The following is a 55,180-nucleotide window of genomic DNA, read 5'->3' as shown; positions in this document are numbered from 1 at the left end:
AGGTGCTCGGCACCAACACGCCCAACGTGCTGAACGAAACCACGGCCGATTTCGGCTGGGCGCTGATGATGGCGGCGGCGCGTCGCGTCACCGAATCCGAGCACTTTCTGCGCGCGGGCAAGTGGCAGAAGTGGTCGTTCGACTCGTTCCTCGGCACCGATGTCTACGGCTCGACGCTCGGCGTGATCGGCATGGGGCGCATCGGGCAGGCGCTGGCGCGGCGCGCGGCCGGCTTCAACATGCGCGTGATGTATCACAACCGTTCGCGCGTCGCGCCGGAAATCGAGCGCGAGCTGAATGCCGAGTACGCGTCGAAGGAAGATCTGCTCAAGCGCGCGGATCATGTCGTGCTCGTCGTGCCTTACTCGAAGGAAAGCCATCATACGATCGGCGCGGCCGAACTCGCGCTGATGAAGCCGACGGCGACGCTGACGAATATCGCGCGCGGCGGCATCGTCGACGATGCGGCGTTGATCGCGGCGTTGCGCGACAAGCGCATCGCGGCGGCGGGCATCGACGTGTTCGAGGGCGAGCCGAATTTCAACCCGGATTTCCTGCTGCTCGACAACGTCGTGCTGACGCCGCATATCGCGAGCGCGACCGAAGGCACGCGCCGCGCGATGGCCAATCTCGCGGCCGACAATCTCATCGCCGCGCTAGGCGAAGGGCCGCGCGCAGGCAATCCGCCGAACCCGATCAATCCGGACGTACTGAAGAAATGATGGAACTGCTGGTTGGCGCGATCGCCGTGCTGGCGATCGCGCTGGTGGTCTCGCTCGTCGCGCTCGTCATGTCGATGCGGCGCAATTCGAACGCGGTCATCTTCGACGAGTTCGAAGCGCTCAACGATCGCGTCAACGACATGGGCGAGGCACACGCGCGCGCGCAGGAACGGCTCGAACGCGGCTTGCGTGGCGATATCGCGGAGAGCGCGCGCGTCTCGCGCATGGAATCGCAAAGCGGCTTCGCGCAATTCCATCAGACGCTTTCGACGCAACTGGCGAGCACGTCGAACGTGCAGAACGCGCAATTCGACGCGCTTGCGCAGCAGCTCGCACAGCAAAGCCAGCAGGCGCGCGAGGATCAGGGCAACGCGTTGAAGCGCTTCGCCGATTCCATGTCGCTGCATCTCGCGCAGCTTTCCGAAGCGAACGAGCGGCGGCTCGGCGAAGTGCGCGCGACGCTCGAAGCGCGCCTGAAGGACATCGAGGCGAACAACGCGACGAAGCTCGACGAGATGCGCCGCACCGTCGACGAAAAGTTGCACGCGACGCTGGAGCAACGGCTCGGCGAGTCGTTCAAGCTCGTCTCCGACAGGCTGGAGCAGGTGCATCGGGGACTCGGCGAGATGCAGACGCTCGCGGCGGGTGTCGGCGATCTGAAGAAGGTACTGACCAACGTCAAGACGCGCGGCATCTGGGGCGAAGTGCAGCTCGAAGCGCTGCTGGAACAGTTGCTCACGCCCGATCAGTACGCGAAGAACGTCGCGACGGTTCCGAAGAGCAACGAACGCGTCGAGTTCGCGATCAGGCTGCCTGGCCGGCACGACGCGCCGGGTGCGCCGGGCGACGTGGCTACGCCCGTGTGGCTGCCCATCGACGCGAAATTTCCGCGGGAGGACTACGAGCGTCTGATCGATGCGCAGGAACGCGCGGACCCGGCCGGTGTCGAGGACGCGTCGCGCGCGCTGGAAGGGCGCTTGCGCGCGGAGGCGAAATCGATCGCGCAGAAGTACGTCGCGCCGCCGCACACGACGGACTTCGCATTGCTCTTCCTGCCGACCGAAGGTCTCTACGCGGAAGTCTTGCGCCGTCCTGGCCTGAGCGATTCGTTGCAGCGCGAGTTTCGCGTGACCGTCGCGGGACCCACGACGCTCACCGCGCTCCTGAACAGCCTGCAGATGGGCTTCCGCACGCTGGCCATCGAGAAGCGTTCCAGCGAAGTGTGGCAGGTGCTCGGCGCGGTGAAGACCGAGTTCGGCAAGTTCGGCGAAGTGCTGGCGCGAACAAAGTCGCAGCTCGAAACGGTGACGCGCTCGATCGAAGCGGCGCAGACGCGCACGCGGCAGATGGGCAAGCGCCTTCGGGATGTCGAGGCGTTGCCCGGCGAACAGGCGGCGGGATTGTTGGGCGAGGCGTTCGGCGATCCGTCATCGCCCGAAGGCGACGACGAGCCGTGATGCAGGACGCGATTCAGGACGCGAGGCGTTCGAGCGGCTCGCCCGTCACGCGCACGATGCGCCAGTCGGGCAGCACGGTCGCGCCCATCTTTTCGTAGAAATCGATGGCGTTCTGATTCCAGTCCAGCACCGACCATTCGAAGCGGCCGCACTGGCGCTCGACCGCGAGCGCGGCGAGCTTTTTCAGCATCAGCGTCCCGAGGCCGCTGCCGCGCATCGAAGGACGCACGTAGAGGTCTTCGAGATACAGGCCGCGCTTGCCGAGGAAGGTCGAGAAGTTCTGGAAGAAGAGCGCATAGCTGACGATTTCGCCTTCGACTTCCGCGACGAGCGCTTCAGCGGCCGGTCGTGCGCCGAAGAGCGCGTCATGCACGCCTTGCTCCGTCGCGGTGAACAGATGCGTGAGCTTCTCGAACTCGGCCAGCTCGTACATCAGGCCGAAGATCGCGGCGACGTCGGCGGGCGAGGCCGCGCGGATGATCGGGGCGCTCACGCTTCCTCCGGCGCGTCGGAGAGCACGATCTCGATGCCGCCGAAACGCGAGGCCACCCAGTTGTACGCGTGGCACGCGATCCACAGCAGGATGAAACCGAGAATCGCGTTCAGGAGCAGCGCGCTCGTGACGGTGCTCACTTCCACCGAGCCGTATCGCACGAACGCGACCACGACGCCGAGCAGCACAATGGGCACGCTGAAAGTCAGGTACACGAGAATCAGCGCCTTGGCGGTCTGTCCCGGTGCGATGAATGAAATCTGCTTTTTCATGGAAGGAAAGCCCCGTCTATCGATGTAGGAATGTTTGTACCGGCTGGCGGCGGCGCCGGATCAGATCAGGCCGTCGAACGGCACGATTTCGACTTCGTCGCCCGCTTCGACGTCGCCGCGCGCGTGCTCGAGCACGATGAAGCAGTTCGCTTCGCTCATCGAACTCAGCACGCCGGAACCCTGCGGACCGGTAGTGACGACGCGAAAGCGCCCGTCGTCGTCGCGCGTCGCGATTCCGCGCTGGAACTCGGTGCGGCCCGCGCGCTTTTTCATCGGCTCGGCGGCGCGCGCGCGGATGACGGTGAGCGGCTGGCGCATCGCGCCCGACATCGCCAGAAGCGCCTCGCGCACGATGAAGTAGAACGTCGCCATTACGGCGACCGGGTTCCCCGGCAACCCGAAGAAGAGCGCCGACTCGCCCGCGCCCGGGCGCTCGCCCGACCACAGCCGGCCGAATGCCAGCGGGCGGCCGGGGCGCATCGCGATCTTCCAGAAGGCGACGTCGCCGAGCGAATTCATCAGCGCGCGCGTGAAGTCCGCATCGCCGACCGACACGCCGCCCGAACTGATGACGACATCGGCGCTTTCGGTCGCATGACGCAGCGCCTTTTCGAGCGAGGCGCGATCGTCGCGCACGATACCCAGATCGACGGTTTCGACGCCGAGCCGCTTGAGCATTGCGAAGAGCGTGTAGCGATTACTGTCGTAAAGGCTGCCAGCGCTCAGCGTTTCGCCGACCGAACGCAATTCGTCGCCCGTCGAAAAGAAGGCGACGGTGAGCCGCCTGCGAACCGACACTTCGCCGATACCGAGCGACGCGAGCAAACCGAGATCCGACGCCCGCACGACGCGACCCGCGAGCAGCGCCGGCTTGCCTTTCGCGAGATCCTCGCCGGAGAGGCGGCGATTCTGGCCGGCATGGATCGTCGCCGGCGAAAAGCGGATCGCGTCGCCTTCGCGCGTGACGAACTCCTGCGGCACGACCGTGTCGCAGCCGGGCGGGATGAGCGCGCCCGTCATGATCCGCACGCATTGATCCGCGCCCGGCGCGCCTTCGAACGGCCGCCCGGCGAGCGCCGTGCCCGCGACGGACAAGCCGACCGTATCGCCACCGCGCGAGAGCACATCGCCGGCGAACGCGTAGCCGTCCATCGCGGAATTGTCGTAAGCGGGGACGTCGATGGGCGAGATCACATCCTCGGCGAGCACGCGGCCGAGCGCGTCGAACAGGCTCACGCGCTCGATCTGCGCGTCCCGCATGCGCGGCATGGCCCACTGGCGCACGATTTCCTGCGCGGCTTCAACGGGCAGCGCATTCGGATCGTAGTGGGCGACGCAGGCGGAAAAATCCTTGGACGTGGTCATGAATCGGCGTGGATCGCGGCCGGAATCCGGCGAAGCAGCACGTGGCCGCGCGGTGGTTGAGCGCCCGCAATGGCGATGTGAGCGGGCAGCCGGTTGAACGAGTCAGCGGCGTTCCAGATCGGCGAGCTGCTGTAAATCGTTGATATTGTAAAACGCGCGTTCGTCGTGAAATTGGACTTCCACCGCCTTGTGGCGCGCGTACCACGCGCGCACCTTGCGCTCGCCCGCGTCCAGCCAGGCGTCCAGGTCGTCGGCGAGCGATGTACGCAGCAACGCGAAAACGGGGTGGGCCATGACTTCGCCCGACGCGTCGATTGTTGCTGCGTATGCAACGTCGCCGCCGTGCGCGTCGAGTGCTTGCATCAACGCGGCGCCGATGTGTTCGTCGACGAAAGGGGCGTCGCAAGGCGCGGTCAGAACGAATTCGGTGCTCGCAACGCGCAACGCAGCGGCGATGCCGGCGAGCGGCCCGGGGAAATCCGCGCGCGCGTCCGCGACAACGCGCGCGCCGAATGCCGTGCCGAGGCGCGCGTAGTCTTCGATGGAACGATTTGCGCTGATCAGAAGCGCGCCCGCCTGAGGCGCGATGCGCCGCATCACGTGCAACGCGAGCGGCTCACCGCGAAACGGCTGCATGCCCTTGTCGATGCCGCCCATGCGCGAGCCGCGTCCGCCCGCGAGCACGAGCGCCGTGACGCTGGACGATGAATGAGCGCTCAGCACGAACGATCCGCCGCGCTCAGCCGCCGATGTACGACATCTCGACGCGACGTGCATCGTCGCGAGATGGCGCCGACGCGCTGCCGCGCAATTGCGAATACCGGTCGCCGCGCGCCTCCCAGATTCGCGCGATGGCTGTGGCGACTTCGTCGTCGCCCGCGCCGCTGCGGATCAGTCCGCGCAGGTCGTGGCCGGAAACCGCGAAGAGACACAGATACAGCTTGCCTTCCGTCGAGAGCCGGGCACGCGTGCACGAGTCGCAAAACGCGCGTGTGACGCTCGAAATCACGCCGATTTCACCGCTGCCGTCGCGATAGCCCCAGCGCTGCGCCGTTTCCGCGGCCGTGTGGGCTTCGAGCGGTTCCAGCGGAAAGTGCGCGTCGATGCGTTCGACCACTTGCGCCGAAGGCAGCACTTCGCTCATGTTCCAGCCGTTCGACGCGCCGACATCCATATATTCGATGAAACGCAGAACCGCGCCGCTGCCTTTGAAATGGCGCGCCATCGGGACGATTTCCTGATCGTTCGTGCCGCGCTTCACGACCATGTTCACCTTGATCGGAGCGAGCCCGGCGGCTTGCGCCGTCTCGATGCCGTTCAGCACGTCGGCGACCGCGAAATCGGCATCGTTCATGCGGCGAAAGAGGGCGTCGTCGAGCGCATCGAGGCTCACTGTGACGCGCGACAAACCCGCGTCCTTCAGCGACTTCGCCTTGCGCGCGAGGAGCGAGCCGTTCGTCGTGAGCGTCAGATCGAGCGGGCGGCCTTCCGGCGTGCGCAACAGCGCGAGCCGCTCGATCAGGAATTCGATGTTCTTGCGCAGAAGCGGCTCGCCGCCCGTAAGGCGAATCTTTTCCACGCCGTGGGCGACGAATACGCGCGCGAGGCGCTCGATTTCCTCGAACGAGAGCAGGGCGGCGTGCGGGAGAAACTGATAATCCTTGTCGAACACTTCGCGTGGCATGCAGTACACGCAGCGAAAGTTGCAGCGATCTGTCACGGAAATGCGCAAATCCCGCAATGGGCGCGCGAGCGTGTCCGTGAGCAGCCCGGACGGCGATGTCGCGGCGCCGGAGAAATCCGGGATCGCGCTGACATCGGCGAGAGGAATGATGCGTCGGGGCATGATGACTCGGGGCTCGGCTCGGCCGCTTCGGCCTTGTTCGAATAATGGTTGGATCGTTCCATTCTAACGGAAGCGGGACATCGGGACGCACTGCCACGGAGTCGCGGTTTTCCCTCGGTTCAGCCGTTTTACGACGCAAAAAAACGCCATCGATCGGGGATCGATGGCGTTTCTGGCTTTTGCCCGTTCACCGGAGTGAACGGGACGCGCGCGCTTAGTGGGCCTGCTTGCTGGTTTCCACTTGCTGCATGGGCGCGGTGTCGGCCGGCGGAAGTGCCTTGCGTTCGCGCGGCACGCGCACCGCAGCCGGCTCGCGTGCGGCGGCGGCATTGGCTTCGCGCAGCTTGCCTTCGTCGGTGTTCACCCAGACGAGGCCCGCACGCTCCAGCATCGGCTGAAGGGTGTCGACGGCGATCGGCGTCGACGTTGCAGGCGCGGCGGGCGCAGCGACTTTCACCGGCTCGTCGACGACTGCGACAGGCTCCGGCGCGAAGACCGGCGCTTGCGTCTGCGCTTGCGCGATCTCGACCGGCTTCACTGGCTCGACGGCTGTCGCTTCGGGCGTCGATGCGACAGCGGCGGTCTTCACCGGCTCGGCGACTTCGGCAGGCTCGGCCGCGACCGGCTCGACGGGCGTCGGCGCCGTTTCCACGGGCTTCGGCTCTTCGGATGCGACCGGCGCGGACGCGGGTGCGAACGGATCGGCCAATTTCGTCTCGGCGACCTTCGGCTCCGGACCGAACGGATTCTCGACCTCCGGTGCCGGAGCGGGCTTGGCGAAGAGATCGAAGTTCGTCGGTTCGGGCGTTTGCGCCTTCAGTTCGAAAGGCTCGGCCTCAACAGTCTTGGCGACCGGCGCTTCCTCCGCAGCGGCGGGCGCTTGCTCTTGCGGCTTCGCTTCGAGCGGCTGAGCGGCCGGTTGCTGCACCGACGCTTCCACCGGTTGCGGCGCGGCCGGGCGGGGTTCGCGACGTGCAGCCGCTTCCTGCGCGGCTTCCGCATCAAACACGCCGGCTTGCGCCGAAGTGCTCTCTGCTGCGCCTTCTGCTTCGGCGACGTCCGCCGCGTGATTCACCGTCATGCCGTCTTCTTCGCGCTCGCGACGACCGCCACGACGCCCACGGCGACGACGACGACGCTCTTCGCCGTCACGCGCGGCCGCCGCATCGGATGCCGCATCGATGCCGGCCACTTGCGCGTCCGCATTGGCTTGCGCCGCTTCGACGATTTCCGACGGCACCGTTTCGCCTTGCGTCAGCGCCTCGACGGCGGCTTCCGGTTGCGGCTTGCGACGCTCGCCGCGTTCCGCGCGCTCGGTTCGTTCAGCGCGGTCGCCACGCTCGGCGCGGTCGCCACGATCCGGACGCTCGCGGCGTTCCGGACGTTCGGTTGCTTCCGGACGCGCGGCGCGTTCCGCGTTGCGGTCGCGCGCTTCACGCGGTTCGCGTGCCTCGCGTGCCTCACGCGGCTCGCGTGCTTCGCGGGGTTCGCGCGCCTCACGAGCCTCACGCGGCTCGCGGACTTCGCGCAGTTCACGACCTTCGCGTCCGCCACGCGCCTCGCGATCCTCACGACGGCCGCCCTGGCGCGCCGCGCCGTTGGCGCCCGCCGCCGTGCCTGCCGCAGCGCCTTCGCGCGCGGCGCCACCGCTACGTCGATTGCGGTTGCGATCGCCGCCGCCGGTGCGTTCACCGCGTTCGCGCGGCGCGCGCGTGGCCGGTTGCGCTTCGACCGGAGCCGGCGCGGGTTGCGGCGCAGGCTGAATGCCGAACAGATTCTTGATCCACGCGATGAATCCGCCGCTCGCCGGAACGGGCGTCGGCGCGGGCGCGGCCTCGACGGGCGCGGGCTTCACCGGCGCGCTCGGCGCGGGCTTCTCGGGCGTGATGCCCTTCACGGCGGCTTCCTGCTTCGGCTTCACCTCTTCGGTGCGCTTGCTGTAGCCGGTCTCCGATTCGAGCTCGCTCGCCGCTTCGACGGCCATCTTCCACGACGCGCGCGGATCGTCGAGACGCGCATCGTCGTGACGCAGACGCTCCAGCTTGTAGTGCGGCGTTTCGAGATGCTTGTTCGGAATCAGGACGACATTGACCTTGAAGCGCGACTCGATCTTGTTGATTTCCGAGCGCTTTTCGTTGAGCAGGAAGGCGGTCACCTCGACCGGCACCTGGCAATGGATCGCCGCGGTGTTTTCCTTCATCGCTTCTTCCTGAATGATCCGCAGCACTTGCAACGCGGACGATTCGGTATCGCGGATGTGACCCGTGCCGTTGCAGCGCGGGCACGTCACGTGGCTGCCTTCCGACAGCGCCGGACGCAGGCGCTGACGCGACAGTTCCATCAGGCCGAAGCGCGAAATCTTGCCCATTTGTACGCGGGCGCGGTCGTGCTTCAACGCATCCTTCAGGCGCTGCTCGACTTCGCGCTGGCTCTTGGCCGATTCCATGTCGATGAAATCGATCACGATCAGCCCGCCCAGATCGCGCAGACGAAGCTGACGCGCGACTTCGTCGGCGGCTTCGAGATTGGTGCGCGTCGCGGTTTCCTCGATGTCCGCGCCCTTGGTCGCGCGCGCCGAGTTCACGTCGATGGCGACGAGCGCCTCGGTGTGATCGATCACGATCGCGCCGCCCGACGGCAGCGGCACCGTGCGCGAGTACGCGGTTTCGATCTGATGCTCGATCTGAAAGCGCGAGAAGAGCGGCACGTCGTCGTGATAGCGCTTCACCTTCGAGAGGTTGTCGGGCATCACGATATCCATGAAGGCGCGCGCCTGGTCATGGATTTCGGTCGTGTCGATGAGAATTTCGCCGATATCCGGCTGGAAGTAGTCGCGAATCGCGCGGATGACGAGGCTCGATTCGAGATAAATGAGCATCGGCTGGCCGGCGACGCCGCTCTGCGACGCGGCTTCGATCGCGCGCCACAGTTGCATCAGGTAGTTCAGGTCCCACTGGAGCTCTTCCGCCGAACGGCCGATACCCGCCGTGCGCGCGATGATGCTCATGCCTTCCGGCAGTTCGAGCTGCGCCATGGTTTCGCGCAGTTCCTGCCGTTCGTCGCCTTCGATGCGGCGCGACACGCCGCCGCCGCGCGGGTTGTTCGGCATCAGGACGAGGTAACGTCCGGCCAGCGAGATGAACGTGGTCAGCGCCGCGCCCTTGTTGCCGCGCTCTTCCTTCTCGACCTGGACGATGAGTTCCTGGCCTTCGCGCAGCGCGTCCTGAATGCGCGCGGAGCGCATCTCGACGCCATCGCGGAAATACTGGCGGGCGACTTCCTTGAACGGCAGGAAGCCGTGGCGGTCTTCACCGTAGTTGACGAAGCAGGCTTCGAGCGACGGCTCGATGCGGGTGACGACTCCCTTGTAGATGTTGCCTTTGCGCTGTTCGCGCCCGGCGGTTTCGATGTCGATATCGATGAGCTTCTGCCCATCGACGATGGCGACGCGCAATTCCTCTTGCTGCGTCGCGTTAAACAGCATTCGTTTCATGAAACGGCTCCAGAATGGCTCCGTCCTCCCTCGTCGTGCGAATCGGCGTCGGTGACTGATACATCACGCGCGCGAAGCGGGAAGGTGGGCGTGCCACGCTTTTTTGTGTGTTGTCACAAAGCACGCTGGAGCGGGACTTCTGGCGGGAGAATTGCCGAAAGCAGGCCGCGGCTTCCGCATCGGACAGCCGCGCCGTGGGGCGCATTGCGAAGCAACTGCGAGACGTACGACAGATCGCTCGGCTCGTGGCGAGGATGAACGGCGGCGCTGCGGCTCCGCGTCTCAAAATGGACGCGCCGAACCGGCCTGCGCTCTTGCAAAGAGCCTGATTCCTCCCAACGGCGGCCGCGAGGAAGAGCGGTCTCGCGCAAACCGGCGCGATGCTTCGTAACCGATCCTCCTTGCTGCCTTGCCGCGCCGGCACGGCCGCGGGCCCGACTTGTTTCTGTCGGCTCCCGTCGGCTCGCGGCCGCATGTCTCGCCTCGTTTGCGGCGTTGTCGCGCTTCGCAGAAATCAGCGCAGCAGCGATTTCGCCGTCAGTTGTTCGCAAAATCGGCGAGCGTCGATTTGCCTTTTTCTCCCGCTCGACGGCAGGGTCGATCCGGGCTGGCATCCGGTTTTGCCGGGCGCCGTCGCTTCTCGCCGATAAAATTCTTTTTGACCAAAAATCCGTTACCGTCGGCGATCGACTCGACCGAACGCGCCTGTGGGCTCCGTCCTTGCCGGTGATATCGCCGTGCGTGCAACTCGTCGCTCTCGATTTTCCGGGTGAGCAACCGACCTTGGGCGCAAGTAAAATGATGGTTTATCGCTTGCACCGATACAGTCTGAATAATTCGGCCGCTGCTTGATCCTAAGCGTCGACCTTTTCAGGCTGCTCGCAAATTATATTCAGAATGAATGAGTTAGGCAAAACATCCCATAAACAGGTCGCAAGCGAACAAGTGTCGATGATCGAAGTCGACGAAACGGCCGCCGGTCAGCGGATCGACAATTTTTTGCTGCGCGTCTGCAAGGGCGTCCCGAAGAGCCATATTTACCGCATTCTCCGAAGTGGCGAAGTGCGCGTGAACAAGGGACGCATCGACGCGGCTTACCGGCTCGAGTTGGGCGATCTCGTGCGCGTGCCGCCGATCCGCATCGCGCAGCAGGACGCGGCGCCGGTGTCGTCGAACGCGCCCGCCGCCGAATTCCCGATTCTCTTCGAGGACGACCATCTGATCGTCATCGATAAACCGTCCGGCGTCGCGGTGCATGGCGGCAGCGGCGTCGCGTTCGGCGTCATCGAGCAGTTGCGCAATGCGCGGCCGCACGCAAAATTTCTCGAACTGGTGCATCGGCTGGATCGCGAGACGTCGGGCGTGCTCATGCTCGCCAAGAAGCGCCAGGCGCTCGTCGGGCTGCACGAGCAGATTCGCGAAAATCGGGTCGACAAGCGCTATTACGCGTGCGGTCACGGCGACTGGCAGAGCGACTGGGGCCGCCGGCGCATCGTCAAGGCGCCGTTGCATAAATATGTCGCAGCGGATGGCGAGCGGCGCGTGCGAATCCAGGAGAACGGGCTGCCGTCGCATACGGTCTTCAATCTGATCGAGCGCTGGCGCGACTACGCGTGGGTCGAGGCAGAGCTGAAAACCGGCCGCACGCACCAGATTCGCGTGCACATGGCGAGCATCGGCCTGCCGATCGCGGGCGACGCCAAATACGGCGATTTCGCGCTGAACAAGGAATTGGCCCGCCCGAGCGCGAAGCCGTCGCTGAAACGCATGTTTTTGCACGCGTATCGACTGAAAATCACGCACCCGGCGACGGGCGAGCCGCTGCAATTCGAAGCGCCGCTGCCCGTCGAGTGCAAACGGTTCATCGAACAACTGAAAAACCGGGAGACCGAGTAAATGGCGCGGCAGCAATTCGATCTGATCGTTTTCGACTGGGACGGCACGCTGATGGATTCGACCGTCCACATCACGCGCAGCATTCAGGCCGCGTGCCGCGACCTCGGGCTGCCGGTTCCCGCCGATGAATCCGCGAGCTATGTGATCGGCCTCGGCCTGAAGGACGCGCTGCAGATATGCGCGCCGACGCTCGATCCGTCCGACTATCCGCGCCTGGCCGAACGTTACCGCTTCCATTTCCTGACGATGGGCCAGAAAACCGAACTCTTCGGCGGCGTGCGCGAACTGCTGCAGGAATTGCGCGATCTCGGCTATTTTCTCGCGGTCGCGACGGGCAAGAGCCGCGTCGGGCTGAATCGCGCGCTCGACGAATCGCGGCTCACGAGCCTCTTCGACAGCACGCGCTGCGCGGACGAAACGTTCTCGAAGCCGCATCCCGCAATGTTGCAGGAACTCACGCGCGAGCTCGGGCAGGATCTCGGGCGCACGGTGATGATCGGCGACACGACGCACGATCTGCAGATGGCGATCAACGCGGGCGCGGCGGGCGTCGGCGTCGGTTATGGCGCGCATCCGGCCGATTCTCTCGCGGCGCTCAAGCCGCAGTACTGCGCCGACAGCGTCGCGTCGCTCGCCGGCTGGCTGCGGGAGCACGCATGAGCGAACCGGTGCGGGTATGCGCGTCCGACGAACTCGTCGATGGCGGCGCGGGCGTGCGCGTCAACGCGACCGAAGCGAGCGGCGACGCGGTCGTGTTCTTCGTCCGATACGGCGGCGAAGCGTTCGGTTATCTGAACCGGTGCGCGCACGTGCCGATGGAGCTCGACTGGAACGAGGGCCAGTTCTTCGAAAGCTCGGGCCTATACTTGATGTGCGCGACGCACGGGGCGATCTACGAGCCCGATACCGGCAAATGCGTCGGCGGTCCTTGCCGCGGCGCGCGCCTGCGGGCCGTGACGGTCGAAGAGCGCGACACGCCGGAAGGGCGCACGGTCTTCTGGCTGCCCGACGACGCCCTGCGTCCCGCCTGATTCAATCTCTACACATCCACGACGCATGTCCGACAACATTCCGCCGCGCAATAACGACAACTGGGAGCGCGAAGCGCTCGAACGCATCGCGCTCGCCGCGATTCGCGAGCAGCGCGCCGCGCGTCGCTGGCGCATCTTCTTTCGCTTCCTGTTTCTCGGCGTGATCGCGCTGATCGCCTGGGGCGTGTTCGATTTCACCGGCGATCGTGCCGCGAAGGCGGGCAAGCACACGGCGCTGATCGACCTGCAGGGTGAGATCTCCGCGAACAGCGATGCCAGCGCCGACAACATCGACGGTGCGCTACAGAGCGCGTTCGAGGACGAGAACACGGCGGGCGTGATTCTGCGCATCAACAGTCCGGGCGGCAGTCCGGTGCAGGCGGGCATCATCAACGGCGAAATCCGGCGGCTGCGCGCGAAGTATCCGAAGACGCCGCTGTACGTGGTCGTCGACGACATGTGCGCGTCGGGCGGCTATTACGTCGCGGCGGCGGCGGACAAGATTTACGTCGACCGCGCGAGCATCGTCGGCTCGATCGGCGTGCTGATGGACGGCTTCGGCTTCACGGGCCTGATGGACAAGCTCGGCATCCAGCGCCGCATGCACACGTCGGGCGCGAACAAGGGCGCGTTCGACCCGTTCTCGCCGGAAACACCCGCGATGAACGCGCACGCGCAGGAAATGCTCGATCAGATCCACACGCAGTTCATCGATGCCGTGAAGCTCGGGCGCGGCAAGCGTCTGAAGGACGATCCGGAGCTGTTCTCGGGCATGTTCTGGACCGGCGAAAAGAGCGTCGAACTCGGTCTCGCCGATGGTTTCGGCGACGCCAGCTATGTCGCGCGCGAGGTCATCAAGCAGCCGGATATCGTCGATTACACGCAAAAGGAAAGCATCAGCGAGCGTGTGGTGCGGCGCTTCGGCGCATCCGTGGGCGATGCCGCCATGCGCGCGCTCACGCTCGGCGGCAAGCCTCAGTTGCGCTGAGTTTATGAAGCCAGCAAGAGGAAGATCGCCGGGCGCTTATGCAGGTCCGGCGCGGCCTGCTTCTTCCAGTCGGCCGCCGTGCGCGTGACGATGTTTTCGCCCGGCAGCGTGAGATCGACGGCGACGCAAATGAGCGTCGACGGCGCGCAGCCAGCGATGAGCGCGTCGAGCATCGCCTTATTGCGATAGGGCGTCTCAATGAAAATCTGCGTCTGATTGGCCTTGCGCGACAGTTGCTCCAGCTCGCGCAGCCGTTTCGCGCGTTCGCCGGCATCGACCGGCAGATAGCCGTTGAACGCGAAGCTCTGGCCGTTCATGCCGGAAGCCATCAGCGCGAGCAAGATCGAGCTTGGTCCGACGAACGGCACGACCTTCACGCCACGCTGATGCGCGCGCCGCACGAGCAACGCACCGGGATCGGCGACGGCGGGACAGCCCGCTTCGGAGACGAGGCCGGCGTCGGTGCCGGCGAGGATCGGCGCGAGCAGCTTGTCGATTTCCGCTGGCGGCGTGTTCACATTCAGCTCGCGCACCTCGATTTCCTGAATCGGACGTTCGGTGCCCACTTTCTTCAGAAAGGCGCGCGTCGTTTTGGCGTTTTCGCCGATGTAGTACGCGAGCGCGGCCGCCTGCCCGCGCACCGGTTCGGGCAGAACTTGGGCGAGCGCGTCGGCGTCGCCTTCGCCGAGCGTGTTCGGAATCAGATAGAGAACGCCGCTCATGCCGCCTCCAGCACCGGATGGCCGGCGTTCGCGAGCATTCCGGTCAGTGCGATCAGCGGCAGGCCGATCAGCGCGGTGGGATCGTCGGATTCGATCGCTTCGAGCAACGCGATGCCCAGGCCTTCCGCCTTGGCGCTGCCGGCGCAGTCGTACGGCGTTTCGGCGCGCAGGTACGTCTCGATCTGGGCGTCCGAATAGCGACGAAACCGCACGCGCGTGACGATATCGGCGGATTGCGCGTCGCCCGTGCGGCTGTCGAACAGGCAAAGCGCGCTGTGGAATTCGACGCTGCGTCCGCGCATCGCCTGGAGCTGGGCGAAGGCTTTCTCGTGCGTGCCGGGCTTGCCGATCTGCTTGCCGTCGAAGGTCGCCACCTGATCCGAGCCGATCACGAGGGCGTTCGCGTCGTTGCCGCTCCGTCCGGCCGCCGCACGCGCCTTGGCGATCGAGAGCCGAAGCGCGGTCGCTTCGGGCGTTTCGTCGGCGAGCGGCGTTTCGTCGATATCGGGCGACACGACGTCGAACGGAATGCGCAGGCGTTCGAGCAATTCGCGCCGGTAAGGTGAACTGGACGCCAGAATCAGGCGTGGCGGCGATTTCGAAGCTTCAGACATGAGACGAACCGGACAAAAAAGGGTGTAAAAACGACGGGCTGCGATTCAGCCCTTAAGTATTTGACTCGAAAGAATAAAGCCGATATGATTTTGGGCTTTTCATCGGTACGTGCGCGGGCGAAGGCTCTCCTGTCATCGATGAAACCGGTCGAGCCGAAGAGTCAGAAAGCACGAGGTCAGACAGCATGATGCCGGCCAGATGCACATTGGGGCAAATTCGGGCAAGTCGGGCCTGCATCGAAGCTGCATTTAAGCCGAGTCGCGGTGCATACTGAGCACTCACCGGTAGCACTAACCCAAGTAAGGCCAAGCAGGAGCGCACATGACTCAGAATCCTGGCAAACCTGTGAGCCCCGCCGATCCGCGCGCGCTCGACATTTACGAATTCGCCAAGAGCGGCAGGCAATCGGCCGGCGCGCTGCGTGTGTCGCAGATGCCGCGCATGTTAGCCGAAGTGCCGGCTGATGTGCCAGACGGCGATACCGTGTTCACCTGGCAAGGCGAGGGGTCGACCCAGCCGGAATTGCAGGACGACGGCACGGAGGCGCCGCAGCCGTATCTGCGTCTTGCGGTGCACGGTTCGGTGTGGCTCACGTGCCAGCGCTGCCTTCAGCCGTATTCGCAGCATCTCGATGTCGATGCGACATATCGGATCGTGGCGACGGAAGAAGAAGCGGACGAATTTCCGCTCGACGACGATGAAGTCGAAGTGATCGTGGGCTCGCGCCAGTTCGATCTCGTCGACTTGATCGAAGAGGAGTTGTTGTTGTCCTTGCCGCTCGTGCCCAAGCACAACGTATGTCCCGAGACGCACGAAAGTCTGCTTCCGGGCACGGAGGACGACGAGCCGGATGAAAGCGGTGTGACGGATGAGGACGAAAAGCCGAATCCGTTTGCCGTGCTGGAGAAGCTCAAGGGCGGCTCCGACGGCAAGAAGCACTGAAATGGTTTTGTAGCACGCAACAAACTGGTAGCGCGATGTGCGCACCCGATGGCCGAACGGCCGAGGGCTGTCGGCGGATCGGGCTGTGTTAGAATTCGCAAAATTTTTCTGGAGTAATCATGGCAGTTCAGCAAAACAAGAAGTCGCCGTCGAAGCGCGGCATGCACCGTTCCCACGACTTCCTCCCGACGGCTCCGCTGGCTGTCGAGCCGAGCACGGGCGAGGTGCATATGCGCCACCACGTGAGCCCGAACGGCTACTATCGTGGCAAGAAAGTCATCAAGACGAAGAACGACTAAGCGTTCATCGACGCTCGATGCGCCCGCCGGAATCATTCCACGGGCGCGCGGGCGCAACTCGCTCTTGACACTTTCCCGGTACGACGAGAAGGCGGCATTTCACTGCCGCTTTTTTGTGTCCGAAATTCGTCGCGTTCCATGACTGTAAAGATAACCATCGACTGCATGGGAGGCGACCACGGTCCGGCCGTGACCGTTCCCGCTGCCGTCAATTTCGTGCGCTCGCATCCCGACGCGCACCTGATGCTCGTCGGTCTCGAGCAGCCCATCCGCGCTCAGCTCAAGAAGTACAAGGCTTCCGACGAGCCGCGTCTGACCGTCGTTCCCGCCAGCGAAGTCGTCGCGATGGACGACCCGGTCGAAGTCGCGCTGCGCAAGAAGAAAGATTCGTCGATGCGCGTCGCGCTCAATCTCGTGAAAGAGGGCGAGGCGCAGACCTGCATTTCCGCCGGCAACACCGGCGCGCTCATGGCGGTGTCGCGCTATGTGCTGAAGACGCTCGCCGGTATCGAGCGGCCTGCCATTGCGTTCGCGATGCCGAGCCAGAAGGGCTACACCACGGTGCTCGACCTGGGCGCCAACGTCGATTGCGAACCCGAGCATCTGCTGCAGTTCGCGGAGATGGGCCACGCGCTCGTATCGGCGATCGAAGGGCGCGAACGGCCCACGATCGGTCTGCTCAACATCGGCGAAGAAGTCATCAAGGGCAACGAAACGATCAAGCGCGCGGGCGAACTGCTGCGCGCGAGCACGCTCAACTTCTACGGCAACGTGGAAGGCAACGACATCTATAAAGGTACGACCGATGTCGTCGTGTGCGACGGCTTCGTCGGCAATGTCGCGCTGAAGACCTCCGAAGGTCTCGCGAAAATGCTCGCCGACATGATCAAGGAAGAGTTCAGCCGCAACTTCGCCTCGAAGTTGATGGCGCTCGTCGCGCTGCCCGTGCTGAAGCGTTTCAAGAGGCGTGTCGATCCGGCGCAATATAACGGCGCGGCCTTGCTCGGCCTGCGCGGGCTTGTAATCAAAAGTCACGGTTCGGCCGAGGCCTTCGGGTTTGAGTGGGCCATCAAACGCGGGTATGATGCCGTCAAAAATGGCGTGCTCGAACGCCTGGTGCGCGCGATGGAAGAAAACGCTCCCGCCGCGCGCGAGGCGGACGCGAACGGTCCCGCGTCGGCGGCCGCGGATCAATCGATCCAGCAGGCCGCTTCACAGCTGAACCCACAGCCAAACTCGCAGCCGAACCCGCCGGGCGAGTCCGGTACTGCGCTACATTCGAAGGCATAATGGCTCAATCCAATCTTTACTCTCGCGTGCTGGGCACCGGCAGCTATCTGCCGTCCGAGCGTGTCACGAATCAGGACTTGGCGGACCGTCTCGCGAAGCAGGGCGTCGAGACCAATGACGAATGGATCGTCGCGCGCACCGGCATTCACGCGCGACATTTCGCAGCACCGGATCAAACCACGAGCGATCTCGCGCTGATCGCTTCGCAGAAGGCGATCGAGGCGGCGGGCATCGATCCGCAATCGATCGATCTGATCATCGTCGCGACTTCCACGCCTGACTTCGTGTTCCCGAGCACGGCGTGCCTTTTGCAAAACAAGCTCGGCATCAAGAACAACGGTGCGGCCTTCGACGTGCAGGCGGTGTGCTCCGGTTTCGCCTACGGCGTCGCGACGGCGGACAGCTTCATTCGCAGCGGCATGAACCGCACGGCGCTCGTCGTCGGCGCGGAGACGTTCTCGCGCATTCTCGATTTCAACGATCGCACCACATGCGTGCTGTTCGGCGACGGCGCGGGCGCGGTCATCCTCCAGGCGTCCGATGAGCCCGGCGTGCTGTCGAGCGCGCTGCACGCGGACGGCAGCTATTCGGACATTCTCTGCACGCCGGGCAACGTGAACGGCGGCGTGGTTCAGGGCAGCGCGTTCCTGCACATGGACGGGCAAGCGGTGTTCAAGCTCGCGGTCAACGTGCTCGAAAAGGTCGCGCTCGAAGCGCTCGACAAGGCGAAGCTCACGCCTGAAGACATCGACTGGCTGATTCCGCATCAGGCCAACATCCGCATCATGCAAAGCACGGCGCGCAAGCTGCATCTGCCGCCGGAGCGCATGGTCGTGACGGTCGGCGAGCATGGCAACACGTCGGCGGCATCGATTCCGCTCGCGCTCGACGTCGCGGTGCGCGACGGCCGCATCAAGCGCGGCGACAACATTCTCATCGAAGGCGTGGGCGGCGGCTTCACGTGGGGCGCGTCGGTCATCCGCTACTGATTCGCCGAGCAGATCCCTCTACCCAATTCGTAACTGATCCCTCTTCATCGCTGACCCCGCGCGCTCCTCCAGCGCGCGGTCCATGAGGACATCGCGGATCATTCCAATCAACGAGGACGATATGAAATTTGCGTTCGTTTTCCCCGGACAAGGCTCGCAGTCCATCGGCATGCTCAACGCATTCGCCGATCACGCGATCGTGCGCGAGACCGTGCAGCAGGCTTCCGACGCGCTCGGCCAGGATCTCGGCAAGCTGATCGCCGAAGGCCCGGCAGAAGAGCTGAACCTGACGACGAACACGCAGCCCGTCATGCTGACGGCCGCGTATGCGATCTATCGCGTGTGGGAAAAGGAAACGGGCCTGAAGCCTGCGCTCGTCGCTGGTCACAGCCTCGGTGAATACACCGCGCTCGTCGCGGCGGGCGCGCTCGCGTTCGCGGACGCCGTGCCGCTCGTGCGTTTTCGCGCGCAGGCGATGCAGAACGCGGTGCCGGTCGGCGAAGGCGGCATGGCCGCGATCCTCGGCCTCGACGACGACACCGTGCGCGCCGTGTGCGCTGAAGCCTCGTCGGCGGGCGTCGTCGAAGCGGTGAACTTCAATGCGCCGGCGCAGGTGGTCATCGCCGGTTCGAAGGCGGCCGTCGAGAAAGCGTGCGAGCTGGCGAAGGCGAAGGGCGCGAAGCGTGCGCTGCCGCTGCCGGTTTCCGCGCCGTTCCACTCTTCGCTGCTCAAGCCCGCATCGGATCAGTTGCGCGACTATCTCGCCAACGTCGAAGTGAAGGCGCCGCAGATTCCGCTGATCAATAACGTCGACGTCGCGATCGTCTCCGATCCCGCCGCGATCAAGGACGCGCTGGTGCGTCAGGCCGCCGGTCCGGTGCGCTGGGTCGAGTGCGTGCAGGCGATGGCGAAAGACGGCATCACGCACGTCATCGAATGCGGTCCGGGCAAGGTGCTCGCGGGCCTGACGAAGCGTATCGACGGTAATCTCGTCGGCGGCTCGATCTTCGATCCGGCATCGCTCGAAGAAACGCGCAAACTGATCGCTGGCTAAGGACGAACAACATGAATCTGCAAAACCAGGTAGCAATCGTCACGGGCGCGTCGCGTGGCATCGGACGCGCGATCGCGCTCGAACTCGCGAAGCAGGGCGCGACGGTCATCGGCACGGCGACGAGCGAAAGCGGTGCTGCGGGCATCAGCGAAGCGTTGCAGCAAGCGAGCGGAAAGGGCCGTGGCGCGGTGCTGAACGTGAACGACGCCGCCGCGGCGGATGCGTTCATCGACGGCATCGTCAAGGAATTCGGCGGGCTGAACGTGCTCGTCAACAATGCGGGCATCACGAAGGATCAGCTCGCGATGCGGATGAAGGACGACGAGTTCGACGCCGTCATCGATACGAACCTGCGCGCGGTGTTCCGTCTTTCGCGCGCGGTGCTGCGCCCGATGATGAAGGCGCGCGGCGGCCGCATCATCAACATCACGTCGGTGGTGGGTTCGTCGGGCAATCCTGGCCAGGCCAACTACGCGGCGGCAAAGGCTGGCGTCGCCGGCATGACGCGCGCGCTCGCGCGTGAGATCGGCAGCCGTGGCATCACCGTGAACTGCATCGCGCCCGGTTTCATCGACACCGACATGACCAAGGTTCTGCCGGAAGAGCAGCGCACCGCGCTCACCGCGTCTATCCCACTTGGCCGACTGGGCGCGCCCGAAGATATCGCGCATGCTGTGGCATTCCTGGCCTCGCCGTTCGCCGGTTACATCACCGGCACGACGCTGCATGTGAACGGCGGCATGTACATGTAAGGCCTTAATAGGCATTTCGCAGAATTTCGCTTAATATCCGCGCCGGAACGGGCGCGCAAAATGCTCGAAGGAGCAACGTGCGTACCGCTTTCGCGCGGCAGTGAAGAATCGATGCAATGCCGGCCGCCGCCCTCTTGATGAAGGGCAGGACACGGTGGAGCATGGAACTGACGCGTCGTATTTTGCGGGTCCAAACCTGATAAAATGCGCGCACTTGTATTTTTGAACTTTTTTCCCCTCGGAGGGCTGCATGGACAACATCGAACAGCGCGTGAAGAAGATCGTCGCCGAACAACTGGGCGTGGCGGAAGCCGAAATCAAGAACGAAGCTTCGTTCGTGAACGATCTGGGCGCTGACTCGCTCGATACGGTCGAACTCGTCATGGCGCTGGAAGACGAATTCGGCATGGAAATTCCCGATGAAGAGGCCGAAAAGATCACCACGGTTCAGCAAGCGATCGACTACGCGCGCGCCAACGTCAAGGCCTAAGGCCGGACGCGCCAGCGACTCATCGTCAATCAGCTCGATGCATCGTCGCTGCAAACCGATTTGACAGCCACAGGGCACACAGGGCGGTTTCCTGTGGCCGCTGTGGCTTTTGTTTTTCGTCATTTTATGGATAAGGGGTTACCGTGAGCCGTCGTCGAGTTGTTGTTACAGGCCTTGGGCTCGTATCGCCTGTCGGCAATACTGTTGCCGACGGCTGGGCCAATCTGGTCGCGGGCAAGTCGGGCATCGCCAATATCACGAAGTTCGACGCGACGAACTTTTCCACGCGTTTCGCCGGTGAGGTGAAGGGCTTCAATATCGAAGACTACATGCCCGCCAAAGAGGCGCGCCATATGGACACGTTCATCCATTATGGTTTCGCCGCGGGCGTGCAGGCCATGCAGGACAGCGGCCTCGAAATCACCGATGAAAACTCGGAGCGCGTGGGCGTCGTGGTCGGCTCGGGCATCGGCGGTCTGCCGATGATCGAAGTCACGCAAACCGAACTGCTCAATCGCGGCCCGCGCCGCATTTCGCCGTTCTTCGTGCCGGCGTCGATCATCAACATGATCTCCGGCCATCTTTCGATCCGCTTCGGTCTGAAAGGCCCGAATCTGTCGATGGTCACGGCCTGCACCACCGGCCTGCACTGCATCGGCGAGGCGTCGCGACTGATCGAATACGGCGACGCGGACGTCATGATCGCGGGCGGCGCGGAAGCCACGGTTTCCCCGCTCGGCATCGGCGGTTTCGCGGCAGCGCGCGCGCTCTCGCAGCGCAATGACGATCCCGCGACGGCGAGCCGTCCGTGGGACACCGACCGCGACGGCTTCGTTCTCGGCGAAGGCGCGGGCGTGATGGTGCTCGAAGAGTACGAGCACGCGAAGAAGCGCGGCGCGAAGATCTACGCGGAAGTGCTCGGCTACGGCATGAGCGGCGACGCGTATCACATGACCGCGCCGCCGGAAGACGGCGACGGCGGCCGCCGCGCGATGGTCAACGCGATGAAGAACGCGCGCATCAATCCCGATGAAGTGAACTACGTCAACGCGCACGGCACGTCGACGCCGCTCGGCGACATCGCGGAGACGATCGGCATCACGCGTGCGCTCGGCGATCAGGCGAAGAAGGTCGTCGTGAACTCCACCAAGTCGATGACCGGCCACCTGCTGGGCGGCGCGGGCGGCCTGGAGTCGGTGTTCACCGTGCTGGCGATCCACAATCAGGTGTCGCCGCCGACCATCAACATCTTCAATCAGGATCCGAAGTGCGACCTGGACTACTGCGCGAACACCGCGCGGGAGATGAAGATCGACGTGGCGGTCAAGAACTCGTTCGGCTTCGGCGGCACGAACGGCTCGCTCGTCTTCAAGCGCCACTGAGCTCGGCGCGCTCGTCATCGCGGGGATCCATATGGCGAGCGTGTGTGTGAATCGGCCGCATCGTGACGCAGGCGTCGCGATGCGGCCGTCGCGTTTCTTGCGGGGCGCAATGCTCGGCTTCGTAGCCGTTGCGGGACCGTCGGTGTTCCAGTGCGTTTTCGCGCATGCGGAGCACGCGGGGCACGCCGCCGTGGCTTGCGCAGCGGCGCTGGCGGTGCTCGGGCTGGCGTCGTACCGGTGGATGAACGCCCAGCCATCGGCGATTGGCCTTCTTCCCGACGGCATCACGATCTGGAACCGAAGCGGCGAGATGCGCCACACGAGCATCGCTGGGTGCGCGCAATGGAGCGGACGCCTCATCGCGTTGACGCTTTGCGATACGCGCGGGCGGCGCGAAACGCTCGTCGTCGCGGCCGATTCCGTCGATGCCGACACCTTCCGCCAGCTCTCGGTCCAGGCTCGCCGCGCCGCAGCGTCCCACCTGTAACGACTGTAACGGCGCATGAGCGTTCCGGTAGCCTTACAGGCGGTAACGCTACAATAGCCGTCCGCGCAACTTCCCCAAGCTAATCGGATTTCCCAGGTGAGTGAAAAAGAAATCGACCAATTACTGGTCGAACGTGTCCAGAAGGGTGACAAGGCCGCGTTCGAACTGCTGGTCGCCAAATACCACCGCAAGATCATTCGACTGATCTCGCGCCTCGTGCGCGACCCCGCCGAGGTCGAGGACGTCGCCCAGGACGCCTTCATCAAGGCCTACCGCGCGCTGCCGCAATTTCGCGGCGAATCGGCGTTTTACACCTGGCTATACCGCATTGCTGTCAATACGGCAAAAAACTATCTTGCAACTCAGGGCCGCCGCGCTCCCACTTCTACCGAAGCCGATGCAGAAGAAGCGGAAACTTTCTCCGACGCGGACCAACTAAGGGATATCAACACGCCCGAGTCGATGTTGATGAGCAAGCAGATCGCTCAGACTGTCAACGCCGCGATGGCGTTGCTGCCCGAGGAATTGCGCACCGCCATCACGCTTCGGGAGATTGAAGGACTGAGCTACGAGGAAATCGCCGAAATGATGGATTGCCCGATCGGCACCGTCAGATCGAGAATTTTTCGTGCTCGCGAAGCCATTGCGGCAAAATTGCGTCCGTTGTTGGACACTCCCGAAGGCAAACGCTGGTAGGCGGCGAAAACCCTCGGGGCAGGGACGCGATATCTGGGTTGGTGGTGTCACAACGGGGTGTGGTCAAAGATGGGGAGCATCATGGGGTCGGTCTCGGTGCAGAATCAAACACAGGCGGGTTCGCGCGGCGAGCGCATGTCGGCTTTCGTCGACGGCGAAGCGCTCGGCGAAATTGGCAGCATCAGCCAGTTTCTCGCGGATCTGAAAGGCGACGAACGCGCGGCGTGGTCGGAATATCACCTGATCGGCGACGCCTTGCGCTCCGACGATCTCGCGGTCAGCCCGGCGCGCAGCAGCGCGTTCATGGCCGCATTCTCCGAACGTTTCGAAGCTGAGGCGCACGTACTCGCGCCGGCTGCATTGCCGGGCGTGACGACGAAAGCGCGGGGCGGCATGTTGCGCCGTCGCGTGATGCCGGCCTGCGCGGTTGCCGCGGCGGCCGCTACGCTGACATGGATCGTCGTGCCGCAGCTGCAAGGCGTCGATCGCAACTCGGGCGCGCAGGTGGCGAGCGTCGCGCCGGCGGATTCGTCGATGCAGCGGGTGGCGCTCGCGTCGGTGCCCGCGGTGACCACGCGTACGCCGATCGTCGAAGCGAACATCATCCGCGACGCGAATCTCGATCAGTATCTCGAAGCGCATCAGCAGTTCTCCCAGCAGCCCGCGATGCCCGGTTCGATGCCCCTGATTCGCGCGGCGGCTATAACGCAAGGCCAATAATTTGATGCTGAGTGTGCGGTTGAATAAAACAAGATATTGGGGGCGGCTGCCGGCATTGATGCTCTGCGCAGCCGCGTTGTTGACGGCGGCAACGAGCTCGTTCGCTCAGGGAGACGATCCCGCCACCGCCCGCAAGACAGCCGCCACTCTGCTCAACCGCATCCACGAAGCGGCCCAGCAGCAGAATTACGAGGGCACGTTCGTCTACCAGCGTGGCGCGACGGTGCAGTCGTCGCGCATTACGCACGTCGCCACGCGCGGTGACGGCGAATACGAATCGCTCGAAAGTCTCGACGGCGCGCCGCGCAAGATGCTGCGTCACGACGACGACATGTTCACCTTCGTGCCGGAGCGTCATCTGCTCGTGGTCGAGCATCGGCAGAACCGGGATTCGTTCCCGGCGCTGTTGTCGACGAGTGGCGATCAGGTGCTTTCCGTCTACGATCCGAAGCTGTTGGGCACGGACCGCGTCGCGGGGATCGAAAGCCAGGTGCTGGAGCTCGATCCGAAAGATTCCTATCGTTTTGCCTACAAGCTGTGGGCCGATGCGAAAACCGGCTTGCTGCTGCGCGCGCAAACGCTCGATCCGGACGGGCAAGTCCTCGAGCAGCTTTCTTTCTCTCAGGTGCGTATTGGCGGGCCGATCGACAAGGCGCCGATCGCGAACGGCATTCGCAACACGTCGGGCTGGACCGTCGTGCGGCCGCCCGTGCAGCCGGTCGACATGGAAGCGCAGGGCTGGCAACTGACGCCGACTATCGCGGGCTTTCGCAAGATTCGCGAGTTGCGCCGTCCGATGGCGTCGAGCCAGCAAGGCCAGCCGCCGATTCCGGTCGATCAGGCCGTGTTCTCCGACGGTCTCGCGACGATCTCGGTTTTCGTCGAGCCGGTGGAGAAAAATACGCGCAAGGAAGGCGCGGGCAATAGCGGAGCGACGCACGTTCTGGTGAAGCGCCGCGGGGATTTCTGGATCACCTTGCTGGGTGAAGTGCCGCAAGCCACATTGCAGCAATTTGCTTCTACCATAGAATACAAGCCTTCCAAGTAATCCAGATCCCGGCCTCCAACCTATGAGCAACTTCTCGCTGCGCAAGTTCATCGCGGCCGCGGCGCTCGCCGTGTGCCTGCCGTTCGTATCGCAATCTGCGTCAGCGGTGCCCACGGTGAACCTGCCGGACTTCACGACGCTCGTCGACAAGGTGGGGCCCTCGGTCGTGAACATTCGCACGACCTCGCGCGTCGGTTCGGGCAGCGATCTGCGCGGCCTGCCGCCCGGTCTCGATGAAGGCGACATGTCGGAATTCTTCCGACGCTTCTTCGGCATTCCGATGCCGGGTCAGCCGCCTCGTGGAGGTGGCGGCGGCGGAAATAACGGCGGCGGAAGTCAGGGCGATCAGGGCAAGGGCGGCAGCCGCAACGCGCCCGACGACAACCAGGACAACTCGGAGCAGAGCAGCGGCGTCGGCTCCGGCTTCATCCTGTCGACCGATGGCTACGTGATGACCAACGCACACGTCGTCGACGATGCCGACACCATCTACGTCACACTCACGGACAAGCGCGAATTCAAGGCGCGTCTCGTCGGCGTCGACGAGCGCACGGACGTCGCCGTCGTGAAGATCAGCGCATCGAACCTGCCGGCGATCACCATCGGCGATTCGAACAAGGTGCGCGTCGGCGAGTGGGTGCTCGCAATCGGTTCGCCGTTCGGCCTCGACAACACCGTGACCGCGGGCATCGTCAGCGCGAAGGGGCGCGATACGGGCGATTACCTTCCGTTCATCCAGACCGATGTCGCCGTGAATCCGGGCAACTCGGGCGGTCCGCTCATCAACATGGCGGGCGAGGTGATCGGTATCAATTCGCAGATTTACAGCCGCACGGGCGGTTTCATGGGCATCTCGTTCGCGATTCCGATCGACGAAGCCATGCGCGTCGCCGATCAGCTTAAGACGTCGGGCAAGGTGGTGCGCGGGCGCATCGCGGTGGCGATCGGCGAAGTGACGAAGGACGTCGCGGATTCGCTGGGCTTGCCGAAAGCGCAGGGCGCGCTCGTGTCGAGCGTCGAATCGGGCGGGCCGGCCGACAAGGCCGGCGTGCAGCCAGGCGACATCATCCTCAAGTTCAACGGTCAGAACGTCGAGACCGCGACCGATCTCCCGCGCATGGTCGGCGATACGAAACCCGGCACGAAGACCACGCTCACGATCTGGCGCAAGGGCCAGACGCGCGATCTGTCGATCACGGTCGCCGAAATGCAGCCGGACAAGGTCGCGAAGACCGAGCAGAAGAAACCGCCGCAGCCGAAGGAGCGCGCGAGCAATTCGCTCGGCATGGCGGTGAGCGACATTCCGGCAGATCAAAAGAAGGCGCTCAAGCTGTCGAGCGGCGTTCAGGTCGATGCCGTCGAGGGACCGGCGGCACGCGCGGGCTTCCAGAAGGGCGACATCATCATGCGTATCGGCGATACGGATATCACGAGCGCCAAGCAGTTCCAGGAAGTCGCGCAGGGCCTCGACGCGAGCAAGATGGTCGCGATTCTCGTGCGTCGCGGCGACAACACGCAGTTCGTGCCGGTGCGCCCGCGCGTGCCGGCGCAGAAATAAGCGCGATGACGTCGAAGCCAGGCGCGGCCTTCATTCTGTACGGGCGCGCCTGGTGTCATCTGTGCGAGGACATGCGGGCCGAACTCGAGCCGATCGCCGCGCAACACGGCATTCCGATCGAATGGATCGACATCGACGAAGATCCGCTGCTCGAAGCGCGCTACGACGAACGCGTGCCGGTTCTGGCGCTCGATGGCGTCGAGCTGTGCCAGTACCGGCTCGACGCCGACGCGGTACACGCAGCGCTGCTCGCGCGCGGTCGGTGAGGGCGGCGCAGGCGAAATCCGCCGGGGCACCCCCGTTTTCGGCTAAAATGCTCAAGTTTTCCCCAAATTTTCAAGGCGTGCTCCGCGTTGGTGAGGGCGCGCCTTTTTCGCTTTTTTTGGCACGATCGGCACTGAATGGATCATATTCGTAACTTCTCGATCATCGCGCACATCGACCACGGCAAGTCGACGCTCGCTGACCGCATCATCCAGTTGTGCGGCGGCCTGTCCGACCGTGAGATGGAAGCGCAGGTGCTCGATTCGATGGACCTCGAGCGCGAACGTGGCATCACGATCAAGGCGCAGACCGCGGCGCTGACCTACAAGGCGCGCGACGGCCGCGTCTATAACCTCAACCTGATCGATACGCCGGGGCACGTCGACTTCTCCTACGAAGTCAGCCGCTCGCTATCCGCGTGCGAAGGCGCGCTGCTCGTCGTCGATGCGTCGCAGGGCGTCGAAGCGCAGACGGTGGCGAACTGCTACACGGCCATCGAACTCGGCGTCGAAGTCGTGCCGGTGCTCAACAAGATCGATCTGCCGGCCGCGAATCCCGAAAACGCGATCGCGGAAATCGAGGACGTGATCGGCATTCAGGCCGCGGACGCCGTCCATTGCAGCGCGAAGACGGGTCTCGGCGTCGAGGACGTGCTCGAATCGCTGATCGCGAAAGTGCCGCCGCCCGAGGGCGATCCGGACGCGCCGCTGCAGGCGCTCATCATCGACTCGTGGTTCGACAACTACGTCGGCGTCGTGATGCTGGTGCGTATCGTCAACGGCACGCTCAAGCCGAAGGACAAGATCAAGATGATGGCGACCGGCGCGCAATACCCGGTCGAGCATGTCGGCGTGTTCGCGCCGAAGTCCACGAATCTCGCGCAATTGTCGGCGGGGCAGGTGGGCTTCGTGATCGCGGGCATCAAGGAACTGACGGCCGCGAAAGTGGGCGATACCGTCACGGTCGCGAGCCGTCCGGCCACCGAGCCGCTGCCGGGCTTCAAGGAAGTGAAGCCGCAGGTGTTCGCGGGGCTCTATCCGGTCGAGGCGAATCAGTACGACGCGCTGCGCGAATCGCTCGAAAAGCTGAAGCTCAACGACGCGTCGCTGCAGTTCGAGCCGGAAGTGTCGCAGGCGCTCGGCTTCGGTTTCCGTTGCGGCTTCCTCGGCCTTCTGCACATGGAAATCGTGCAGGAGCGTCTCGAGCGCGAATTCGACATGGACCTCATCACCACCGCGCCGACGGTGATCTACGAGGTCGAGCAGCGCGACGGCACGACCATCATGGTCGAGAATCCGGCGAAAATGCCGGAGCCGCAGAAGATCGAGGAAGTGCGCGAGCCGATCGTCACCGTGAATCTGTATATGCCGCAGGAATATGTCGGCTCGGTCATCACGCTGTGTACGGCCAAGCGCGGCTCGCAGATCAACATGCAGTATCACGGCCGTCAGGTGCAGCTGACCTACGAAATCCCGATGGCGGAAATCGTGCTCGACTTCTTCGACCGCCTGAAGTCGACGTCGCGCGGCTATGCGTCGATGGACTACGAGTTCAAGGAATATCGCGCGGCGGATGTCGTCAAGGTCGACATGCTCATCAACGGCGACAAGGTCGATGCGCTGTCGGTCATCGTGCACCGTTCGCAGAGCCAGCATCGCGGCCGCGAAGTGGCGTCGAAGATGCGCGAACTGATTCCGCGTCAGATGTACGACGTGGCGATCCAGGCGACCATCGGCTCGAACATCATCGCGCGCGAGAACATCAAGGCGCTGCGCAAGAACGTGCTCGCGAAGTGCTACGGCGGCGACATCTCGCGCAAGAAGAAGCTGCTCGAGAAGCAGAAGGCCGGCAAGAAGCGCATGAAGCAGGTCGGCTCTGTCGAAATCCCGCAAGAGGCTTTCCTGGCGATTCTGCGCGTCGACGAGTAACGCGCGCACTGCGAAGCAAACAACGATAACAACCGGAAGCGATTGATGAATTTCGCATTGATTCTTTTGATCCTCGTCGTATTGACGGGTATTGCCTGGGTGCTCGACAAGCTGGTGTTTCTGCCGCAACGGCGCCGCGCCGCCGACGCCGCGGTGGCCGAGTTCGATCGCCAGCAGGAGCGCGTCGGCGAGCGTTTCGCCGATGAAAACGCCCCGCAGACGCGCGCCCGCCTGCACGACGACAAGCTGCGCCAGCCGTGGTGGCTCGAATACACGGCGAGCTTCTTCCCGGTGATTCTCGCGGTATTCGTCGTGCGCTCGTTCATCATCGAGCCGTTCAAGATTCCGTCCGGCTCGATGGTGCCGACGCTGCTCGTCGGCGACTTCATCCTCGTGAACAAGTACGAATACGGCCTGCGCATGCCGATCACGAACACGAAGATGACCGACGGCAGCCCGCTCAAGCGCGGCGATGTCGTCGTGTTCCGGTATCCGAAGGACGAATCGGTCGACTACATCAAGCGCGTGATCGGCCTGCCGGGCGATACCGTCGCGTACGAAGACAAGAAGCTCACGATCAACGGCAAGCCGGTGCCGGAGACGCCGCTGCCCGATTATTTCGACGACGAGCGCATCGGTTACGCGAAGCAGTTCGAGGAAGATCTCGACGGCCGCAAGAACGCGATCCTGAACAATCCGCAAGTGCCGCCGTTCATCGTCGGCGCGGACGATTTCCCGTTCCGCGACAACTGCAATTACAACGCTCAGGGCGTGACGTGCAAAGTCCCGCCGGGCAACTACTTCATGATGGGCGACAACCGCGACAACAGCGCGGACAGCCGCTACTGGGGCTTCGTGCCGGACAAGAACATCGTCGGGCGCGCCTTCTTCATCTGGATGAACTTCAGCAATCTCAAGCGCATCGGCGCTTTCCAGTGAACACACATCACGCCGGCTCGTCTCCTGAGACAGCCGGCGTTGCTCATTCTTAAAACAAGCTTCGAAACGGCGTGAAGAAGCGCGGCTAACACCGTCTCGCCACGCGTTTTCCGGCGCGGTCCGGCGGAATCGTCCGCCCGCGCGCCCGCGTTATACTCTCTCCATGCCATCTTCTCCGTTGGAAAGCCGGCTGCGGTACGAATTTCGCAATGCGGAATTGCTGCGCCAGGCGATGACCCACCGCAGTCACAGCGCCACGCACAATGAACGGCTCGAATTTCTCGGCGATTCCGTTCTAAATTGCGTGGTGGCCGCGCTTTTGTTCCAACGATTCAGCAAACTCGACGAAGGCGACCTGTCGCGCGTGCGCGCGAATCTGGTCAAACAGCAGTCGCTTTACGAAATCGCGCAGGCGTTGAACGTGTCCGAAGGCCTGCGGCTCGGCGAAGGCGAATTGCGCAGCGGCGGCTTTCGCCGTCCGTCGATTCTCGCCGACACGCTCGAAGCAATCTTCGGCGCCATCTTCCTCGACGGCGGTTTCGACGCCGCTTTCACCGTCATCAAGCGGCTGTACACGCCGGTGCTCGATCACATCGATCCGCGCACCATCGGCAAGGATGCGAAGACGCTTCTGCAGGAATATCTCCAGGGCCACAAGATCGCGTTGCCGACTTACACCGTTATCGCAACGCACGGCGCCGCGCACAATCAGCAGTTCGAAGTCGAATGCACGGTGCCGAAACTCGACGTGAAAGTGTCCGGTTCCGGCGCGAGCCGCCGCGCCGCCGAGCAGGCTGCCGCGAAGAAGGCGCTCGACGAAGTGATGGCCGCTGCACCGACGCTCGGCATGAAGCCGAAGCGCAAGGGCGCGCGCGCGGCGAAGCAGGTCGAGCCCGAAGTGGTGCCCGGCGTCACCGGCATTCAGGCGGCGCTCGATCTGCGGTCGCCCGATCGTCGCGAGCGTCAACATGCACCGCACGGCACGCAGCAGGCGCCGCAGGAACGCCCGGCCACCGCGCCGCTCGCCGTGATTCGCGCGACGCACGTCGAGCCGTCGGCGGGCGCGTACGCAGCCGCGGACAAGCCCGAACGCGCCGTCATTCACCGGCCGGAGAAAGCGGCGAAAAGCGATGCGACGCAAACGTCCGAACGCAGCGCGAATGCGGACAAGCCCGCGCCGTCCGACGAACGCGACGACGACGCCGGCACGCGCAACAGCGCCGCCGCGGATGCGCCCGCGGGCCGCGTCGTGCGCGCCGCCGACGCCGGTCACTGACGCGCGCATCGAGCGCACATCGCGCCCCCGCGCCCCAACGACTTCTTGCCGCACACATCTATGAACGCTCCTACTTCTTCCGGTTTCCGCTGCGGCATGGTCGCGATCGTCGGCCGTCCCAACGTCGGCAAGTCGACGCTGATGAACGCGCTCGTCGGCCAGAAGGTGAGCATCACCTCGCGCAAGGCGCAGACGACGCGCCACCGCATCACCGGCATCAACACGTTCGACGACGCGCAGTACATTTTCGTCGACACGCCCGGTTTCCAGACACGTCACAGCGGCGCGCTGAATCGCTCGCTGAACCGCGCGGTGACGTCGACGCTCACGTCCGTCGATGCGATTCTCTTCGTGATCGAAGCGGGCCGCTTCGGTCCGGACGACCAGAAGGTGCTCGATTTGATCCCGACCGGCACGCCGACTTTGCTGATCGCAAACAAGCTGGATCGCGTCGGCGACAAGAGTTCGCTCTTTCCCTTCATGCAGCAGATGTCGGCCTTGCGGGACTTCCGCGAGATCGTGCCGCTGTCGGCGAAAAACGTCGACGACATCAAGCGCCTCTTGTCGGTCGTGAAGCCGTATCTGCCGGAAGGCGAGCCGATCTACGGCGAGGACGATCTGACCGATCGCAGCGAACGCTTCCTCGCCGCCGAAATTCTGCGCGAGAAGGTGTTCCGCTGGACCGGCGACGAACTGCCGTACACGAGCACGGTGCTCATCGACAAGTTCGAGACCGAAGGGCGTCTGCGCCGCGTGTTCGCGACGATTCTCGTCGATCGCGACATGCACAAGGCGATGATCATCGGCCAGAAGGGCGCGAAGCTGAAGCAGATCAGCACCGAGGCGCGGCTCGACATGGAGAAGCTCTTCGACGGTCCCGTGTATCTCGAAACCTTCGTCAAGGTGAAGAGCGGCTGGGCGGACAACGAAGCGGGCCTGCGCGCGTACGGCTACGAGTGATGCATGGACGACGGCCCGAACGACGCCCGGATGATTCCGCCCGCCGATGATCGTCCCGACGACGATTTCGACGCGGAAGAGCGCCCGGCCGCGCGCGCCGTGCCAAAGCGGCGGCGCGCGGCGCCGTCATCGACATCCGATGCCGAGTCTGCGCCGAGAAAGCCGCGTTCGGATTTTCGCGTCGCCGAGCAGCCGGGATTCGTGCTGCACAGTTATCCGTATCGCGAGACGAGTCTGATCATCGACGTGTTCTCGCGCGATCACGGGCGCGTCGCGCTCGTCGCGAAGGGCGCGAAGCGTCCGCATTCCGCGCTGCGCGGCGTATTGCAGACGTTTCAGCCGCTGGGACTTTCGTGGACCGGCAAGGGCGAAGTCCGCACGCTGACGACCGCCGAATGGGTCGGCGGCATGTTGCCGCTCGCCGGCGACGCGTTGCTATGCGGCTTCTACGTCAATGAACTGCTGGTGAAGTTCTGCGCCCGCGAGGACGCGCATCCGGCGCTCTTCAACCATTACGTGCTGACGCTCTCGCGCCTCGCGCACGACGAACCCGCCGCTCAGGTGTTGCGTTCATTCGAATGCGTGCTGCTGCGCGAAACCGGCTACGCGATGAATCTCGTGCGCACGGTGACACGCCAGCCGGTCCTCGCCGACGCCCGCTATGTCTTCGATCCAGACCGCGGCGTGCGCGAGGCGTCGGACGATCTTCCGGCGCAATGGCCGATGATTTCGGGGCAAACGCTCATCGACATGGAGCGCGACGACTACACGAATCCGCAGACCGCCGCGCAGAGCAAGACGCTGATGCGCTTTCTGCTGAATCACTACCTGGGCGGCACGCCGCTCGCCACCCGTCAGATATTGATCGACCTGCAAAAACTATGAGCTTCTTTCTCACATCGCCTGCGAATGTGATCGATCTGGGCGTGAACATCGATCACGTCGCCACGTTGCGCAACGCGCGCGGCACGTCGTATCCCGATCCGATCCGCGCGGCGCTCGCCGCCGAGGAAGCGGGCGCGGACGCCATCACGCTGCATCTGCGCGAGGATCGCCGTCATATCGTCGATGCCGATGTGCGCACGCTGCGTCCGCTTCTCAAAACGCGCATGAATCTCGAATGCGCGGTGACGCGCGAGATGCTCGACATCGCGTGCGAGATCAAGCCGCACGACGTCTGTCTCGTGCCGGAAAAGCGTCAGGAAGTGACGACTGAAGGCGGCCTCGATGTCGCCGGCCGCTTCGAAGAGGTCAAGGCCGCGTGCAGGCAACTCGCCGACGCGGGCGCGCGCGTGTCGCTTTTCATCGATCCTGACGAGACGCAGATTCGCGCCGCGAAAGAGGCGGGCGCGCCCGTCATCGAACTGCACACGGGCCGATATGCCGAAGCGCACGACGAAGCCGAACAGCAACGCGAATTCGAGCGCGTCGCGGCGAGCGTCGATGTCGGCAACGCGCTCGGGCTGAAGGTGAACGCGGGCCACGGCCTGCACTACACCAACGTGCAGGCGATCGCGGCGCTGCCGGGCATCGTCGAGCTGAACATCGGACATGCGATCGTCGCGCATTCGATCTTCGCGGGCTGGGACAACGCCGTGCGCGAGATGAAGGCGATCATGGTCGCGTCGCGTCTCGCGTCGGCCAACGCGCGCTGAGCGGGCACATCATGACGATCTACGGAATTGGCACGGACGTCGTGCAGGTGAGCCGCGTCGCGGCGGTCATGAGACGCACCAAGGGCCGCTTCGCCGAAAAGGTGCTCGGCCCCGACGAACTGCGCGTCTACCACGCGCGCAATGCGCGTTCGGAAGTGCGCGGTCTCGCGTTTCTCGCGACGCGCTTTTCGGCCAAGGAAGCGTTCTCGAAGGCGATCGGCCTCGGCATGCGCTGGCCGATGACGTGGCGCGCGCTGCAGACGCTCAACGAGCCGAGCGGCAAGCCGATGATCGCGGCCTCCGGCGAACTCGCGCAATGGCTCGAGCAACGCGGCATCACGGCGAAAGTCACGGTCAGCGACGAGCGCGATTACGCGGTGTCGTTCGTGATCGCGGAAGTGGCCGACAGCGCGCCCGGCCAATCCTGAATTCAATCCAACCAAGACTAAAAGCCAATTGAATCCGATGAAACGCACTCTCGGCCCCGTCATGTTCGACGTCGCCGGCACGACGCTCTCCGACGCGGATATCGAACGCATCACGCATCCGATGACGGGCGGCATCATTCTCTTCGCGCGGCATTTCACCGACCGCGCGCAACTCGTCGCGCTGACCGATGCGATCCGCGCGGTGCGCGATGACATCCTGATCGCCGTCGATCACGAAGGTGGCCGCGTGCAGCGTTTTCGCACCGACGGCTTCACCGTGCTGCCCGCGCCGGGCAAGCTCGGCGAGCTGTGGGACAAGGACGTGCTCGCCGCGACGAAGGCGGCGACCGCGTTCGGCTACGTGCTCGCGTCGGAGTTGCGCGCGTGCGGCATCGACATGAGCTTCACGCCGGTGCTCGATCTGAACTACGGACAGTCGAAAGTGGTCGGCGATCGCGCCTTTCACGCCGATCCGCGCGTCGTGACAATGCTCGCGAAGAGCCTGAATCACGGCCTCGCGCTCGCGGGCATGGCGAACTGCGGCAAGCATTTTCCGGGTCATGGTTTCGCCGAAGCCGATTCGCACGTCGCGCTGCCGACCGACGATCGCACGCTCGACGAGATCCTCGCCGCCGATGTGCGCCCGTACGACTGGCTCGGCATGTCGCTGGCGTCGGTGATTCCGGCGCATGTGATTTACACGAAGGTCGACGACAAACCGGCGGGATTCTCGCGCATCTGGCTGCAGGACATCCTGCGCGGCAGGCTCGGCTTCAACGGGGCGATCTTCAGCGACGATCTGTCGATGGAAGCCGCGCGCGCGGGCGGCACGCTCACCGAGGCCGCGACGGCCGCGCTCACGGCGGGCTGCGACATGGCGCTGATCTGCAATCAGCCGGAAGAGGCGGGCAAGGTGCTGGAGCAGTTGCGCTATACGCCGCCGAAGGCGTCGGCGCAGCGTCTCAAGCAGATGCGTCCGCGCGGCAAGGCGCTGCGCTGGAGCAAGCTGCAGGCGCAGGCCGAATATCAGGCGGCGCGCGCGCTCGTCAAAGAGATGCTCGGCTAAACGAAAAACGCCACGGATTCCGTGGCGTTTTTTTATGGCAGGTGAAATCAGGACGATTCCAGCTTCATCCGCTGCAGCTTGTTGTAGAGCGTCTTCGGGCTGATGCCGAGCAGCGTCGCCGCGCGGTGACGCGTGCCACCGACCGCTTCGAGCGTCGCGCGAATCAGCATGTCCTCGACGTCCGCGAGCGCGGTGCCGACCGTCACCTGCACGCTGCTGCCGTTGAGACCGCGACCGCCGAGGCCGCCCGGCTCATCGACGCGCAATGTCTCGATCGTCTCGCCCGACGCGTGATACGCGCGCCGCACGCGCTCACGCAGCTCGCGCACATTGCCGGGCCATTCGGTCGCGATGCACTCGCGGATAAACGCCGGGCTGATACGCTTCGGCGAGCCGCTCGTGATCCCGGCGATGTGATTCTCGCGGTTCAATTCGTCGACGAGCGTTTCGGCGATCAGCGCGATGTCGTCGTCGCGATCGGCGAGCGGCGGCAGCATGATCGACGACGCCGACAGACGCTGAAACAGATCCTCGCGCATCGCGCCGCTCGCGACGGCTTCGCGCATCGGCGTGCGGGACGCGGCGATCAGGCGGAAGTCCGTCATGATTCGATTGCTGCCGCCGACGCGCATGAACGTCTGCGAATCGAGCGCGCGCAGGAGCGCTTCCTGTTGCGCGGCGGGCAGCAGATCGATCTGGTCGAGGAACAGCGTGCCGCCGCCCGCCTGTTCGAGCAGACCCGGCTCGCGGTTCTCGGCGCCCGCGAAGGCGTTGCGCTCATGGCCGAAGAGAATGCTTTCCATCGAGCGCTGCGTGCCGTCGGGCGCCTGGCGGCTCGCGGAACAATCGAACGTGACGAACGGGCCTTTGCGACGGCGGCTCAATTGATGGATCGTGCGCGCCGCGATCTTCTTGCCCGTGCCCGGATCGCCGCAGATCAGCACAGCGGCTTCGGTCGGCGCGGTGTGCTCGATCAGATCGTAGACGTGCTGCATCGCTGCGCTGCGGCCGATCATGTCGCCGAAATGGCCGAGATCGCGCAGCGTCGTTCGCAGCGACTGGACTTCCTCGGTGAGCTCGTACGGCCGCGGAATGCGCGCAAGCAAGCTGCGCAAGCGCGGGATGTTCACGGGCTTCAGCAGATAGTCCCAGATGCCGTGTCGCAAGCCTTCGATCGCGCTTTCCACCGTCGCATTCCCTGTCATCACGATGACCGGCAGCGCGCCATCGGGCGGTTGCGAGGGCAGGCTCGGCAACAAGTCGAGACCGCTGCCGTCCGGCAGATTCAGGTCGATCAGCACGACATCGGGGATGAAGCGGGTCAGCGCGGAGCGCGCCTCGGCGAGCGTCGTCGCGGTATCGACGGAAAAGCCGTCTGCCGTGAGGATCGCGGACAGGCCGGAGAGGCTATTGGGATCGTCTTCGACAATCAGTGCGTGTGGCATGGCGGACCAACGTATCAAAGTGGACTGTAATGCGCCGTTTCCGCGTGGGATCGGGCGTGTCGTGGGCGGAATACCGCGCCGCTTTCCGGCGTTCGGCGCGTACCCCGCTGCGGTTTTTTGTCCTGCGTTACTCGTTCGGCATCGTTGTGCTGCAAGCGCGTCATTGCGGTCTGAGATGCAGTTCGTTGCTGACCGACTGCACGCCCGGGACACTGCGCGCCACGGCCAGCGCTTTCTGAATCTGCACCTCCGAATCTGCGTATCCCGACAACTGCACGACGCCGCGATACGTCGCGACGCTCACCGGCAATGGCTTCAACTGCGGATCGGCGGCGAGCGCGGCTTTCACGCGAGCGGCGAGCGCAGCGTCGTCGGTTGCGATTTCGCCGCCGGTGTTCGCATTCGCCGATGTCGCCGGACTCGACTTGCAGCCGGCGATGAGAGCAAAGGCGGGCAATGCGAGCGCCGCGACGATCAGAAACCTGCTCCGGATGAAAGGCGTGCTTTGCATATCGGCTTGGAAATCTTGATCTGGTGACCGAGCAGAAACCGTGCCAGGCAGTTAATTTTTCCGATGTACGTCGCGCACGCGGGGCCAGCGCGGGCGGCTGGGGGAATCGGCGGTGGAGCGTATCGGGGCGCGACCGGTAAAGTTTGCCTGAAATTGTCAAAAAATTCATGCAAAAGAAAAAGCGCCCGCGATGGGGCGCTTTTTTGGACCGATCGGGCGGTGCGCTGCACCGGCCGTTCGGCTTACGACACAGCGGCGTAAGGCTTACGCGCGGCTGCGATATTCATTCGTGCGGGTGTCGATTTCGATCTTGTCGCCGATGTTGCAGAAGAGCGGCACTTGCAGTTCGAAGCCGGTGTTGAGCTTGGCGGTCTTCAGCACCTTGCCCGACGACGTATCGCCCTTGACGGCCGGTTCCGTGTAGACGATCTCCCGAACCAGCGTGGTCGGCAGTTCGACCGAGATGGCCTTTTCGTTGTAGAACACGACTTCGCACGCCATGCCGTCTTCGAGGTAGTTGAGCGCGTCGCCCATCATTTCGGCTTCGACTTCGAACTGGTTGTAGTCGGCGTCCATGAAGACGTACATCGGATCGGCGAAGTACGAGTACGCCACTTCCTTGCGGTCGAGCACGACGACGTCGAACTTGTCGTCAGCCTTGTAGACGGTTTCCATGCCCGCTGCTGTCAGCAGGTTCTTGAACTTCATCTTCACGACCGCGGCGTTGCGGCCCGACTTGTTGTACTCGGCGCGCTGCACGACCATGGCATCGTTGCCGATCATGACGACGTTGCCGACGCGGAGTTCTTGTGCGGTCTTCATAAAACTGGGTCCTGTACGAATGGATTTGGCTTGAATGCCTGAAATGAATCGATCCGACGGCGGCGGTGCCTCGGTTTTATGCCGCCGCCGTGCGAGTGTTCGGGCTAACGAGGGATCTGCCGCGAACGGCTTGAGCAAATGGCTTGATCTTCGCGGCGCAAAACTGGACGAACTGCGCCTTGCTTCCTCGGATAACCGCTTATTTTAACTGAGTTTTTGCTTGTTTGGCCAGTCGATTGGCGCTCCGGAAACGCGTCAGTGCGAGTTTCATCTGCTGATTCGCGAGGCCACATGCGCGGCGAGATTGCCGGCCAGATCGCCGATGCCCCCGAGTTCCTTCGCCCACTTCACGGCGCGGCGCTCCCATTCTCGCCGATGCGCCCAAAAGTCCGCCCAGTCGGGAACGCCCACGCCATTCCACGCGTGCCAGAAGCGTGCGGCCGCCTCGCGCGCGGACGGATCGAGCGTGCGCGTGTAATGCGCGAGCGCGGCGTCGAGCTTGGGCAGATGGGCGTCGTCGGCTTGCGGGTAGATGTGCCAGACGAAGGGCTTCATCGCCCATTGCGCGCGCACGAACGAATCCTCGCCGCGCACGAAGTTGATGTCGGCGGCCCAGAGCAGCTCGTCGAAACGCGTTTGCTCGACGAAGCCGAGCGCGTGCGCCTCCAGCGCGCCGGCGCGCGCCGTCGTGCCGGCGATGAAGTTCGGCACGTCGAAAAAGCGTGCGACCGCGCCCGAGATGCGGCCTTCGGGAACGAGCAGCACGACGGGCGCATCGCCGTCGCGCCATTGCGCGAGGAGCGCGTCGACCGCCGGATTCTCATATGCGAACAGCGACACGACCGTATGTTCGCCGCCCGGCCGCTCGATCCCGACGCGCTCGCGCCACCACGCGTTCGCCTCGAAGCGCTCGCGGCGCGCGTCGAGATCGCGTTCCTTCAGCACGCCGCCCGTGCCCTTGCCGAGCCCGGGAAAGAAGAAGCTCTTGTCGAGCGGATAGCGCGGATGCGGCGACGGGCGCATGTGGAAATCGGCGACCCAATCCTCGCCGCTCAGATATTCGAGATTGATCCAGACCGGCTTCGGATCGCGGCGTGCCATCGCGGCGATGTACGCATGCGGCAATTCGCACGCGAACGCCTCGATCACGACATCGGCGATGGCAAGCGTGTCGCCCGCATGCGCAGGCTCGCGCCAGTGCTCGATCGCGATGCCCATCGCCTCCTGGCGCGGCAGCGTCGCATCGACGTCGGGGCAGAGCGCGTGAAAGACCGTCAGATCGTCGACGAAAAGACGCACGCGCCAGCCGTGCTCCGCGTGCAACTGCCGCGCGAGACGCCAGCACACGCCGATGTCGCCGAAATTGTCGACGACCGCGCAGAAGATGTCGCAGGCGAGTTCCTGATTGGCGGCAAGCGTAGTCATGAGGACGAAGGCGCGCGGTTTAATGTTCTAAACTGGCGATTCTAAGATAACGCTCCAGGCACGGCTCACCGTCGTGCCGATGCCTTTCGTCCCCTTGCTGCATGACTGACACCGACGCCCTCCAACCGGATTTCGACCCGAAAACGACGCTTGCGCAATTGCCGCATCTGCCCGGCGTGTACCGCTACTACGACGGCGACGGCAACGTGCTCTACGTCGGCAAGGCGCGCAATCTGAAGAAACGCGTGTCGAGCTACTTCACGAAGACGCTGCATTCGCCGCGCATCGCGATGATGGTCACGCGCATCCGCAAGATCGAGACAACCGTCACGCGCTCGGAAGCCGAAGCGCTGCTGCTCGAAAACAATCTGATCAAGGCGCTCGCGCCGCGCTACAACATCCTTTTTCGCGACGACAAGTCGTATCCGTTTCTCAAGCTCACCGGCCACAAGTTTCCGCGCATGGCGTATTACCGCGGCGCGGTCGACAAGAAGAACCAGTATTTCGGCCCGTTTCCGAGCGCGTGGGCGGTGCGCGAGAGCATCCAGATCCTGCAGCGCGTCTTCCAGTTGCGCACCTGCGAGGACTCGGTGTTCAACAACCGCACGCGGCCGTGTTTGCTGCATCAGATCGGGCGCTGCACCGCGCCGTGCACCGGCTTGATCAACGAAGAGGATTACGCGCGCGACGTGTCGAATGCGTCGCGCTTTTTGCTCGGGCGTCAGGGCGAGGTGATGAAGGAGCTCGAGCAGAAGATGCACGCGTTCGCCGCGGATCTCAAGTTCGAACAGGCCGCGGCGGTGCGCAATCAGATGAGCTCGCTGTCGACCGTGCTGCATCAGCAGGCGATCGAAGTCGGTGGCGAGAGCGATGTCGATATCCTCGCGGTCGTCGCGCTCGGGGGCAAGGTGTGCGTGAATCTCGCGATGGTGCGCGGCGGCCGGCATCTGGGCGACAAGGCGTATTTCCCGGCGCACGTCGAAAGCGCGATGGCGCTCGGCGACGAAGACGAGCTTGCGGATGCCAACGAAACGGTAGATGCGCCCACCGAAACGGAAACCGAAACCGAGTCCGAAGAGCCACGCGAAAGCTCGCTGGAATCCGAAGTGCTGGAAGCCTTCATGGCGCAGCATTACATCGGCAATCGCGTGCCGCCGGTGCTCGTCGTGAGTCATGCGCCGTCGAGTCGCGAGCTCGTCGATCTGCTGATCGAGCAGGCGGGGCACAAGGTCACGCTGCTGCGTCAGCCGCAAGGGCAAAAGCGCGCGTGGCTCTCGATGGCCGAGAACAACGCCAAGCTCGCGCTCGCGCGCCTATTGTCGGAACAGGGTTCGCAGCAGGCGCGCACGCGCGCGCTCGCGGACACGCTGTCCATGGAGATGGACGATCTCGCGCAACTGCGCATCGAGTGCTTCGACATCAGCCATACGATGGGCGAGGCGACGCAGGCATCGTGCGTCGTGTATCACCATCACAAGATGCAGTCGGGCGAATACCGGCGCTACAACATCACCGGCATCACGCCGGGCGACGATTACGCCGCGATGCGGCAGGTGCTCACGCGCCGATACGAGAAGATGGTCGCGCAGGCCGCCGCGAACGCCAACGATGAAGCCGCGACCCTGCAACCCGACGACGCCGCCGATCCCAACGTCACGCCCGATGGCGCCGAACCGGTCGCGGCGGGCGGCACGCTGCCGAACATCGTGCTGATCGACGGCGGCAAGGGCCAGGTGGAAATCGCGCGGCAGGTGTTCTCCGAGCTGGGTCTGGATCACGGCATGCTGGTAGGCGTAGCGAAAGGAGAAGGGCGCAAGGTCGGCCTGGAGACGCTCGTGTTCGCCGACGGCCGCGCCGCGCTCGAACTCGGCAAGGAAAGCGCGGCGCTGATGCTCGTCGCGCAGATCCGCGACGAGGCGCACCGCTTCGCCATCACCGGGATGCGCGCGAAGCGGGCAAAGGCGCGCCAGACTTCGCGGCTGGAGGAACTGGAAGGCGTCGGCGCGAAACGGCGTCAGCGGCTCCTGTCGCGTTTTGGCGGATTGCGCGGCGTGCAGGCGGCGAGCGTCGAGGACCTGGCGAGCGTCGAAGGCATTTCGCTCGCGCTCGCGCAGCAGATTTATCGTCAGTTGCATTGAGCCGCAAAGCCGGCCGCGCGGCGCGCCACAGCGGTGCGCCGCCTTGTGAGCGCCGGATCGACGCGGCACAATGGCGGCTTCCTTACATGTCCCTCAACCGCTTTCGCCCATGCCGTTCAATCTACCGATCTTCCTGACGTGGCTGCGAATCGTGCTGATTCCGCTCGTCGTGGGCGTGTTCTATCTGCCGGACATGATGATGAGCCCGGAGCATCGCAACCTGCTCGGCATGGTCATCTTCGTGCTCGCCGCACTCACCGATTGGTTCGACGGCTTTCTCGCGCGCAAGCTCAATCAGACGTCGTCGTTCGGCGCGTTCCTCGATCCCGTTGCCGACAAGCTGATGGTCACCGCCGCGCTGCTCGTGCTCGTGCAACTGTCGCGGCTCAATGCGGTGATCGCGCTCATCATCGTTGGACGCGAAATCACGATTTCCGCGCTGCGCGAATGGATGGCGCAGATCGGCGCATCGAAGAGCGTCGCGGTGAATCAGCTCGGCAAGTTCAAGACCGTGTGCCAGATGGTCGCGATCCCGATGCTGCTGTTCTACGGGCCGCTGAAGATCGCCGGCACGCAATGGATCATCGACACGCGCGTGTGGGGCCTGTGGCTCATCTACGTCGCCGCGTTCCTCACCGTCTGGTCGATGCTCTACTACATGAAGCTCGCGTGGCCGCAGATTCGCGAGCGCGGCGGCATGCTTTGAGGCGGAAAACGCGCTCATTGCAAAAATTGCGTCGAAGCGAAAAAATCCTCTCACAAAACAGTTGACAGCCTTCTTTGGCTTCTACATAATCTCGTTTCTCTGATGCACGACGCGACGCAGCAAGCGAAGCAAGAGCAAAAGAAAGCAGTAAAAGAAAGCAGTAACACGCGGGAGTAGCTCAGTTGGTAGAGCGCAACCTTGCCAAGGTTGAGGTCGCGAGTTCGAGACTCGTCTCCCGCTCCAGATTTTGAAGGTTCTGAGGTCGTCGGCGCTGAATTGGCAAAGCGCAACGCGGCAGCAGTACCGGCAGTAGTTGTATCGCAGGATATTGCGGGAGTAGCTCAGTTGGTAGAGCGCAACCTTGCCAAGGTTGAGGTCGCGAGTTCGAGACTCGTCTCCCGCTCCAGTCAAAGGGGAAGCCAAGCTTCCCTTTTTGTTTGGTGGCTCAGCCGGTCAATTGCCGGTGGCACCAGAACCGCTTGTGGCGCGGTAGCAAAGCGGTTATGCAGCGGCCTGCAAAGCCGTTTAGACCGGTTCGACTCCGGTCCGCGCCTCCACTTGAAAAGCCCTGATCCGTCAGGGCTTTTTCTTTTTCGGAACGCCGGTAGCCACCGATTCTGCGTCCCGTGGCGGCACGGCATAATTGCAACGTTTCTGCCACACCTACTCCAATGACCGACTCACTCTCCCAACTCGAATGGCGCTGGAAGCGCTTCGACGATCTGTCGACGACCGAGGTCTACGACATGCTCGCGGCCCGTAGCGCCGTGTTCGTCGTCGAGCAGAATTGCGTGTATGGCGATATCGACGGCCTCGATGTCGACGCGTGGCATCTTCTCGCATATGGCGAAGGCGAGAAGCGCCCGGCGCTCGCGGGTTATCTGCGCGTGCTGTTGCCGGGTCATCCGGACGAGGGCGAGAAGGACGTGCGCATCGGCCGCGTGCTGACGACCGCGAAGTTTCGCGGCCTGAAGCTCGGCAACGCGATGCTCGAACGCGCGCTCGAGCAGATCCTGAAGCAATGGCCCGATCAGCCGGTCAGCCTTCACGCACAGGCGCACTTGCAGCGCTTCTACGGCGCGTTCGGCTTCGTGCCGTCGTCGGGTGTGCATGACGAAGACGGCATTCCGCACGTCTGGATGCGCCGTCCCGGTTTTCCTTCATGACGCGCTGACGTTGACGGGCGCCGCGATCGCGACGCTGCGTTCCTTGATGAGCCGCGAGCGCGCCGACAGCCGCAGCCAGTGACGCAGCGCAATCAGCGCGCCGATCACGCTCATCATCGATCCGGGAATCCACAGCAACAGGCCGCCGATCTGCTGATCGCGCATCGGCGTGATCCAGGTGAACGCGCGGCCGCAAATCGAATAGATCGGATACAGCTCGTGCGGCGTGAAGAAGATGTACGCGCCGAGAATGATCTGCGGCGGAATCGCGGCGATCACGACGAGAATCCGTCTGCCGGGCGCGAGGCGCGCGGGCGGCGCGGGCCGCGGGTCGAGAATGAGCCACCAGAACAACAGACCGTCGATCACCATGCTCCAGTTCATTACGCGATAGAGCCGGTAATCGAGCATCGCCTTGAAGTGGATCGGCGACAGCAGCCAGAAATAGATCAGCCCGACGAACAGCGCGACGGCGATCACGGGATTGAACACGACATCGCAAAAGACGCGCGCAATGCGCGTTTGCGCGGCCGGACGCAACCAGCGCTGCCGCCATCCGAACGGAATGCCCGCACGCAGCGCCGCGCCCGGATACGACAGCGCGATCAGAAACGGACCGAGATGATGCAGCACGAGATGCTGCAATCGATGCATGAAGAATTCGTGCTCGAAGAAGTAATCGAGCCGCGTGTGCAGCGCCACGTAAAGCGCGACGAGGCCGAACCAGAACGCGATGCGCCGCGACACCGACACGCGCGCATGCCGCGCCCCGCGCGCGAACAGAATCCCCGCGACAAGCACCGCGATCACGACCGTCGGCGACGGCTCCCACGGATCGAGCCAGTAAAGCAGCGTGCTCATCGTCAGGCGTCCTTTGCGTGGATCACGCGCTTCAGATCGGCCGCGATGGCGTCGATCGAATCGTGATCGGTCGCGAGCAGGCGCGCGTGACCGGCGGCATCGAAGATATAGACGGCCGAACTGTGCGTGACTTCATACGCGCCGTCCGGATCGCGCTTTTCCATCTGATACGCGACGCGATAACGCTGCGCGACTTTCTCGATCGCGCGATCCGTGCCGGTCAGGCCGACCGCGTGTTTGTCGTCGAAGGCGCGCACGTAGGAGCGCAAAAGCGCGGGCGTGTCGCGCGCCGGGTCGACCGAAACGAAGACGATGCGCGTCTCGTCCGCATCCGGCCCAACGCGTTGCAGCACTTGCATCAGGCGCGCCATCGTTTCCGGGCAGACATCGGGGCAATGCGTGTAGCCGAAGTAGACGAGCGTCGTCCTCCCGGCGAAGGATCGTCCGGTGACGCTCGCGCCGCCATCGTCGATGAGCGAGAAGTCGAGATCCGGCAGATGGCCCGATACATCCGTCAGATGCCACGGCTCGGCGGGCTTCGAACAGGCGGCGAGGGCGCACAGCGAGAGAAGGGCGACGAGACGCCGCGCGGGGAATTCGAGGAACGAAGCGTGCATCGGGAATGGCGTTGCAGGATGATTCGATTTGAACTTCGTCGCAAAATACACGCCTTTCGCGCGTCTCCAGCGCATCATGTCGCTATCGGACTATTTTTGAGACGATTTGCCGCATGGTTCAAGCGCGCTGAAAGGCCGCACGTCGAAAGCTGAAAGTTCGGAGCTTTCTGAATTGAAAGCCTTCGCGCGGTAAGATTCGCACGCATTGCGTCGTCCAAAACGGACCGCGCGCCACATCACAGGCAAACCACAGGCCAAAGATCGATGCAAATTCTTCCCGATTCCCTGTCTCTTGCCGAGACCGCCTTTTTCTTCGATTTCGACGGCACGCTCGTCGAACTCGCCTCGACGCCCGATGGCATCTTCGTGCCGCGCTCGGTGCCCGACATCCTCGCCGCGTTGAGACGCGCGACCAACGGCGCGGTCGCGGTCGTATCGGGGCGCGGCATCGACAATATCGATTCGTTCCTGCAGATGGACGATCTGCCCGTCGCGGGCATGCACGGCGCGGAACGGCGCGATTCGAACGGCGATGTGCAGCGCATCGGCTTCAACGACGAGCGGCTCCTGCGCATGGAGCACGCGCTCGAGAAAGTCGTCAGCGCGAATCCGGGCATGCTGCTCGAAATCAAGGGCGCGGCGCTCGCGCTGCATTACCGCAATGCGCCCGACCGCGAGCCGGCGGCGCGCGCGGCGACGCAAAAGCTCGTCGCGGAATATGCCGATGCCTACGTGCTGCAGCCGGGCAAGATGGTCTACGAGATCAAGCCGAAGGACGTCGACAAGGGCCGCGCGGTGCGCGCGTACATGGGCGAGCCGCCGTTCACGGGGCGCAAGCCGGTGTTTATCGGCGACGATCTCACCGATGAAAAAGGTTTCGCGGTCGTGAACGAGTTCGATGGCCTGTCGATCAAGGTCGGCCCCGGCGATACGGTTGCGCGCGCGCGCATCGAATCGGTCGAGTTGCTGCTCGACTGGCTGCAAGTAATCGCGGGCACGGCGGGGAAGCACGCGTGAGCCGGCTGATCATCGTTTCGAATCGCGTCGCGCCGATTTCCGAAGGCGGGCCCGCGGCGGGCGGGCTTGCGGTCGGCGTCTACGACGCGCTCAAGGAAACCGGCGGCATGTGGTTCGGCTGGAGCGGGGACGTGCTCACGTCCGCACCTGAAGACATCAAGCTCGAAGAGCACGGACCGGTGACGTTCGCGACCATCGGACTCGTGCGGCGCGATTACGACCAGTACTATCGCGGCTTCTCGAATGCGACGCTCTGGCCCGCGTTTCACTATCGGCCGGACCTGATCGAGTTCGACCGGCACGAATACGACGGCTATTGCCGCGTGAATCGCTGGCTTGCGGCGCAGCTCGCGCCGCTGCTCAAGCCCGACGACGTGATCTGGGTGCACGACTATCACCTGATTCCGTTCGCGCAGGCGCTGCGCGCATTGGGCGTGAAGAATCGCATCGGCTTCTTTCTGCACATTCCGTTTCCGGCGTCGCAGATTCTGTTGAGCGTGCCGCGTCATCGCGAACTGGTCGAAGCGCTGTGCGCGTTCGATTTGCTCGGTTTTCAGACGGAGCCGGACCTGCGCGCGTTCTGCGATTACATCGAAACAGAAGCGGGCGGCGCGTTGCAGCGCGACGGCGCGAAGCCGGTCGCGATTCGCGCGTTCGGTCAGACGCTGCGTGCGGCGGCGTATCCGATCGGCGTCTATCCGGATGAAATCGCCGCGCTCGCGAAAGACGGCGAGCGCGGACGCGACGTGGAAATCGTCAAGTCGACGCTGCATCATCGCAAGCTCGTGATGAGCGTCGATCGTCTCGATTATTCGAAAGGGCTCGTCGAGCGTTTTCGCGCGTTCGAGCGGCTGATCGAACACGATCCGCAGCAGCGCAACAACGTGTCGTTCCTGCAGATCGCGCCGCCGACCCGCTCCGATGTCGATGCCTATCGCGACATCCGCTTGCAGCTCGAAGCGGAATCGGGCCGCATCAACGGCCGATACGCCGAACTCGACTGGACGCCGATTCGCTATATCCATCGTCAGTACGAGCGGCCGGTGCTCGCCGCGCTGTTCCGCGAGGCGCACGTGGGTCTCGTCACGCCGTTGCGCGACGGCATGAATCTCGTCGCGAAGGAATATGTGTCGGCGCAGAATCCGGACGATCCCGGCGTGCTCGTGCTGTCGCAATTCGCGGGCGCGGCGCGCGAGCTGACGGCCGCGCTCATCGTCAATCCGCTCGATATCGATGGCATGGCCGATGCACTCGCCATGGCGCTCAGCATGCCTTTGAACGAGCGAAAAGCGCGCTACGAAGAGATGATGGCGCAATTGCGCGACAACAACGTCTCGGTGTGGCGCGACAACTTTCTGCGCGACCTCAAGACGTGAAAAAGGCCGCGTTCCTTTGGAAACGCGGCCTTTTTGCTTGATGACGCTTACGCCGGCTGCTTGTGCGGCGTCGCGACGATCGACGGCACCTTGCCGTGCTGCTTCGCCAGCAACTCGCGATACAGCCCCGGCCGCTCGCGCAATTCTTGCGGCGGGCCGTCGTCGATGACCTTGCCCGCGCTCATCACGATGATGCGGTCGAAATTCTGCAGCGTCGACAGACGGTGCGCGATCGCGATCACGGTGCGGCCGACCATCAGCCGGTCGAGCGCCTGCTGAATCGCTTCTTCCGATGCGCTGTCGAGCGCCGACGTCGCTTCGTCGAGCAGCAGAATCGGCGCGTTCTTCAGAATCGCGCGCGCGATCGCGATGCGCTGACGTTGACCGCCCGACAGCTTCACGCCGCGGTCGCCGACGATCGTGTCGAATCCTTCCGGCATCGCCTCGATGAAGTCCGTGCAGCGCGCCTCGCGGGCGGCGGCGAGCACTTCCTCGCGGCTCGCATCCGGACGTCCGTACGCGATGTTCTCGAACACGGTGCGATGGAACAGCGAAATATCCTGCGGCACGAGCGCGATCGCGTGGCGCAGGCTGTCCTGCGTGATCGCGCTGATATCCTGGCCGTCGATCTTGATGCTGCCCTTTTGCGGCTCGTAGAAGCGTTGCAGCAGCGCGAGCACGGTCGATTTGCCCGCGCCCGACTTGCCGATCAGCCCGACGCGCTGGCCCGGCTCGATATGCAGATAAAAATTGTCGAGAATCGGACGGCGGCGCGGATAGGCGAACGTCACGCCCTCGAAATCGACGCGCCCGCCTTGCGGCACGAGTTCCGTCGCGTCCGAGCGGTCCGGCATGCCGTGCGGCTCCAGCAGCGTCTGCACGGCTTCGGCGAGACGCGCGACGTGTTGCGTCACATCGACGAGCGCCACGGCCAAGTCGCGCGTGCCGTGCAGGATCGTGAAACCGAGCGAGCTGACGAGCACGATATCGCCCGACGTCGCGCGGCCTTGCGACCACAGCCACAGCGCCCAGCCGAGCAGGCCTGCGGAAAGGATCGCCGTGACGACCGCGTGGAACAGGCGCAGCTTTTCGAGGTACAGCAGACTCTGCTGACGCGCGACCATTTCGGCCTTGACGGTCGAGCCGAAACGCTTCTGCTCGCGGAACGTCATGCCGAACGCGCGCACGAGCGCCATGTTGCCGATCACGTCGACGAGCTCGCCATCCACCGACGCCGCCTTCGACGCGAAACTGTGATGCCGCGCCGAGCCGCGCTTCGCGAGCCGGTACAGGATCAGCGCGAGGATCAGCGATGCGGTCATGAGACCGGCCGCCATCAGCGGATTGACGGAGACGATCATCACGATCGCGCCCAGCACCGCGATGCACGGCGGCAGGACGTTCCACGCCATCACGTTCTCGGAGGTGTAGATCGCGTTCGACGTCGCCGTGATCCGGCTCGCGAGCATGCCTGGCTGCTTCTCGGAGAAGTACGTCGGCGAGTGGCCGGACAGATACGAGAAGAGGTCCTTGCGCAAGTCGCCGGTAACGATCACGAAGACGTGCGCGCCGACCCAGCCGCCGACCCGCCACAGCAGGTTGTCGGCGGCGATCAGCCCGACCAGGATCATGAACGCGCCCCACAGCGGGCCGGGATGCCCGCGGCCTTGTCCGAGGACGTCGATCAGATGCTTGATCGCGTACTGCGAGGCGAGGGCGCAACCGACCGCGGCGAACACGCTGAAGAGCACGATGGCATGCGCGACGGGGTGACGGCGGATGTAGCGCATCAGGAACGCGAGCGGCCGATGCGCGTAGCTCGAAAGCTTCGCGTTGTGCGCGTTACGCTGGGAAACGGTGAGTTGGTCCAATGGTCTTTTTTGGTCGTAGAGCGGTTGAGCGTGTGTTGCGCCTTCGGGCAGTGCCATGCGCGGTGCGAGATGCGACTGCCGGCATGCGATGCGTCGCCCGATCCGGCGCGACTGACGTCAAGCGAGGCGACGCTGCGCCGTCTCCATCACTGAATTGTAGCCAGTATCGCGCTGCGGCATCGCGACTTCGGGCATGTGACGCTCGGCGCGTGTGGCCATCCGAACATCATCCACGGCAAAAATCGGGCGTCGCCTCAGCCTTTCGGCCGCCGAGCGCGGCTGACGGCATGGGCGCGCATTGTAAGCACATTGCACGACTTTTTGCGATGGAACGCTCGTCTGAAGGATCTGCGCCAATCGCGCCAGCGAACACAAAAGCACGTGTCGCGCCCGATAACGCAGCCGGTGCCGCAATCCGGCCTACGCGGCGGGTCAGACGGCGCGGAGTGCGTGCTGCCGCCCGGGCATCGTCAGAGCCCGTGCTCAAATGTAGAACAACCTTAATAAACAGTGGTTTGCAAAGTGTATCCCCCTTGTAACAAGGTAAATAAGTTGAAATGACTGCCGGCGCCGCTCTGGAAAAAACTCCATAATCCGATCCGGGTTTGCCCTTAGGCCATCGACAGGTTTTTGCAAGTTCGCGTCAACCGCCGCAGCAGATACGCGTTAATTGCTGGCGCGCGGCGATTTTGAGATATGGAACCGCAATTGCTAGATCGAATCGCCTGCGCGACGAACCGGTGATCAGCGACCCCGCTTTTTCACTCGAGCATCAGCCTTTGCGCCGCGGCCGCCGCGCCGCGGAAAGCTTCGCCCGAGCCGAGCGATTCGCTTTCCAACGTCAACATGACAGCAGTACTTGCCTGATTCTTTATTAGGAGTTTCACGACATGCGAATCGCTCAAATCGCGCCCCTCCACGAGGCTGTTCCGCCGAAGCTGTATGGCGGCACGGAACGCGTGGTGTCTTATCTGACCGAGGCACTCGTGGATGCTGGACACGACGTCACGCTCTTCGCGAGCGGCGATTCGCAGACGTCCGCGAAGCTCGAGGCGTTCTGGCCGCAGGCGCTGCGCCTCGACCCGACGATCCGCGACACGATGGCGCCGCATATGCTGCTGCTCGAAGAAGTCCGCCGCCGCGCCGACGAGTTCGACGTGCTGCATTTCCACATCGACTATTACCCGTTCTCGCTGTTCGCGCGCCAGCCGGTGCCGTTCCTGACGACGATGCACGGCCGTCTCGATCTGCCCGAACTGCAGCCGATCTTCAACACGTTCAACGACGTGCCGGTCATCTCGATCTCGGACAACCAGCGTCAGCCGCTGCCGCAGGCGCACTGGCTCTCGACGGTGTATCACGGTCTGCCGGAAAACCTGTTGAAGCCGATCCCGAACGTCAAGCCCGGCTATCTCGCGTTCCTCGGCCGCATCTCGCCGGAAAAGCGCGTCGACCGCGCGATCCGCATCGCGCAGGCGGCGGGCATGAAGATCAAGATCGCGGCGAAGCTCGACAAGGCCGACCGCGCCTACTACGAAGAAGAGATCAAGCCGCTCTTCGCGCTGCCGCACGTCGAGTACATCGGCGAAATCAGCGAAGCGGAGAAGACCGAGTTCCTCGGCAACGCCCACGCGCTGCTGTTCCCGATCGACTGGCCGGAGCCCTTCGGCCTCGTGATGATCGAAGCAATGGCCTGCGGTACGCCGGTGATCGCGTTCAACCGCGGCTCGGTGCCGGAAGTGATCGAGAACGGCGTGTCGGGCTTCGTCGTCGAAGATGAACTTTCGGCGATCGCCGCCGTGAAGCGCCTGGATCAACTGCCCCGCGAAAAGGTTCGCGCCGCGTTCGAGCAGCGTTTCTCGTCGAAGGTCATGGCCGCGAACTACGTCAACGTGTATGAAGAACTGCTGCGCCAGAAGCGCCGCACGGTTCTGCGCGAAGTCAACGCGGGCTAAGCAAGTCTTGCCGCTTCGCCGCGGCATGAGTTGAAAAACGACGCCCCGCGTGCCTCAAGGCACGCGGGGCGTTGTCGTAATAGCACATTCAGGCATGCCTTTCGCGCGACAGACCACGCTGCGGATGTGAAACCTCTGACGACATCCGTAATCTCCCTATAATGACCGGGCTTCGTGATGCGCGGAGCGGCATGCATCGCACGTGGACAGGAGCGTTTCTTTTGGCGAGACCCAAGCAAATCAGCGCGAACCCGGCGCCGGGCGCCGGCACTGTGTTCGCATTGCGCGCCATCGGGCTGGTGCTCGCGGCGCGCTGGGCGTTCTCGATGTCCGAGATGGGCTATCTATCCTCGCTGCGCGCGATGACGTCGTCGCCGTGGGCGTGCGTGAACATCGTCCTGATCTTTCTTCTGATCGTGCTGCCGGGCGCGAAGGCGCGCACGGAGCGGCCGCTGCATCCGCTGCCGCAATGGCTGCGGCAGGCGTTGCGCTTCATTGCGCTGCTCGCTTTCGGCTTCGCGATGTTTTCCGTCGGCGCGTTCGTCTGGAGTTCCGGATGGCGGCGCTTCACGCAGGCGCTCGCCGAGACCAACGGCTGGCTGCTCGTCGGGCCGGCGCTTTATGCCATCGTCATGTGGATCTGCCGTCCGCGCGCGCTCTGGCGCACGAATATCGCGGCGCGGCGCTTCGCGATCGGGCGCTATGCGCTCTCGCTCGATCCCGTCACGCGTACCGCCGTCGTATGGGCGGAAAGCCGCAAGCTCGGCCAGTACGACGCGCGCGAGCTGTCGGTGAAATGGCCGGAGCCGGCGGAGACGTCGCCGTCGACGAGCATGCTCGCGCCGGCGACCGAGCCCGCCGCGCCTGCTATCCGCGCGAGCGGGGAAGTGCGGCACGGCCTGTTCGCGCGCCGGCCGAAAGTCGAATTGTTGTGGGACTCGCCGGCCGCGGCCGGGCACAATCGCACCACCGTATTCCGCGCGCCGCTCGCGAGCGAAGGCGACCGCAACGCGGCGCGCGCGCTCGATGCGACGCTGCGTCAGATCTGATTTAGCCGAAATTGCCGTACACGTCGTTCCTGTCTCTTCAGGGAGGAAAGGATGCTGATACGTTGGTTGCTGGCCGCGCTTCATCTTCTTGCTTTCGGTTTCGCGCTCGGCTCGGTGCTCGCGCGCGCCCGCGCGTTGCGGCGTCTCGATCCCGCGGAATCCATTCAGGCGAACGAACTGCGCCTGCGTGACGTCTTTCGTTCGGATTCCGTGTGGGGCGTCACGGCGATCGTGCTGATCGTCACGGGCGTGACGCGCGCGTTCGGCGGATTCGAAAAGGGCGGCGCGTTCTATCTGCACGAGCCGCTTTTCCATCTGAAGATGACGGCGCTCGTCGTGATTTTGCTGATCGAAGTCTCACCGATGCTCGCGCTGATCCGCTGGCGCATCGCGCTCGCGCAGGGCGGGCCGATCGATCTCACGCGGGCGCGACGCTTCGCATGGCTGAGCGATCTCGAAGCCGGACTCGTCATGTTGATGGTGATCGCCGCGAGCGGCATGGCGCGCGGCGTGTGGGCGTCGTGATGCCCGTTTCACCGGCTGAAAATGAAAAAGGCCCAAGTCGTGAGACTTGAGCCTTTTGATCTTCGGTGCTTGTCTTTACCAACACCAGAATTCTGGTGGGTAGTACTGGGATCGAACCAGTGACCCCTGCCGTGTGAAGGCAGTGCTCTACCGCTGAGCTAACCACCCGAAGAGAGACGAGATTATGTCAGGCGTTTTTGATTTCGTCTAGTGCTTCGTTAAGCAAATTCGAAAAAATTACGCAGGAACGGCTTCTCCTTCCGCGGGAGCCGGTTCCGTGCGCCAGACGCTCGTGCCTTTCATCGCCTTGTCGAGATCGCTCAGCAGGGCTTCGTGCGCGGCGAGTTCGTCGGCGCTCGCGGCGATCACCGGCAGATCGAGATCGTCGAACGCGATGCGCGACGTCGAAACCGAGCCCGACGCGGGCTGATCGCCGAGCATGTCGATGACGAGGCTTTCCTGGCCGCGCGTCATCGCGAGATAGACCTCGGCGAGCAGCTCCGAGTCGAGCAGCGCGCCATGCAGCGTGCGATGCGCGTTGCTGATGCCGAAACGATCGCACAGCGCATCCAGCGAGTTGCGCTTGCCGGGGAACATCTGCTTGGCTTGCGCGAGCGAGTCGATCACGCCCGCGCACGTCTCGGCGATTTTCGGCAGCCCGAGCAGCGCGAATTCCATATCGAGAAAGCCGACGTCGAAGGGCGCGTTGTGGATGATCAACTCCGCGCCCGCGATGAAGTCGCGAAGTTGCGCGGCGATCTCCGCGAACTTCGGCTTGTCGCTCAGGAATTCGGTGGTGAGGCCGTGCACGGCGAGCGCGCCGGGATCGCTGTCGCGCTCCGGGTTCACGTAGAGGTGCAGGTTGTTGCCCGTCAGCCGGCGGTTGACCAGCTCGACGCAGCCGATTTCGATGATCCGGTCGCCCGTCCTCGCGTTCAGGCCGGTGGTTTCGGTGTCCAGTATCAGTTGGCGCATAAGTTGGCGTGCGTTTCGTTCAGTTGTCCGCAAGCGATGTCACGCCGCGATTGGCGAGCGCATCGGCGCGTTCGTTTTCGGGATGTCCGGCGTGGCCCTTGACCCAGCGCCATTCGATCTCATGCCGCGCGACGAGTTCGTCGAGGCGCTTCCAGAGATCGGCGTTCTTGACGGGCGTTTTCGCGGCCGTCATCCAGTTCTTTTTCTTCCAGCCGTGAATCCATTCGCTGATGCCTTTCTGCACGTATTGCGAATCGGTGTGGATGATCGCGTGACACGGACGTTTCAACGCCTCGAGCGCGGAGATCACGGCCATCAGTTCCATGCGGTTGTTGGTGGTCGCGGCTTCGCCGCCGAACAGCTCCTTCTCCAGCGAGCCGAAACGCAGCAGCGCGCCCCAGCCGCCGGGTCCCGGATTGCCTTTGCAGGCGCCGTCCGTGTAGATGTCGATTACCTTGTTCGATGCGGATTCTTGAGTCATCAATGCTCTTTGCGAGTCTCGTTGCGCGTGTGCGGAGCGGCGACCGGAGCGAGGCCAGGCGCGAGCGCGGGTTTTTTGAGCTTGCGCGGACCGATGACGCGCATGCCGCGCACGCGTTTGACCGCCGTGATCATGTACGCCGCGCCGAAGATGGGCCACCAGCGATCGCCGGCGGCTTCCATGAATTGATAGCGTTGCAGCCATTTATCCGTGACAAGCGGCGGACGATAGCAGCCGAAGCGCCCGCGTTCAAGGTCGAATCCGAGCAGCTTGATCCAGTCCTTGATGCGCGTGAACGCGATCATCTCGTGCGCCGATGGCACGAACGGCCGTCCCGCGACCTTGCCGAGCGACTGCCGCGCGCCCCACAAACTCAGCGAATTGAAGCCGAGGATGATCAACTGGCCTTCGGGCACCAGCACGCGCTCGGCTTCGCGCAGCAGGCGGTGCGGATCGGGCGAGAATTCGAGTGTGTGCGGCAGCACGAGCAAATCGACGCTCTGCGCTTCGAAAGGCAGGTCGAGCAGATCGCACCACACGGTGCTGCGGCCGTCGGGCGCGCTCGCCGCGGGAAGCGCGCTCACGCCGGGCGTCGTCGCGCGCGGCGGCGTGTACGGTGCGCTCGATGCGCTTTCGGCGTCGAGCACGAGCGCGCGCCCGGTCATGCGATTTTCGCGCAGCGCGTCGAGCTGCGGCATGCCGAGCTGCAGCGCGTGATAGCCGAAGATGTCGCACACGACGTGATCGAGCTGCGCCTGCTCCCATTCGAGCACGTAGCGCCCGGGCGCCGAGCTCGTCCAGGTGGGCCAGTCTATAATCGATCGGTCAGACATGTTCGGATTGCCGCATAGATGATCGCCATGAATTCGCTTGCCAAGAAATCGCCTGCCCAGGATGCACTCGATGCACTCGAATACGTGCCGGTCCCGGCATTCGAGGACAACTACATCTGGCTCGTGTCGGACTCGCGCGATGCGGTCGTGATCGACCCCGGCGACGCCGCGCCCGTCGAGGCCTATCTGGCCAAACGTGGTTGGCGGCTGACCGCTATTTTACTCACGCACCATCACCACGACCACGTCGGCGGCGTGAAAGCACTCATCGATAGCCGAACGGC

The 55,180-nt window shown here is 64.0% G+C and carries 56 protein-coding genes and 4 tRNA genes (2 of these 60 only partly in view); 41 read left to right on the top strand and 19 right to left on the bottom strand.

The window, feature by feature from the left end:
* Both QCE49_RS09390 and QCE49_RS09385 read left to right on the top strand, forming a co-directional pair.
* Nucleotides 1-722: the 3' portion of a D-glycerate dehydrogenase gene (locus QCE49_RS09390; protein ID WP_008342282.1), read on the top strand. Its footprint begins 262 nt before the window's first position; only the last 722 of its 984 coding nucleotides appear in the window; its start codon lies off the left edge, out of view; it ends in the stop codon at nucleotides 720-722.
* Nucleotides 719-2,179 carry a DNA recombination protein RmuC gene (locus tag QCE49_RS09385; protein WP_250458304.1) on the top strand — a complete coding sequence of 487 codons (1,461 nt, stop codon included), beginning with the start codon at nucleotides 719-721 and terminating at the stop codon, nucleotides 2,177-2,179. The genes QCE49_RS09390 and QCE49_RS09385 overlap by 4 nt, the downstream gene beginning before the upstream one ends.
* Nucleotides 2,180-2,192: 13 nt before the next feature.
* On the opposite strand, the gene QCE49_RS09380 is transcribed toward QCE49_RS09385, so the two are convergent.
* From QCE49_RS09380 to QCE49_RS09355, 6 genes are all read right to left on the bottom strand, one after another.
* Complete coding sequence (locus QCE49_RS09380) at nucleotides 2,193-2,672, bottom strand: GNAT family N-acetyltransferase (RefSeq protein ID WP_250458305.1); 480 nt, start codon at nucleotides 2,670-2,672, stop codon at nucleotides 2,193-2,195.
* Nucleotides 2,669-2,944, bottom strand: coding sequence for a hypothetical protein (locus QCE49_RS09375; protein ID WP_008342276.1), 276 nt, complete (start codon nucleotides 2,942-2,944; stop codon nucleotides 2,669-2,671). The genes QCE49_RS09380 and QCE49_RS09375 overlap by 4 nt, the downstream gene beginning before the upstream one ends.
* A 60-nt stretch (nucleotides 2,945-3,004) precedes the next feature.
* The gene (gene glp, locus QCE49_RS09370; RefSeq protein WP_250458306.1) at nucleotides 3,005-4,309 is read right to left on the bottom strand and encodes a gephyrin-like molybdotransferase Glp; all 1,305 of its coding nucleotides are present in this window, start codon (nucleotides 4,307-4,309) and stop codon (nucleotides 3,005-3,007) included.
* Nucleotides 4,310-4,411: 102 nt separating this feature from the next.
* Complete coding sequence (gene mobA, locus QCE49_RS09365) at nucleotides 4,412-4,966, bottom strand: molybdenum cofactor guanylyltransferase MobA (protein WP_250458332.1); 555 nt, start codon at nucleotides 4,964-4,966, stop codon at nucleotides 4,412-4,414.
* A gap of 82 nt (nucleotides 4,967-5,048) precedes the next feature.
* On the bottom strand, nucleotides 5,049-6,155 hold the full coding sequence (gene moaA / locus QCE49_RS09360) for a GTP 3',8-cyclase MoaA (RefSeq protein WP_250458307.1): 1,107 nt from the start codon (nucleotides 6,153-6,155) through the stop codon (nucleotides 5,049-5,051).
* A 214-nt stretch (nucleotides 6,156-6,369) separates the two neighbouring features.
* The gene (locus QCE49_RS09355; RefSeq protein WP_250458308.1) at nucleotides 6,370-9,648 is read right to left on the bottom strand and encodes an Rne/Rng family ribonuclease; all 3,279 of its coding nucleotides are present in this window, start codon (nucleotides 9,646-9,648) and stop codon (nucleotides 6,370-6,372) included.
* A 495-nt stretch (nucleotides 9,649-10,143) separates the two neighbouring features.
* Between QCE49_RS09355 and QCE49_RS09350 the strand changes: the two genes are divergently transcribed.
* From QCE49_RS09350 to QCE49_RS09330, 5 genes are read left to right on the top strand one after another with little or no spacing between them, the layout of a single operon-like run.
* Nucleotides 10,144-10,500 (top strand): hypothetical protein, encoded by a 357-nt coding sequence (locus tag QCE49_RS09350; RefSeq protein ID WP_144403826.1) that lies wholly within the window; start codon nucleotides 10,144-10,146, stop codon nucleotides 10,498-10,500.
* 45 nt (nucleotides 10,501-10,545) lie between these two features.
* Nucleotides 10,546-11,544, top strand: coding sequence for an RluA family pseudouridine synthase (locus tag QCE49_RS09345; RefSeq protein ID WP_034473545.1), 999 nt, complete (start codon nucleotides 10,546-10,548; stop codon nucleotides 11,542-11,544).
* Complete coding sequence (locus tag QCE49_RS09340; protein WP_008342265.1) at nucleotides 11,545-12,204, top strand: HAD-IA family hydrolase; 660 nt, start codon at nucleotides 11,545-11,547, stop codon at nucleotides 12,202-12,204. It abuts the gene before it with no gap.
* Entirely contained in the window at nucleotides 12,201-12,575 is a 375-nt protein-coding gene (locus QCE49_RS09335; protein ID WP_250458309.1) for a Rieske 2Fe-2S domain-containing protein, read from the top strand. The genes QCE49_RS09340 and QCE49_RS09335 overlap by 4 nt, the downstream gene beginning before the upstream one ends.
* Nucleotides 12,576-12,600: 25 nt before the next feature.
* Nucleotides 12,601-13,563 (top strand): S49 family peptidase, encoded by a 963-nt coding sequence (locus QCE49_RS09330; RefSeq protein ID WP_008342262.1) that lies wholly within the window; start codon nucleotides 12,601-12,603, stop codon nucleotides 13,561-13,563.
* Between the two features lie 2 nt (nucleotides 13,564-13,565).
* Here QCE49_RS09330 and QCE49_RS09325 read toward each other — a convergent pair whose 3' ends face one another.
* Nucleotides 13,566-14,285, bottom strand: coding sequence for an SAM-dependent methyltransferase (locus tag QCE49_RS09325; protein ID WP_008342260.1), 720 nt, complete (start codon nucleotides 14,283-14,285; stop codon nucleotides 13,566-13,568).
* Entirely contained in the window at nucleotides 14,282-14,899 is a 618-nt protein-coding gene (locus QCE49_RS09320; protein WP_250458310.1) for a Maf-like protein, read from the bottom strand. The genes QCE49_RS09325 and QCE49_RS09320 overlap by 4 nt, the downstream gene beginning before the upstream one ends.
* A 322-nt stretch (nucleotides 14,900-15,221) precedes the next feature.
* On the opposite strand from QCE49_RS09320, the gene QCE49_RS09315 reads away from it, so the two are divergent.
* From QCE49_RS09315 to nagZ, 22 genes are all read left to right on the top strand, one after another.
* Nucleotides 15,222-15,842: a DUF177 domain-containing protein gene (locus QCE49_RS09315; protein ID WP_034473538.1), complete on the top strand. Its 621-nt coding sequence runs from the start codon at nucleotides 15,222-15,224 to the stop codon at nucleotides 15,840-15,842.
* A gap of 119 nt (nucleotides 15,843-15,961) precedes the next feature.
* The gene (gene rpmF, locus QCE49_RS09310) at nucleotides 15,962-16,141 is read left to right on the top strand and encodes a 50S ribosomal protein L32 (protein WP_008342254.1); all 180 of its coding nucleotides are present in this window, start codon (nucleotides 15,962-15,964) and stop codon (nucleotides 16,139-16,141) included.
* 138 nt (nucleotides 16,142-16,279) lie between these two features.
* The gene (plsX, locus tag QCE49_RS09305) at nucleotides 16,280-17,431 is read left to right on the top strand and encodes a phosphate acyltransferase PlsX (RefSeq protein ID WP_033537090.1); all 1,152 of its coding nucleotides are present in this window, start codon (nucleotides 16,280-16,282) and stop codon (nucleotides 17,429-17,431) included.
* Nucleotides 17,431-18,420 (top strand): beta-ketoacyl-ACP synthase III, encoded by a 990-nt coding sequence (locus QCE49_RS09300; protein ID WP_034473534.1) that lies wholly within the window; start codon nucleotides 17,431-17,433, stop codon nucleotides 18,418-18,420. The genes plsX and QCE49_RS09300 overlap by 1 nt, the downstream gene beginning before the upstream one ends.
* A 121-nt stretch (nucleotides 18,421-18,541) precedes the next feature.
* Nucleotides 18,542-19,474, top strand: coding sequence for an ACP S-malonyltransferase (gene fabD / locus QCE49_RS09295; RefSeq protein ID WP_250458311.1), 933 nt, complete (start codon nucleotides 18,542-18,544; stop codon nucleotides 19,472-19,474).
* Nucleotides 19,475-19,485: 11 nt separating this feature from the next.
* Complete coding sequence (fabG, locus tag QCE49_RS09290; protein WP_250458312.1) at nucleotides 19,486-20,226, top strand: 3-oxoacyl-ACP reductase FabG; 741 nt, start codon at nucleotides 19,486-19,488, stop codon at nucleotides 20,224-20,226.
* Nucleotides 20,227-20,476: 250 nt separating this feature from the next.
* Entirely contained in the window at nucleotides 20,477-20,716 is a 240-nt protein-coding gene (gene acpP / locus QCE49_RS09285) for an acyl carrier protein (protein ID WP_004197638.1), read from the top strand.
* A 143-nt stretch (nucleotides 20,717-20,859) separates the two neighbouring features.
* The gene (gene fabF / locus QCE49_RS09280; RefSeq protein WP_008342106.1) at nucleotides 20,860-22,098 is read left to right on the top strand and encodes a beta-ketoacyl-ACP synthase II; all 1,239 of its coding nucleotides are present in this window, start codon (nucleotides 20,860-20,862) and stop codon (nucleotides 22,096-22,098) included.
* Nucleotides 22,099-22,129: 31 nt separating this feature from the next.
* On the top strand, nucleotides 22,130-22,585 hold the full coding sequence (locus QCE49_RS09275; protein ID WP_309805907.1) for a protein YgfX: 456 nt from the start codon (nucleotides 22,130-22,132) through the stop codon (nucleotides 22,583-22,585).
* Nucleotides 22,586-22,681: 96 nt separating this feature from the next.
* Nucleotides 22,682-23,281, top strand: coding sequence for an RNA polymerase sigma factor RpoE (rpoE, locus tag QCE49_RS09270; RefSeq protein ID WP_008342103.1), 600 nt, complete (start codon nucleotides 22,682-22,684; stop codon nucleotides 23,279-23,281).
* A gap of 81 nt (nucleotides 23,282-23,362) precedes the next feature.
* Nucleotides 23,363-24,001, top strand: a complete 639-nt coding sequence (locus QCE49_RS09265) for a sigma-E factor negative regulatory protein (protein ID WP_250458314.1) — start codon at nucleotides 23,363-23,365, stop codon at nucleotides 23,999-24,001.
* A 4-nt stretch (nucleotides 24,002-24,005) separates the two neighbouring features.
* Entirely contained in the window at nucleotides 24,006-25,049 is a 1,044-nt protein-coding gene (locus QCE49_RS09260) for a MucB/RseB C-terminal domain-containing protein (protein ID WP_008342097.1), read from the top strand.
* Nucleotides 25,050-25,071: 22 nt separating this feature from the next.
* On the top strand, nucleotides 25,072-26,607 hold the full coding sequence (locus tag QCE49_RS09255; protein WP_034473529.1) for a DegQ family serine endoprotease: 1,536 nt from the start codon (nucleotides 25,072-25,074) through the stop codon (nucleotides 26,605-26,607).
* Between the two features lie 5 nt (nucleotides 26,608-26,612).
* Complete coding sequence (locus QCE49_RS09250; RefSeq protein ID WP_008342094.1) at nucleotides 26,613-26,873, top strand: glutaredoxin family protein; 261 nt, start codon at nucleotides 26,613-26,615, stop codon at nucleotides 26,871-26,873.
* Nucleotides 26,874-27,008: 135 nt separating this feature from the next.
* Nucleotides 27,009-28,799: a translation elongation factor 4 gene (gene lepA, locus QCE49_RS09245; RefSeq protein WP_008342093.1), complete on the top strand. Its 1,791-nt coding sequence runs from the start codon at nucleotides 27,009-27,011 to the stop codon at nucleotides 28,797-28,799.
* Between the two features lie 45 nt (nucleotides 28,800-28,844).
* Nucleotides 28,845-29,738 (top strand): signal peptidase I, encoded by an 894-nt coding sequence (gene lepB / locus QCE49_RS09240; protein ID WP_250458315.1) that lies wholly within the window; start codon nucleotides 28,845-28,847, stop codon nucleotides 29,736-29,738.
* Nucleotides 29,739-29,901: 163 nt separating this feature from the next.
* Nucleotides 29,902-31,014 carry a ribonuclease III gene (rnc, locus tag QCE49_RS09235; RefSeq protein WP_033537089.1) on the top strand — a complete coding sequence of 371 codons (1,113 nt, stop codon included), beginning with the start codon at nucleotides 29,902-29,904 and terminating at the stop codon, nucleotides 31,012-31,014.
* 60 nt (nucleotides 31,015-31,074) lie between these two features.
* Nucleotides 31,075-31,974 (top strand): GTPase Era, encoded by a 900-nt coding sequence (era, locus tag QCE49_RS09230; protein ID WP_008342088.1) that lies wholly within the window; start codon nucleotides 31,075-31,077, stop codon nucleotides 31,972-31,974.
* Nucleotides 31,975-31,977: 3 nt separating this feature from the next.
* Nucleotides 31,978-32,859 (top strand): DNA repair protein RecO, encoded by an 882-nt coding sequence (gene recO, locus QCE49_RS09225; RefSeq protein WP_250434955.1) that lies wholly within the window; start codon nucleotides 31,978-31,980, stop codon nucleotides 32,857-32,859.
* The gene (pdxJ, locus tag QCE49_RS09220) at nucleotides 32,856-33,629 is read left to right on the top strand and encodes a pyridoxine 5'-phosphate synthase (RefSeq protein WP_175980375.1); all 774 of its coding nucleotides are present in this window, start codon (nucleotides 32,856-32,858) and stop codon (nucleotides 33,627-33,629) included. The genes recO and pdxJ overlap by 4 nt, the downstream gene beginning before the upstream one ends.
* 11 nt (nucleotides 33,630-33,640) lie before the next feature.
* Nucleotides 33,641-34,057, top strand: a complete 417-nt coding sequence (gene acpS / locus QCE49_RS09215) for a holo-ACP synthase (RefSeq protein ID WP_250458316.1) — start codon at nucleotides 33,641-33,643, stop codon at nucleotides 34,055-34,057.
* Between the two features lie 37 nt (nucleotides 34,058-34,094).
* Nucleotides 34,095-35,123: a beta-N-acetylhexosaminidase gene (gene nagZ / locus QCE49_RS09210; protein ID WP_250458317.1), complete on the top strand. Its 1,029-nt coding sequence runs from the start codon at nucleotides 34,095-34,097 to the stop codon at nucleotides 35,121-35,123.
* A 47-nt stretch (nucleotides 35,124-35,170) separates the two neighbouring features.
* On the opposite strand, the gene QCE49_RS09205 is transcribed toward nagZ, so the two are convergent.
* The 4 genes from QCE49_RS09205 to earP all read right to left on the bottom strand — a co-directional run bounded on the left by QCE49_RS09205 (nucleotide 35,171) and on the right by earP (nucleotide 39,326).
* A complete protein-coding gene (locus QCE49_RS09205) occupies nucleotides 35,171-36,568 on the bottom strand; it encodes a sigma-54 dependent transcriptional regulator (RefSeq protein ID WP_008342079.1) in 1,398 nt (465 codons plus the stop codon).
* A 160-nt stretch (nucleotides 36,569-36,728) separates the two neighbouring features.
* Nucleotides 36,729-37,079: a BON domain-containing protein gene (locus tag QCE49_RS09200; protein ID WP_008342078.1), complete on the bottom strand. Its 351-nt coding sequence runs from the start codon at nucleotides 37,077-37,079 to the stop codon at nucleotides 36,729-36,731.
* A gap of 264 nt (nucleotides 37,080-37,343) precedes the next feature.
* Nucleotides 37,344-37,901, bottom strand: a complete 558-nt coding sequence (gene efp, locus QCE49_RS09195) for an elongation factor P (RefSeq protein WP_250458318.1) — start codon at nucleotides 37,899-37,901, stop codon at nucleotides 37,344-37,346.
* 267 nt (nucleotides 37,902-38,168) lie between these two features.
* On the bottom strand, nucleotides 38,169-39,326 hold the full coding sequence (gene earP, locus QCE49_RS09190) for an elongation factor P maturation arginine rhamnosyltransferase EarP (RefSeq protein ID WP_250458319.1): 1,158 nt from the start codon (nucleotides 39,324-39,326) through the stop codon (nucleotides 38,169-38,171).
* A 101-nt stretch (nucleotides 39,327-39,427) separates the two neighbouring features.
* Between earP and uvrC the strand changes: the two genes are divergently transcribed.
* The 6 genes from uvrC (at nucleotide 39,428) to QCE49_RS09160 (ending at nucleotide 43,336) form a co-directional block, all read left to right on the top strand.
* Entirely contained in the window at nucleotides 39,428-41,464 is a 2,037-nt protein-coding gene (gene uvrC / locus QCE49_RS09185; protein WP_008342073.1) for an excinuclease ABC subunit UvrC, read from the top strand.
* A gap of 109 nt (nucleotides 41,465-41,573) precedes the next feature.
* On the top strand, nucleotides 41,574-42,170 hold the full coding sequence (pgsA, locus tag QCE49_RS09180) for a CDP-diacylglycerol--glycerol-3-phosphate 3-phosphatidyltransferase (RefSeq protein ID WP_008342071.1): 597 nt from the start codon (nucleotides 41,574-41,576) through the stop codon (nucleotides 42,168-42,170).
* Nucleotides 42,171-42,337: 167 nt separating this feature from the next.
* Nucleotides 42,338-42,413 (top strand) — tRNA-Gly (locus QCE49_RS09175).
* A gap of 87 nt (nucleotides 42,414-42,500) precedes the next feature.
* Nucleotides 42,501-42,576, top strand: a tRNA-Gly gene (locus tag QCE49_RS09170).
* Nucleotides 42,577-42,653: 77 nt separating this feature from the next.
* Nucleotides 42,654-42,727, top strand: a tRNA-Cys gene (locus QCE49_RS09165).
* A gap of 114 nt (nucleotides 42,728-42,841) precedes the next feature.
* On the top strand, nucleotides 42,842-43,336 hold the full coding sequence (locus tag QCE49_RS09160) for a GNAT family N-acetyltransferase (RefSeq protein WP_008342069.1): 495 nt from the start codon (nucleotides 42,842-42,844) through the stop codon (nucleotides 43,334-43,336).
* Here QCE49_RS09160 and QCE49_RS09155 read toward each other — a convergent pair.
* Together QCE49_RS09155 and QCE49_RS09150 are read right to left on the bottom strand one after the other, a co-directional pair.
* Complete coding sequence (locus tag QCE49_RS09155; protein WP_250434951.1) at nucleotides 43,331-44,197, bottom strand: cytochrome c oxidase assembly protein; 867 nt, start codon at nucleotides 44,195-44,197, stop codon at nucleotides 43,331-43,333. The genes QCE49_RS09160 and QCE49_RS09155 overlap by 6 nt on opposite strands.
* A gap of 2 nt (nucleotides 44,198-44,199) precedes the next feature.
* The gene (locus tag QCE49_RS09150) at nucleotides 44,200-44,814 is read right to left on the bottom strand and encodes an SCO family protein (RefSeq protein ID WP_250458320.1); all 615 of its coding nucleotides are present in this window, start codon (nucleotides 44,812-44,814) and stop codon (nucleotides 44,200-44,202) included.
* A gap of 264 nt (nucleotides 44,815-45,078) precedes the next feature.
* On the opposite strand from QCE49_RS09150, the gene otsB reads away from it, so the two are divergent.
* Nucleotides 45,079-45,831, top strand: coding sequence for a trehalose-phosphatase (gene otsB, locus QCE49_RS09145; RefSeq protein ID WP_008342064.1), 753 nt, complete (start codon nucleotides 45,079-45,081; stop codon nucleotides 45,829-45,831).
* The gene (otsA, locus tag QCE49_RS09140; RefSeq protein WP_250458321.1) at nucleotides 45,828-47,207 is read left to right on the top strand and encodes an alpha,alpha-trehalose-phosphate synthase (UDP-forming); all 1,380 of its coding nucleotides are present in this window, start codon (nucleotides 45,828-45,830) and stop codon (nucleotides 47,205-47,207) included. The genes otsB and otsA overlap by 4 nt, the downstream gene beginning before the upstream one ends.
* 47 nt (nucleotides 47,208-47,254) lie before the next feature.
* On the opposite strand, the gene QCE49_RS09135 is transcribed toward otsA, so the two are convergent.
* Nucleotides 47,255-49,135, bottom strand: a complete 1,881-nt coding sequence (locus QCE49_RS09135) for an ABC transporter ATP-binding protein (protein WP_235366332.1) — start codon at nucleotides 49,133-49,135, stop codon at nucleotides 47,255-47,257.
* An 833-nt stretch (nucleotides 49,136-49,968) separates the two neighbouring features.
* Between QCE49_RS09135 and QCE49_RS09130 the strand changes: the two genes are divergently transcribed.
* From QCE49_RS09130 to QCE49_RS09120, 3 genes are all read left to right on the top strand, one after another.
* Nucleotides 49,969-51,033: a glycosyltransferase family 4 protein gene (locus tag QCE49_RS09130; protein ID WP_250458322.1), complete on the top strand. Its 1,065-nt coding sequence runs from the start codon at nucleotides 49,969-49,971 to the stop codon at nucleotides 51,031-51,033.
* 221 nt (nucleotides 51,034-51,254) lie between these two features.
* Nucleotides 51,255-52,082: a hypothetical protein gene (locus QCE49_RS09125; RefSeq protein ID WP_175980374.1), complete on the top strand. Its 828-nt coding sequence runs from the start codon at nucleotides 51,255-51,257 to the stop codon at nucleotides 52,080-52,082.
* A 51-nt stretch (nucleotides 52,083-52,133) separates the two neighbouring features.
* A complete protein-coding gene (locus QCE49_RS09120) occupies nucleotides 52,134-52,607 on the top strand; it encodes a DUF2214 family protein (protein ID WP_034473512.1) in 474 nt (157 codons plus the stop codon).
* Nucleotides 52,608-52,700: 93 nt separating this feature from the next.
* Here QCE49_RS09120 and QCE49_RS09115 read toward each other — a convergent pair.
* The 4 genes from QCE49_RS09115 to QCE49_RS09100 all read right to left on the bottom strand — a co-directional run bounded on the left by QCE49_RS09115 (nucleotide 52,701) and on the right by QCE49_RS09100 (nucleotide 54,896).
* A tRNA-Val gene (locus QCE49_RS09115) sits at nucleotides 52,701-52,775 on the bottom strand.
* A gap of 69 nt (nucleotides 52,776-52,844) precedes the next feature.
* A complete protein-coding gene (dnaQ, locus tag QCE49_RS09110; protein WP_008342055.1) occupies nucleotides 52,845-53,582 on the bottom strand; it encodes a DNA polymerase III subunit epsilon in 738 nt (245 codons plus the stop codon).
* Between the two features lie 19 nt (nucleotides 53,583-53,601).
* Nucleotides 53,602-54,063, bottom strand: coding sequence for a ribonuclease HI (gene rnhA / locus QCE49_RS09105; RefSeq protein ID WP_008342054.1), 462 nt, complete (start codon nucleotides 54,061-54,063; stop codon nucleotides 53,602-53,604).
* Nucleotides 54,063-54,896: a class I SAM-dependent methyltransferase gene (locus tag QCE49_RS09100; RefSeq protein WP_250458323.1), complete on the bottom strand. Its 834-nt coding sequence runs from the start codon at nucleotides 54,894-54,896 to the stop codon at nucleotides 54,063-54,065. Before QCE49_RS09100 ends, rnhA begins: the two co-directional genes overlap by 1 nt.
* 18 nt (nucleotides 54,897-54,914) lie before the next feature.
* Here QCE49_RS09100 and gloB point away from each other — a divergent pair, with 18 nt between their 5' ends.
* Nucleotides 54,915-55,180, top strand: partial view of a hydroxyacylglutathione hydrolase gene (gene gloB / locus QCE49_RS09095; RefSeq protein WP_250440003.1) — the beginning only. The gene runs 586 nt beyond the window's last position; 266 of the gene's 852 nt are visible here — the first part of the coding sequence; the start codon lies at nucleotides 54,915-54,917; its stop codon lies off the right edge, out of view.

The sequence above is a fragment of the Caballeronia sp. LZ008 genome (assembly GCF_031451435.1).
Classification (GTDB): Bacteria; Pseudomonadota; Gammaproteobacteria; order Burkholderiales; family Burkholderiaceae; genus Caballeronia; species Caballeronia zhejiangensis.
The sequence above is the reverse complement of the archived record's forward strand: the minus strand, read 5'-3'. Positions and strand labels throughout refer to the sequence as shown.

Excerpts from the sequence above, each read along its gene's own strand:
- QCE49_RS09385 (WP_250458304.1), top strand. The coding sequence starts at position 719 with ATGATGGAACTGCTGGTTGGCGCGATCGCCGTGCTGGCGATCGCGCTG.
- QCE49_RS09375 (WP_008342276.1), bottom strand. The coding sequence starts at position 2,944 with ATGAAAAAGCAGATTTCATTCATCGCACCGGGACAGACCGCCAAGGCG.
- glp (WP_250458306.1), bottom strand. The coding sequence starts at position 4,309 with ATGACCACGTCCAAGGATTTTTCCGCCTGCGTCGCCCACTACGATCCG.
- mobA (WP_250458332.1), bottom strand. The coding sequence starts at position 4,966 with ATGGGCGGCATCGACAAGGGCATGCAGCCGTTTCGCGGTGAGCCGCTC.
- moaA (WP_250458307.1), bottom strand. The coding sequence starts at position 6,155 with ATGCCCCGACGCATCATTCCTCTCGCCGATGTCAGCGCGATCCCGGAT.
- QCE49_RS09355 (WP_250458308.1), bottom strand. The coding sequence starts at position 9,648 with ATGAAACGAATGCTGTTTAACGCGACGCAGCAAGAGGAATTGCGCGTC.
- QCE49_RS09345 (WP_034473545.1), top strand. The coding sequence starts at position 10,546 with ATGAATGAGTTAGGCAAAACATCCCATAAACAGGTCGCAAGCGAACAA.
- QCE49_RS09340 (WP_008342265.1), top strand. The coding sequence starts at position 11,545 with ATGGCGCGGCAGCAATTCGATCTGATCGTTTTCGACTGGGACGGCACG.
- QCE49_RS09335 (WP_250458309.1), top strand. The coding sequence starts at position 12,201 with ATGAGCGAACCGGTGCGGGTATGCGCGTCCGACGAACTCGTCGATGGC.
- QCE49_RS09330 (WP_008342262.1), top strand. The coding sequence starts at position 12,601 with ATGTCCGACAACATTCCGCCGCGCAATAACGACAACTGGGAGCGCGAA.
- QCE49_RS09325 (WP_008342260.1), bottom strand. The coding sequence starts at position 14,285 with ATGAGCGGCGTTCTCTATCTGATTCCGAACACGCTCGGCGAAGGCGAC.
- QCE49_RS09320 (WP_250458310.1), bottom strand. The coding sequence starts at position 14,899 with ATGTCTGAAGCTTCGAAATCGCCGCCACGCCTGATTCTGGCGTCCAGT.
- QCE49_RS09315 (WP_034473538.1), top strand. The coding sequence starts at position 15,222 with ATGACTCAGAATCCTGGCAAACCTGTGAGCCCCGCCGATCCGCGCGCG.
- rpmF (WP_008342254.1), top strand. The coding sequence starts at position 15,962 with ATGGCAGTTCAGCAAAACAAGAAGTCGCCGTCGAAGCGCGGCATGCAC.
- plsX (WP_033537090.1), top strand. The coding sequence starts at position 16,280 with ATGACTGTAAAGATAACCATCGACTGCATGGGAGGCGACCACGGTCCG.
- QCE49_RS09300 (WP_034473534.1), top strand. The coding sequence starts at position 17,431 with ATGGCTCAATCCAATCTTTACTCTCGCGTGCTGGGCACCGGCAGCTAT.
- fabD (WP_250458311.1), top strand. The coding sequence starts at position 18,542 with ATGAAATTTGCGTTCGTTTTCCCCGGACAAGGCTCGCAGTCCATCGGC.
- fabG (WP_250458312.1), top strand. The coding sequence starts at position 19,486 with ATGAATCTGCAAAACCAGGTAGCAATCGTCACGGGCGCGTCGCGTGGC.
- acpP (WP_004197638.1), top strand. The coding sequence starts at position 20,477 with ATGGACAACATCGAACAGCGCGTGAAGAAGATCGTCGCCGAACAACTG.
- QCE49_RS09275 (WP_309805907.1), top strand. The coding sequence starts at position 22,130 with ATGGCGAGCGTGTGTGTGAATCGGCCGCATCGTGACGCAGGCGTCGCG.
- QCE49_RS09265 (WP_250458314.1), top strand. The coding sequence starts at position 23,363 with ATGGGGTCGGTCTCGGTGCAGAATCAAACACAGGCGGGTTCGCGCGGC.
- QCE49_RS09260 (WP_008342097.1), top strand. The coding sequence starts at position 24,006 with ATGCTGAGTGTGCGGTTGAATAAAACAAGATATTGGGGGCGGCTGCCG.
- QCE49_RS09255 (WP_034473529.1), top strand. The coding sequence starts at position 25,072 with ATGAGCAACTTCTCGCTGCGCAAGTTCATCGCGGCCGCGGCGCTCGCC.
- QCE49_RS09250 (WP_008342094.1), top strand. The coding sequence starts at position 26,613 with ATGACGTCGAAGCCAGGCGCGGCCTTCATTCTGTACGGGCGCGCCTGG.
- lepA (WP_008342093.1), top strand. The coding sequence starts at position 27,009 with ATGGATCATATTCGTAACTTCTCGATCATCGCGCACATCGACCACGGC.
- lepB (WP_250458315.1), top strand. The coding sequence starts at position 28,845 with ATGAATTTCGCATTGATTCTTTTGATCCTCGTCGTATTGACGGGTATT.
- rnc (WP_033537089.1), top strand. The coding sequence starts at position 29,902 with ATGCCATCTTCTCCGTTGGAAAGCCGGCTGCGGTACGAATTTCGCAAT.
- era (WP_008342088.1), top strand. The coding sequence starts at position 31,075 with ATGAACGCTCCTACTTCTTCCGGTTTCCGCTGCGGCATGGTCGCGATC.
- recO (WP_250434955.1), top strand. The coding sequence starts at position 31,978 with ATGGACGACGGCCCGAACGACGCCCGGATGATTCCGCCCGCCGATGAT.
- pdxJ (WP_175980375.1), top strand. The coding sequence starts at position 32,856 with ATGAGCTTCTTTCTCACATCGCCTGCGAATGTGATCGATCTGGGCGTG.
- acpS (WP_250458316.1), top strand. The coding sequence starts at position 33,641 with ATGACGATCTACGGAATTGGCACGGACGTCGTGCAGGTGAGCCGCGTC.
- nagZ (WP_250458317.1), top strand. The coding sequence starts at position 34,095 with ATGAAACGCACTCTCGGCCCCGTCATGTTCGACGTCGCCGGCACGACG.
- QCE49_RS09205 (WP_008342079.1), bottom strand. The coding sequence starts at position 36,568 with ATGCCACACGCACTGATTGTCGAAGACGATCCCAATAGCCTCTCCGGC.
- QCE49_RS09200 (WP_008342078.1), bottom strand. The coding sequence starts at position 37,079 with ATGCAAAGCACGCCTTTCATCCGGAGCAGGTTTCTGATCGTCGCGGCG.
- efp (WP_250458318.1), bottom strand. The coding sequence starts at position 37,901 with ATGAAGACCGCACAAGAACTCCGCGTCGGCAACGTCGTCATGATCGGC.
- earP (WP_250458319.1), bottom strand. The coding sequence starts at position 39,326 with ATGACTACGCTTGCCGCCAATCAGGAACTCGCCTGCGACATCTTCTGC.
- uvrC (WP_008342073.1), top strand. The coding sequence starts at position 39,428 with ATGACTGACACCGACGCCCTCCAACCGGATTTCGACCCGAAAACGACG.
- pgsA (WP_008342071.1), top strand. The coding sequence starts at position 41,574 with ATGCCGTTCAATCTACCGATCTTCCTGACGTGGCTGCGAATCGTGCTG.
- QCE49_RS09160 (WP_008342069.1), top strand. The coding sequence starts at position 42,842 with ATGACCGACTCACTCTCCCAACTCGAATGGCGCTGGAAGCGCTTCGAC.
- QCE49_RS09155 (WP_250434951.1), bottom strand. The coding sequence starts at position 44,197 with ATGAGCACGCTGCTTTACTGGCTCGATCCGTGGGAGCCGTCGCCGACG.
- QCE49_RS09150 (WP_250458320.1), bottom strand. The coding sequence starts at position 44,814 with ATGCACGCTTCGTTCCTCGAATTCCCCGCGCGGCGTCTCGTCGCCCTT.
- otsB (WP_008342064.1), top strand. The coding sequence starts at position 45,079 with ATGCAAATTCTTCCCGATTCCCTGTCTCTTGCCGAGACCGCCTTTTTC.
- QCE49_RS09135 (WP_235366332.1), bottom strand. The coding sequence starts at position 49,135 with ATGGCACTGCCCGAAGGCGCAACACACGCTCAACCGCTCTACGACCAA.
- QCE49_RS09130 (WP_250458322.1), top strand. The coding sequence starts at position 49,969 with ATGCGAATCGCTCAAATCGCGCCCCTCCACGAGGCTGTTCCGCCGAAG.
- QCE49_RS09120 (WP_034473512.1), top strand. The coding sequence starts at position 52,134 with ATGCTGATACGTTGGTTGCTGGCCGCGCTTCATCTTCTTGCTTTCGGT.
- dnaQ (WP_008342055.1), bottom strand. The coding sequence starts at position 53,582 with ATGCGCCAACTGATACTGGACACCGAAACCACCGGCCTGAACGCGAGG.
- rnhA (WP_008342054.1), bottom strand. The coding sequence starts at position 54,063 with ATGACTCAAGAATCCGCATCGAACAAGGTAATCGACATCTACACGGAC.
- QCE49_RS09100 (WP_250458323.1), bottom strand. The coding sequence starts at position 54,896 with ATGTCTGACCGATCGATTATAGACTGGCCCACCTGGACGAGCTCGGCG.